Origin of the sequence: Mucilaginibacter pankratovii, from assembly GCF_014773265.1 — a bacterium.
GTDB classification, from domain to species: Bacteria; Bacteroidota; Bacteroidia; order Sphingobacteriales; family Sphingobacteriaceae; genus Mucilaginibacter; species Mucilaginibacter pankratovii.
Genome location: NZ_JACWMY010000009.1, coordinates 1 through 57,671, shown reverse-complemented (window position 1 = coordinate 57,671; position 57,671 = coordinate 1). Strand labels below are relative to the sequence as shown.

Annotated in this window: 53 protein-coding genes and 1 pseudogene (1 of these 54 running past the window's edge); 30 read left to right on the top strand and 24 right to left on the bottom strand. The window is 44.5% G+C overall.

The annotated features are described in order from the left end of the window. The 3 genes from IDJ77_RS17325 to IDJ77_RS17315 form a co-directional block, all read right to left on the bottom strand. Positions 1-1,266: the 5' portion of a lipopolysaccharide biosynthesis protein gene (locus IDJ77_RS17325; RefSeq protein WP_191190244.1), read on the bottom strand. Its footprint begins 237 nt before the window's first position; only the first 1,266 of its 1,503 coding nucleotides appear in the window; its start codon is at positions 1,264-1,266; its stop codon lies off the left edge, out of view. Positions 1,267-1,292: 26 nt separating this feature from the next. Then, positions 1,293-1,565, bottom strand: a complete 273-nt coding sequence (locus tag IDJ77_RS17320; RefSeq protein ID WP_191190243.1) for an acylphosphatase — start codon at positions 1,563-1,565, stop codon at positions 1,293-1,295. A gap of 135 nt (positions 1,566-1,700) precedes the next feature. Then, complete coding sequence (locus IDJ77_RS17315) at positions 1,701-2,873, bottom strand: amidohydrolase family protein (protein ID WP_191190242.1); 1,173 nt, start codon at positions 2,871-2,873, stop codon at positions 1,701-1,703. Positions 2,874-3,018: 145 nt separating this feature from the next. Here IDJ77_RS17315 and rlmN point away from each other — a divergent pair, with 145 nt between their 5' ends. The 4 genes from rlmN to IDJ77_RS17295 are packed head-to-tail and all read left to right on the top strand — an operon-like array spanning position 3,019 to position 5,512. After that, positions 3,019-4,092 carry a 23S rRNA (adenine(2503)-C(2))-methyltransferase RlmN gene (gene rlmN, locus IDJ77_RS17310; RefSeq protein WP_191190241.1) on the top strand — a complete coding sequence of 358 codons (1,074 nt, stop codon included), beginning with the start codon at positions 3,019-3,021 and terminating at the stop codon, positions 4,090-4,092. Positions 4,093-4,134: 42 nt separating this feature from the next. Then, positions 4,135-4,383 (top strand): hypothetical protein, encoded by a 249-nt coding sequence (locus tag IDJ77_RS17305; RefSeq protein WP_191190240.1) that lies wholly within the window; start codon positions 4,135-4,137, stop codon positions 4,381-4,383. A 5-nt stretch (positions 4,384-4,388) separates the two neighbouring features. Further along, positions 4,389-4,796, top strand: a complete 408-nt coding sequence (locus tag IDJ77_RS17300) for a type II toxin-antitoxin system VapC family toxin (protein WP_191190239.1) — start codon at positions 4,389-4,391, stop codon at positions 4,794-4,796. Between the two features lie 17 nt (positions 4,797-4,813). Then, the gene (locus tag IDJ77_RS17295) at positions 4,814-5,512 is read left to right on the top strand and encodes a ComF family protein (protein WP_191190238.1); all 699 of its coding nucleotides are present in this window, start codon (positions 4,814-4,816) and stop codon (positions 5,510-5,512) included. Between the two features lie 243 nt (positions 5,513-5,755). On the opposite strand, the gene IDJ77_RS17290 is transcribed toward IDJ77_RS17295, so the two are convergent. The 3 genes from IDJ77_RS17290 to IDJ77_RS17280 form a co-directional block, all read right to left on the bottom strand. Then, positions 5,756-8,884: a PAS domain S-box protein gene (locus tag IDJ77_RS17290; protein ID WP_191190237.1), complete on the bottom strand. Its 3,129-nt coding sequence runs from the start codon at positions 8,882-8,884 to the stop codon at positions 5,756-5,758. 3 nt (positions 8,885-8,887) lie between these two features. Beyond that, positions 8,888-10,174, bottom strand: coding sequence for a serine hydroxymethyltransferase (locus IDJ77_RS17285; RefSeq protein WP_191190236.1), 1,287 nt, complete (start codon positions 10,172-10,174; stop codon positions 8,888-8,890). Between the two features lie 251 nt (positions 10,175-10,425). After that, a complete protein-coding gene (locus IDJ77_RS17280; RefSeq protein ID WP_191190235.1) occupies positions 10,426-11,670 on the bottom strand; it encodes a hypothetical protein in 1,245 nt (414 codons plus the stop codon). 380 nt (positions 11,671-12,050) lie between these two features. Between IDJ77_RS17280 and IDJ77_RS17275 the strand changes: the two genes are divergently transcribed. After that, on the top strand, positions 12,051-13,409 hold the full coding sequence (locus tag IDJ77_RS17275) for a hypothetical protein (protein WP_191190234.1): 1,359 nt from the start codon (positions 12,051-12,053) through the stop codon (positions 13,407-13,409). A 140-nt stretch (positions 13,410-13,549) separates the two neighbouring features. Here the strand turns inward: IDJ77_RS17275 and IDJ77_RS17270 are convergent, their stop codons facing one another. Further along, on the bottom strand, positions 13,550-14,293 hold the full coding sequence (locus IDJ77_RS17270) for a segregation and condensation protein A (protein ID WP_191190233.1): 744 nt from the start codon (positions 14,291-14,293) through the stop codon (positions 13,550-13,552). Positions 14,294-14,429: 136 nt separating this feature from the next. Here IDJ77_RS17270 and dxs point away from each other — a divergent pair, with 136 nt between their 5' ends. Next, positions 14,430-16,361 carry a 1-deoxy-D-xylulose-5-phosphate synthase gene (gene dxs / locus IDJ77_RS17265; protein ID WP_191190455.1) on the top strand — a complete coding sequence of 644 codons (1,932 nt, stop codon included), beginning with the start codon at positions 14,430-14,432 and terminating at the stop codon, positions 16,359-16,361. A 73-nt stretch (positions 16,362-16,434) separates the two neighbouring features. On the opposite strand, the gene IDJ77_RS17260 is transcribed toward dxs, so the two are convergent. From IDJ77_RS17260 to IDJ77_RS17250, 3 genes are all read right to left on the bottom strand, one after another. After that, complete coding sequence (locus IDJ77_RS17260) at positions 16,435-16,593, bottom strand: hypothetical protein (RefSeq protein WP_191190232.1); 159 nt, start codon at positions 16,591-16,593, stop codon at positions 16,435-16,437. 34 nt (positions 16,594-16,627) lie between these two features. Then, positions 16,628-17,071 carry a DUF6934 family protein gene (locus IDJ77_RS17255; RefSeq protein ID WP_191190231.1) on the bottom strand — a complete coding sequence of 148 codons (444 nt, stop codon included), beginning with the start codon at positions 17,069-17,071 and terminating at the stop codon, positions 16,628-16,630. A gap of 402 nt (positions 17,072-17,473) precedes the next feature. After that, entirely contained in the window at positions 17,474-19,072 is a 1,599-nt protein-coding gene (locus IDJ77_RS17250) for a M28 family metallopeptidase (protein ID WP_191190230.1), read from the bottom strand. A 323-nt stretch (positions 19,073-19,395) separates the two neighbouring features. Here IDJ77_RS17250 and IDJ77_RS17245 point away from each other — a divergent pair, with 323 nt between their 5' ends. From IDJ77_RS17245 to IDJ77_RS17235, 3 genes are all read left to right on the top strand, one after another. Then, positions 19,396-19,788 (top strand): hypothetical protein, encoded by a 393-nt coding sequence (locus IDJ77_RS17245; RefSeq protein ID WP_191190229.1) that lies wholly within the window; start codon positions 19,396-19,398, stop codon positions 19,786-19,788. A 71-nt stretch (positions 19,789-19,859) separates the two neighbouring features. Continuing rightward, positions 19,860-20,222: a bleomycin resistance protein gene (locus IDJ77_RS17240; RefSeq protein WP_191190228.1), complete on the top strand. Its 363-nt coding sequence runs from the start codon at positions 19,860-19,862 to the stop codon at positions 20,220-20,222. A 7-nt stretch (positions 20,223-20,229) separates the two neighbouring features. Beyond that, the gene (locus IDJ77_RS17235; RefSeq protein WP_191190227.1) at positions 20,230-20,820 is read left to right on the top strand and encodes a hypothetical protein; all 591 of its coding nucleotides are present in this window, start codon (positions 20,230-20,232) and stop codon (positions 20,818-20,820) included. Here IDJ77_RS17235 and IDJ77_RS17230 read toward each other — a convergent pair. Continuing rightward, the gene (locus IDJ77_RS17230) at positions 20,813-21,508 is read right to left on the bottom strand and encodes a response regulator transcription factor (RefSeq protein WP_191190226.1); all 696 of its coding nucleotides are present in this window, start codon (positions 21,506-21,508) and stop codon (positions 20,813-20,815) included. The two genes, IDJ77_RS17235 and IDJ77_RS17230, sit on opposite strands and share 8 nt — an antisense overlap. 118 nt (positions 21,509-21,626) lie before the next feature. After that, on the bottom strand, positions 21,627-23,447 hold the full coding sequence (locus IDJ77_RS17225; protein ID WP_191190225.1) for a sensor histidine kinase: 1,821 nt from the start codon (positions 23,445-23,447) through the stop codon (positions 21,627-21,629). A 139-nt stretch (positions 23,448-23,586) separates the two neighbouring features. Between IDJ77_RS17225 and IDJ77_RS17220 the strand changes: the two genes are divergently transcribed. After that, positions 23,587-24,531: a T9SS type A sorting domain-containing protein gene (locus IDJ77_RS17220; RefSeq protein WP_191190224.1), complete on the top strand. Its 945-nt coding sequence runs from the start codon at positions 23,587-23,589 to the stop codon at positions 24,529-24,531. A gap of 112 nt (positions 24,532-24,643) precedes the next feature. Next, on the top strand, positions 24,644-26,236 hold the full coding sequence (locus tag IDJ77_RS17215; protein WP_191190223.1) for a CBM96 family carbohydrate-binding protein: 1,593 nt from the start codon (positions 24,644-24,646) through the stop codon (positions 26,234-26,236). 169 nt (positions 26,237-26,405) lie between these two features. On the opposite strand, the gene IDJ77_RS17210 is transcribed toward IDJ77_RS17215, so the two are convergent. The 5 genes from IDJ77_RS17210 to IDJ77_RS17190 all read right to left on the bottom strand — a co-directional run bounded on the left by IDJ77_RS17210 (position 26,406) and on the right by IDJ77_RS17190 (position 32,916). Next, on the bottom strand, positions 26,406-27,854 hold the full coding sequence (locus IDJ77_RS17210) for a family 43 glycosylhydrolase (protein ID WP_191190222.1): 1,449 nt from the start codon (positions 27,852-27,854) through the stop codon (positions 26,406-26,408). A gap of 50 nt (positions 27,855-27,904) precedes the next feature. Next, complete coding sequence (locus tag IDJ77_RS17205) at positions 27,905-28,639, bottom strand: acetylxylan esterase (protein WP_191190221.1); 735 nt, start codon at positions 28,637-28,639, stop codon at positions 27,905-27,907. A 276-nt stretch (positions 28,640-28,915) separates the two neighbouring features. Beyond that, complete coding sequence (locus IDJ77_RS17200) at positions 28,916-29,095, bottom strand: winged helix-turn-helix transcriptional regulator (RefSeq protein WP_191190220.1); 180 nt, start codon at positions 29,093-29,095, stop codon at positions 28,916-28,918. 27 nt (positions 29,096-29,122) lie between these two features. Then, a complete protein-coding gene (locus IDJ77_RS17195; protein ID WP_191190219.1) occupies positions 29,123-32,104 on the bottom strand; it encodes a malectin domain-containing carbohydrate-binding protein in 2,982 nt (993 codons plus the stop codon). A 449-nt stretch (positions 32,105-32,553) separates the two neighbouring features. Next, the gene (locus tag IDJ77_RS17190) at positions 32,554-32,916 is read right to left on the bottom strand and encodes a DUF3127 domain-containing protein (protein ID WP_191190218.1); all 363 of its coding nucleotides are present in this window, start codon (positions 32,914-32,916) and stop codon (positions 32,554-32,556) included. Positions 32,917-32,998: 82 nt separating this feature from the next. Between IDJ77_RS17190 and IDJ77_RS17185 the strand changes: the two genes are divergently transcribed. The 10 genes from IDJ77_RS17185 (at position 32,999) to IDJ77_RS17140 (ending at position 41,577) form a co-directional block, all read left to right on the top strand. Further along, a complete protein-coding gene (locus tag IDJ77_RS17185; RefSeq protein ID WP_191190217.1) occupies positions 32,999-34,171 on the top strand; it encodes a THUMP domain-containing class I SAM-dependent RNA methyltransferase in 1,173 nt (390 codons plus the stop codon). After that, positions 34,172-34,663 carry a hypothetical protein gene (locus IDJ77_RS17180; protein ID WP_191190216.1) on the top strand — a complete coding sequence of 164 codons (492 nt, stop codon included), beginning with the start codon at positions 34,172-34,174 and terminating at the stop codon, positions 34,661-34,663. A gap of 369 nt (positions 34,664-35,032) precedes the next feature. After that, complete coding sequence (locus IDJ77_RS17175) at positions 35,033-35,272, top strand: helix-turn-helix domain-containing protein (protein ID WP_191190215.1); 240 nt, start codon at positions 35,033-35,035, stop codon at positions 35,270-35,272. A gap of 58 nt (positions 35,273-35,330) precedes the next feature. Next, on the top strand, positions 35,331-35,975 hold the full coding sequence (locus IDJ77_RS17170) for an HD domain-containing protein (RefSeq protein WP_191190214.1): 645 nt from the start codon (positions 35,331-35,333) through the stop codon (positions 35,973-35,975). Between the two features lie 23 nt (positions 35,976-35,998). Beyond that, positions 35,999-37,312 (top strand): carbohydrate porin, encoded by a 1,314-nt coding sequence (locus IDJ77_RS17165; RefSeq protein ID WP_191190213.1) that lies wholly within the window; start codon positions 35,999-36,001, stop codon positions 37,310-37,312. Positions 37,313-37,405: 93 nt separating this feature from the next. Next, positions 37,406-37,939: a YceI family protein gene (locus IDJ77_RS17160; RefSeq protein ID WP_191190212.1), complete on the top strand. Its 534-nt coding sequence runs from the start codon at positions 37,406-37,408 to the stop codon at positions 37,937-37,939. Between the two features lie 84 nt (positions 37,940-38,023). Then, entirely contained in the window at positions 38,024-39,088 is a 1,065-nt protein-coding gene (locus tag IDJ77_RS17155; protein ID WP_191190211.1) for a sensor histidine kinase, read from the top strand. Positions 39,089-39,135: 47 nt separating this feature from the next. Beyond that, positions 39,136-39,786, top strand: coding sequence for a DUF47 domain-containing protein (locus IDJ77_RS17150; RefSeq protein WP_191190210.1), 651 nt, complete (start codon positions 39,136-39,138; stop codon positions 39,784-39,786). Between the two features lie 22 nt (positions 39,787-39,808). Then, positions 39,809-40,819, top strand: coding sequence for an inorganic phosphate transporter (locus tag IDJ77_RS17145; RefSeq protein WP_191190209.1), 1,011 nt, complete (start codon positions 39,809-39,811; stop codon positions 40,817-40,819). A gap of 35 nt (positions 40,820-40,854) precedes the next feature. Continuing rightward, positions 40,855-41,577, top strand: coding sequence for a DUF4197 domain-containing protein (locus IDJ77_RS17140; RefSeq protein ID WP_191190208.1), 723 nt, complete (start codon positions 40,855-40,857; stop codon positions 41,575-41,577). 129 nt (positions 41,578-41,706) lie between these two features. Here the strand turns inward: IDJ77_RS17140 and IDJ77_RS17135 are convergent, their stop codons facing one another. Together IDJ77_RS17135 and IDJ77_RS17130 are read right to left on the bottom strand one after the other, a co-directional pair. Further along, a complete protein-coding gene (locus tag IDJ77_RS17135) occupies positions 41,707-42,990 on the bottom strand; it encodes a carboxypeptidase regulatory-like domain-containing protein (RefSeq protein ID WP_191190207.1) in 1,284 nt (427 codons plus the stop codon). Further along, positions 42,983-43,558: an RNA polymerase sigma factor gene (locus tag IDJ77_RS17130; protein WP_191190206.1), complete on the bottom strand. Its 576-nt coding sequence runs from the start codon at positions 43,556-43,558 to the stop codon at positions 42,983-42,985. Before IDJ77_RS17130 ends, IDJ77_RS17135 begins: the two co-directional genes overlap by 8 nt. 79 nt (positions 43,559-43,637) lie before the next feature. On the opposite strand from IDJ77_RS17130, the gene IDJ77_RS27695 reads away from it, so the two are divergent. Both IDJ77_RS27695 and IDJ77_RS27690 read left to right on the top strand, forming a co-directional pair. Beyond that, on the top strand, positions 43,638-44,798 hold the full coding sequence (locus IDJ77_RS27695) for a VWA domain-containing protein (protein WP_224751148.1): 1,161 nt from the start codon (positions 43,638-43,640) through the stop codon (positions 44,796-44,798). Then, positions 44,698-45,627 carry a vWA domain-containing protein gene (locus IDJ77_RS27690; protein ID WP_224751147.1) on the top strand — a complete coding sequence of 310 codons (930 nt, stop codon included), beginning with the start codon at positions 44,698-44,700 and terminating at the stop codon, positions 45,625-45,627. Before IDJ77_RS27695 ends, IDJ77_RS27690 begins: the two co-directional genes overlap by 101 nt. 156 nt (positions 45,628-45,783) lie before the next feature. Here IDJ77_RS27690 and IDJ77_RS17120 read toward each other — a convergent pair whose 3' ends face one another. The 4 genes from IDJ77_RS17120 to pdhA form a co-directional block, all read right to left on the bottom strand. Further along, the gene (locus IDJ77_RS17120) at positions 45,784-46,482 is read right to left on the bottom strand and encodes an SMUG2 DNA glycosylase family protein (RefSeq protein WP_191190205.1); all 699 of its coding nucleotides are present in this window, start codon (positions 46,480-46,482) and stop codon (positions 45,784-45,786) included. A gap of 2 nt (positions 46,483-46,484) precedes the next feature. Beyond that, complete coding sequence (locus IDJ77_RS17115) at positions 46,485-47,273, bottom strand: M90 family metallopeptidase (protein WP_191190204.1); 789 nt, start codon at positions 47,271-47,273, stop codon at positions 46,485-46,487. 217 nt (positions 47,274-47,490) lie between these two features. Then, positions 47,491-49,185 (bottom strand): pyruvate dehydrogenase complex dihydrolipoamide acetyltransferase, encoded by a 1,695-nt coding sequence (locus IDJ77_RS17110; protein ID WP_191190203.1) that lies wholly within the window; start codon positions 49,183-49,185, stop codon positions 47,491-47,493. A 34-nt stretch (positions 49,186-49,219) separates the two neighbouring features. Further along, positions 49,220-50,215, bottom strand: coding sequence for a pyruvate dehydrogenase (acetyl-transferring) E1 component subunit alpha (gene pdhA, locus IDJ77_RS17105; protein WP_191190202.1), 996 nt, complete (start codon positions 50,213-50,215; stop codon positions 49,220-49,222). A 695-nt stretch (positions 50,216-50,910) separates the two neighbouring features. On the opposite strand from pdhA, the gene IDJ77_RS17100 reads away from it, so the two are divergent. From IDJ77_RS17100 to IDJ77_RS27865, 3 genes and pseudogenes are all read left to right on the top strand, one after another. After that, positions 50,911-51,492 carry a C40 family peptidase gene (locus IDJ77_RS17100; RefSeq protein WP_191190201.1) on the top strand — a complete coding sequence of 194 codons (582 nt, stop codon included), beginning with the start codon at positions 50,911-50,913 and terminating at the stop codon, positions 51,490-51,492. A 64-nt stretch (positions 51,493-51,556) separates the two neighbouring features. Then, a pseudogene (locus tag IDJ77_RS17095) lies at positions 51,557-52,379 on the top strand (CapA family protein); the annotation flags it as partial. 9 nt (positions 52,380-52,388) lie between these two features. After that, positions 52,389-52,643: a metallophosphoesterase family protein gene (locus IDJ77_RS27865; protein ID WP_191190199.1), complete on the top strand. Its 255-nt coding sequence runs from the start codon at positions 52,389-52,391 to the stop codon at positions 52,641-52,643. Positions 52,644-52,683: 40 nt separating this feature from the next. Here the strand turns inward: IDJ77_RS27865 and IDJ77_RS17085 are convergent, their stop codons facing one another. Next, a complete protein-coding gene (locus tag IDJ77_RS17085) occupies positions 52,684-52,869 on the bottom strand; it encodes a hypothetical protein (RefSeq protein ID WP_191190198.1) in 186 nt (61 codons plus the stop codon). Positions 52,870-53,485: 616 nt separating this feature from the next. Between IDJ77_RS17085 and IDJ77_RS17080 the strand changes: the two genes are divergently transcribed. From IDJ77_RS17080 to IDJ77_RS17065, 4 genes are all read left to right on the top strand, one after another. Next, the gene (locus tag IDJ77_RS17080) at positions 53,486-53,938 is read left to right on the top strand and encodes a 3-oxoacyl-ACP synthase (protein ID WP_191190197.1); all 453 of its coding nucleotides are present in this window, start codon (positions 53,486-53,488) and stop codon (positions 53,936-53,938) included. Positions 53,939-54,083: 145 nt separating this feature from the next. Continuing rightward, a complete protein-coding gene (locus IDJ77_RS17075) occupies positions 54,084-54,488 on the top strand; it encodes an RNA recognition motif domain-containing protein (RefSeq protein WP_191190196.1) in 405 nt (134 codons plus the stop codon). Between the two features lie 531 nt (positions 54,489-55,019). Further along, positions 55,020-55,583, top strand: a complete 564-nt coding sequence (gene frr, locus IDJ77_RS17070) for a ribosome recycling factor (RefSeq protein WP_191190195.1) — start codon at positions 55,020-55,022, stop codon at positions 55,581-55,583. A 132-nt stretch (positions 55,584-55,715) separates the two neighbouring features. Next, positions 55,716-57,476 carry an ABC transporter ATP-binding protein gene (locus IDJ77_RS17065; RefSeq protein ID WP_191190194.1) on the top strand — a complete coding sequence of 587 codons (1,761 nt, stop codon included), beginning with the start codon at positions 55,716-55,718 and terminating at the stop codon, positions 57,474-57,476. Positions 57,477-57,671: the final 195 nt, after the last annotated feature.

The following is a 57,671-nucleotide window of genomic DNA, read 5'->3' as shown; positions in this document are numbered from 1 at the left end:
CGAGATCCAGGCCGAGGCAATGTAACCGTAAAAAGGGATGAAGATAACATTGAGCACAATGGTTACCAAAGCGCCAATGCCCGATATGTACAGCCCGTATTTTGTTTGATCGGTAAGCTTATACCAAACCGATAAATTCATATAAATACCCAAACTTACATAGCCAAAAAGCAGCACGGGTATCACCTTAATGCCCGACCAGTACAAGGCCGTTTGCGCGGCATCCTTCCCCTTTATAAAATACTTAAGCAACTCTATATTGGCCACCAGCGCCACAAATATCATACAAACCGCTATCACAAAATAGTGCATAATACGGGCATAGGTTTGTGTAGCGTTCTTGTTTTTTGCATGACTGAAAAAGAATGGTTCGGCACCCAGCCTGAAGGCGTTTACAAATATGCTAAGGAATACCGAGATTTTGGAACATGCCGAATAGATACCTACCTGGGTAGCGCTTTCGTTAAGCGGTAATAATTTACCCAAAAGAATTTTATCCAGGTTTTCGTTTACAAGGTAAGAGAAGTTTGCAATAAGCACCGGCCAGCTGTACATCAGCATCTCCGTGAGTAGCTCTTTACTAAATTTGGGCCGCAGCTTTAAAAACTCGGGCAGCAGCATTATTGCGGTAATGGAGTTGGCAATAAAATTCGAAAGGAATACATAACCTATCCAGCCCTGCTTAAACCAGGGCGCTATCAAGCCGGCACCGGGCCAGTTGTGCTTAACAATAGCCGGCAACAGGTAAATGAACATGAGGTTTAAGCTTACAAACATCATTACGTTTACAAACTTCAGCATCCCGTACCGGCCCGGGCGCCCGTCGGCACGGATCTTGGCAAACGGTATCACCGAAATGGCATCAACCACCAGCGTACCAATAAAAAATTTGATAAACAGGATATACTCGGATACGGGTGTAGATGAATCTATGCGGATCCAGCTTGTGATTAACCCGGCAAAAGGAAAGGTAAGCGCTAAAAACAATAAGGACATCGCCAAAACAGCACCGAACGCGTTGTTATAAACAGTTTGCTTATCATCGGGCCGTTTGTTGAGATACCTGAAAAATGTGGTCTCCATCCCGAAGGCCAGCAGGGCATTCAGTATGGAAGCATAGCTATACAGGTTTCCGAATATGCCATATACTTTTGTGGAGAAGGTGCGTGTGTATATCGGCGTCAGAAAAAAACTGAGTACACGGCCGGCAATGGTGCTTAAACCATATACAAAAGTTTGCCCGGCGAATTTTTTTGCGGTTGACAATCAGAGGGAGCTTAAGGTGTACCGAACTATTTTTTTACAACCTCAAAATTACGATAGTTTTTTAATTCGCCATCATGCGTTTCCACACCGGTAACTACGGCGTGTTCCGCGCCTTCGTGGCACCATTCTAAAAACATATCCATCATAAAATCATCGGCTTCGGCTTCAATAAACACATCGCCATTAGGCTGATTACGCACAAGCCCCCGCACGCCAAGCTGATCGGCAACGGCTTTTGCCGCCACCCGGAAAGAAACGCCCTGCACTTTGCCTTTTACTGTAATATCGAGATGCTTCATTTTGATTTGAAAATTTGAAGATGTGCTAATTTGAAGATTAAAATGGCAACAACTTAAAAACGTAATTGCTTTTCAAATTAAGTGGTTATATCTGAAACCGGCAATTGATTTTCAAATCTTCAAATCATTTCATTTTCAAATTAACCTGCGAACTTTCGTTTCCGGGGTAATTTTGTTTCCGTCGAGGCCGGTGATGAGGTTGAGTCCCGGGGTTTTACCAACTTCAAGGGTCCCCTTTTCGTTATCGATGCCCAAAAATTTGGCTCCGTTACTGGTGCCCCATTGCAGCAGGGTATCAAAACTTAGCGAAGGGATGTTTTGCTGCAGCGTGCGCATTTCGCTTAGGATGCAAAGCTTATCGTTTGAGGCCAGGCTATCGGTACCCAGGGTAATATTAAGCCCCTGGTTTACAAAAAGCTCCACTTTGGGCAGGCGCTTTTCTATATACATATTGGCATTGGGGCAAAAGCACCAGTTTATCTTCCTGTCGAACCGCTTGATAAAATAGATATCCTTTAAATTGGTGCAGGTATTGTGCACCATCAATATTTTTTGCCGGTTGGTAAGCAGCGGTATAATAGATTGCAAGGAGTTACGCGCCTGCGGCCGAAAGTAATCTATGTTGATACCGAAGTGCTTATACATGTCTATAAAACCGCCCATCTTATAGCGGTAAAACTTATTCTCATCCTCGCACTCCTGGTTATGAATGCTCAGCAGGTTCTCACCGCTATCGCTATGCCGTTTGATCAGCTTAAATAATTCTTTAGATACCGAGTAAGGGGCGTGAGCGGTAACAGATACCGATTGCGGTTTAAATTCCCCGGCCAGGGCCAGCGCTTTAGCAAAGAGTTCTTCTGCGCTCTCGGGTAAAAAGCCAAATATCTCCACAAAAGTGTGGTAATACTGCTTGCTTTTTGCCTTCAGATCTATCGTAAAATTGCTGTTACTGGTATCGGCAATGGCTACAATTCCATTGTTGTACATCTCCTCGTCGGCACTTTCGGCGGCTTCTATAATGGCTTGCTTCTCGGTATTCCTAAAATTCTGTACATCTTTTATAAAACTGATGAGCCCGTTGCCGGCGACGATCTTGCCTTTAAGATGGGAGAGTTCGGTATGGCAGTGGGTGTTGATAAACCCCGGGATGATAACGCCACTCAGGCGCTCTGCGGGAACATTTTGTAGATCAGGAGATTGGTTATCGGTAATAGAGATTATTTTTCCGGCATCATCTACTGTTACTATTCCATTTTTAATTGGATCGGCACAAACTGGGTAAACGTAATCGGCTGTAAAACTTTTCATTCAGTGTAAAATGGCATCTTCTAAAAAAAATTTAACTCCACCCAATTTTAGTAAATACAATTAACTTTTAGTTATTGTTTTTAACACTATAAAAGAATGACTTTAAAAAGGCATCGGAATTTTTAAATTTAAGTACTTTTGTACTGTGAACGCAAAAAAAGACAAAATTGATATCCGCAGCCTTGACCTTCAGGCACTTCAGGCGCATTTTATCCAGATGGATGAAAAGGCTTTCAGGGCCAAACAGGTGTACGAATGGCTGTGGAAAAAATCATGCTTGTCTTTTGAGGACATGAGCAATATTTCAAAAGAACTCCGTACTAAACTTGATGAGAAATTTATTATCAATAACGTTAAAATAAATACTTCACAGGTTAGTGCTGATAAAACTATAAAAAATTCTTTTATTTTACACGATACCCACTTAATTGAGGGTGTTTTAATTCCAACCGCCGACAGAATGACGGCCTGTGTATCATCGCAGGTGGGTTGCAGCCTAACCTGTAAATTTTGCGCCACCGGTTATATGGAGCGCAAGCGCAACCTTAACCCCGATGAGATTTACGACCAGGTAGTACTGATTGATAAACAAGCCCGCGAAAATTACGGCATCCCGCTATCAAACATTGTGTACATGGGCATGGGCGAGCCTTTGCTTAACTACGCCAACGTGATGAAATCCATCGAGCGCATCACCTCGCCCGATGGCCTGGGTATGGCGGCCAAGCGTATTACGGTATCTACCGCCGGCATCGCCAAAATGATTCGCAAACTTGGCGACGACGAGGTAAAATTCAACCTTGCTTTATCGCTGCACGCCGCTAACGACGAAAAGCGCAACACCATTATGCCCATTAACGAGCAAAACTCGTTAAAAGCGCTGGCTGATGCCCTAAAATACTTCTACGCCAAAACCAAGAACGCAGTAACCTACGAGTACATTATTTTTGATGGTGTAAACGACAACATACAGGATGCCATGGAGCTGGCTAAGTTTTGCAGGCACATCCCCTGCAAGGTAAATATCATTGAGTATAACCCTATCTCTTTCGCCAGCTACATTAACGCCGGTGAAGATAAGGTAGAGGCCTTTGCCGATTACTTGCGCAGCCAGGGCGTAAATACCAACCTGCGTCGCAGCCGCGGTAAAGATATTGATGCTGCTTGCGGGCAATTAGCTATTAAAGAGAAGGATAAAGCGATAGCGGAGGAAGCGTAAGCGCTTTGGATTTATTTGTGTTTTAGTTATATTTGATTTATCATGCAAACAACATACCGCTTAAAAGCAAAAGAACTAAGCATAGAGTTTCTTGAATCTCTTAAAACCATGTTTACCGGGCAGGAAGTTGAGATCACCGTTAAGTCGATAGATAACAAAACTGCAGAGCCTGTTAGGGATAAAGAAAAACTGCTTAAGATGATAGAGGAGAACAGTAAAAACGCACCTATTATTTCTCCGGATATTGACATTCACGCTCTTATCAAAGAATCACACAGCCGCGGCTTTTAATATCTATGCACTACATTGATACCGATGTATTGGTTCATTCTTTAATCAAGCAAAATCCAGCGTTACATACACAGGTAAAAACTTTATTGAACAAATTTGTATCCGGAGGCAATTTATCAATATCTTGGCTAAGCGTTCAAGAAGCCGCATTCGTTTTAGGCAAACTTAACCAACCTTCCCGTTCAACTACTTCACACATAGACTTTCTTACGCAATTAAACCCCATTGAGTATAATTTGCCTGAATTTAAAAGGGCAACCGAATTGGCAGGAATTATCGGTTATAGAAACTTTAGCGATTGCTTACACGTTGCCATTGCCGAACAACATTGCACAGATCTTTACACCTGTAATATTAAAGATTTTAGGCGCCTCCAACCACATACTGTGTTGAAAATTCATTTTATACAATAAGATTAATTATTGTACTAATGAATCTCCTGCGCCGCTACCTTTCCGATTTTATATCGCTGATATTCCCGGAGCTATGCGCGGCCTGCCATGCCAGTTTGGTTGCCGGGGAAGATCTTATTTGCACCAACTGCCTGTACAACCTCCCCTACACCAACTTTCACCAGCAGCCCGATAACATTGTGGCGCAGCAATTTTGGGGCAAACTGCCAGTGCGGGCGGCCTACGCGCTTTACTTTTTTAACAAAGGCGGCAAAGTGCAACAAATGATGCACCACTTTAAGTACGATGGGCAACAACGCATAGGCAATATATTGGGCGAGGTAGCGGGCAGGCAACTTGCGGAGAACGATATTTTTAAAACAGCCGATTATATTATCCCCGTACCGCTCCACAAAAAGCGGATGAAGGAGCGCGGCTATAATCAAAGCGCTTGCTTTGCCCATGGCCTTGCCGAAAAATTAAATGCAACGGTAGAGGTGGATAACCTCATCCGTGCGGTGGCTACCAAAACGCAAACGCATAAATCGCGGTTTGCCCGGTTTGAGAATATGCAGGAGGTGTTTGCTGTTGCACACCCCGAGCGGCTGGCAAATAAACATATCTTATTAGTAGATGATACCGTAACTACGGGTGCTACCCTGGAGGCCTGTGGGATAGAATTGCTTAAAGTGCCGGGACTGACGCTGAGTATAGCTACTATGGCTTATGCAATTTAGGATTGCACCGATTGTAGAATGATTTCACCGATTGATTTTGCATGTCTTTTAATGCCAATGTTGTATAGAATAATGCCCAAGTGCCATCGGCACATCTCGTGGGTAGAAAATCATCATAAAACAAAAAAGCGCTCCGTAGGAACGCTTCGTATTATTGACAGCGGCTAAACTTCATCATTCGAAATTCAGCATTCGGTGTTCGATATTTTTCTAATCTCTGACCTCCAACTAACTAACCTCTACCTATTGTTTCTGATACTTACTCAACTTCATGTGCAGGGTTGTCGGGTCGAAGGGTTTCAGGATGTAATCATTCATGCCGGCGTGCTCTATCTGGCCCATCTGGTTGCTCAGCATAGATGCGGTAAGTGCTATGATGGGTAATTTTTGAAAGTACGGATCGGTCATGGTGCGGATGATGCCTGCTGCTTCCAGTCCGCCCATTATTGGCATGTGGATATCCATCAGCACCACGTCAAAGTTTTTAAAGGCTTCCAGTTTATCTATCGCTTCCTGGCCGTTCTCGGCAAAATCGGCAGTGGCGCCCCATTTTTTCAGAACCTTGTTTATCAATAACCTGTTTATTTGGTTATCATCTACTACCAGTACGTTGATATTTAATCCTGTTTCCACTTTGTTGCTGTTATTTATGGTTTGGTCGTCCAGCTTTTTAAAGGTTATAGTGAACCAAAAGGTTGACCCCTGCCCCGGTATGCTGTCGACGTTGATCCTCGAATCGTGCAGTTCAATCAGCCTTTTGCTGATGGCTAAGCCCAAGCCCGTTCCGCCATATTCGCGGGTGGTATTCGCCTCGGCCTGCTTAAAAGATTCAAAGATGGTATTTAATTTGTTTTTTGCAATACCAATTCCGCTGTCAGTTACAGCAAAACGTATCCTGACGGTTTTTTTTGTCTCTTCTATTACCTTCAAATCGATATCAACCCCGCCTGTAGCGGTAAATTTAACCGCGTTGCTCACCAAATTTAACAAAATTTGTACCAGCCGCGCCCTATCGCCAATTACAACCGCCGGGGTGGCGTTTTCTATAGCGCTTTTCAGGTAGATGTTTTTCTCTGCCGCCCTGTATTGCATAGAGGCAGTAACCCCCTGGATCATATCGCGGATATTTACATGCGCGTTTTCCAGCTCGATATTGCCGGTTTCTATCTTGGTAAAATCCAGCACATCGTTTATCAGCGTCATTAAGTTTTCTGCCGAGAATTTGAGGATGCTGAGGTTTTCCTTTTGCGATTCTAAAGGGTTGTCATCGAGCAACAGATGACTCATGCCGATCACGGCGTTAAGCGGGGTGCGGATCTCGTGGCTCATTACGCCGATGAACATATCCTTGGCGCGGCTCAGCTGCAGGGCTTCTTCCTTGGCGGCTATCAGTTCCAGCTCGGCCTTCTTTTTGGAGGTGATATCAATAATTACCTCGATGTATTTATCCACCTTGCCGGCATCATCGGTAATAACCGAATTGATGATCGAGATCCAAACCGGTTGCCCGTCTTTACGGTAGATGAGCAGATCTACCTCAAAAGATTGTTTCTTCTCCGATAGTTCGCGCGCCTTGCTAATGATGGATACATCCGTCAATTCCCCTTTCAGTGTATCGCCGAGGTGCTTATCCTTTACATCCACCAGCCCGTAGCCGGTAATATGCTCAAAGGCATCATTCACCCACTCTACCTTACCTTCACTATCATTGATAACCACACCGCTGGTGGTTTTGCTGGCCACAAGCGATAGCATGGTTAACTCTTCCTCGGCTTTTTTGCGGCTGGTAATATCCACCATAACGCCTATTTGGCGTTCAACGCTTCCGGCCTCGTTAAACAGCGGGCTGTTTGATATAAACACCCATACGGGCGTGCCGTCCTTTTTGTATATTTTAATTTCAACCTCGTAAGGCTTGTTCTCTTTTACCTTTTGTACTGCCCCTTTAAAAACCTCCATGTCGGTTTCTGCGCCAACCAGTTTGGTGCCAACAGTTTGCCCTTTTAAGTCCTCCAGGGTGTACCCTATTATCTTCTCCATGGATTCGTTCATCCATACTATCCTGCTTTCGTTATCACGTATCATGATACCGCTTGGCGATTTGCGGGCCGCGAATGACAGGATCTCCACATCCTGCTCGGCACGCTTGCGGGTAGTAATATCAATAATAATGCGGATGAATTTTTCTATCGCGCCATCGCTTGCATAGATAACCGAGTTGGTTACCGAGATCCATTTCGGCTCACCATCCTTAGTAAACATGGAGAGCTCCGCCTCGTACGATCTTTTACTTTTTATCGCGTCTATGAGCTCCATTTCGGCAGCTTCATCTTTGGGCCTGCCTTTTATAACTTCGCTCAGGAATTTCCCGTCAACATCACCCGTGTTGTAGCCTGTGATGTGCTCAAAAGCGGCGTTGGTCCATATTACCCTATCGTCTGCATCGCTTATTACAACGCCGTTCTTTATTTTGCTGGCCACCAGCGAAAGCTGCTCTGTTTCTGAAATGAGCTTTTTGTGCAGGGTAATGTCGCGGCCGCTGCAATACCATTTGCCCACCTTGTATACGGCGGTCCAGCTTATCCATTTTATATCGCCGGCGCGGGTAACGGTTTTGGTCTCTATTTCGAAAGGTTTTTCGGTTGCCACGGCTTTTTCTATCACCGGGACATACTGCTCGCGATTTTGCCCGGCTACAAAACTCCATAACGATCTGCCTGTGGCTTCATCTACCGTATAGCCCAGAATGTCTTCAATACAGTTATTGATAAGCTCGATGTTAGAATCGGCACCGGCAATCAAATGAATCTCTGATGAATTGTTAAAGAGTGTATAAAAATCCTTGTGCACCTGCAGGTTTCGCTCCAGTTCTTTTTTCTGCTTACGCAGCACCAGGTGCGATATCACCTCGCTGGCCAGCACTTTGAGGGCATCCTGCTGCTCATGGGTAATGTGCCTTACATGGGTATCCAGCACACATAAGGTACCAATGCGGTAACCATCCGGATCTATCAGCGGGGCGCTGGCATAAAACCGCAGGCCAAAATCGCCTTTAACCATCTCCTCATCGCAAAAGTGTTCTTTTTTGGTAAGATCGGGGATAACTACCAGGTGATCCTCTTTAATGGTATGCTGGCAAAAGGTATCTTCAACAGGCACCTGCTCAATATCAAGCCCTATGGTTGATTTTATCCATTGCCTGGAATCATCTATAAAAGAGATAAAGGCAATTGGCACATGGCAAATGTAGGAAGCTAAACGGGTAATAGCATCATACTCCTTTTCGGGCATGGTATCTAAGATATCATAAGAATGCAGGGCAGTTACGCGCCTGCTTTCCAGTTCCGAAGGGGTATGATGCGCTACGTCCATTTATTAGCCCAAGTGCTTATCGCGGTAAAGCGGATGCTCTTCCATCAGCTTGTGCACCCTTTTACGTACTTTCCTTAAAACAGTTTCATTTTCAGGGTCGTTTATTACCATATCAATCAGCTCAACAATGGTATCCATGTGCTTCTCTTTTAAGCCGCGGGTAGTGATGGCCGCAGTACCTACACGAATGCCCGAAGTTACAAACGGCGACTTATCATCATAAGGCACCATGTTTTTATTCGCGGTGATATCGGCAGATACCAAAGCCTTCTCGGCGGCTTTACCGCTGATGTTTTTATTACGCAGATCTATCAGCATCAGGTGGTTATCTGTACCGCCCGATATGATATCGTAACCGCGCTCTACAAACGCTTTGGCCATGGCCGCGCCGTTTAGCTTCACCTGTAAAATGTATTTCATGTAGCTATCGCTCAAAGCCTCGCCAAAAGCAATGGCTTTAGCCGCGATGATATGCTCAAGCGGGCCACCTTGTGTGCCCGGGAAAACAGCCATATCCAGTAAGGCCGACATCATTCTCACTTCGCCTTTTGGTGTTTTAAGTCCCCATGGGTTCTCAAAATCTTTACCCAGCAAAATAAGGCCACCGCGCGGGCCGCGCAGGGTTTTATGGGTGGTAGTGGTAACAATATGGCAATGCGGCAGCGGATCGGTAAGCAAACCGCGGGCAATTAAACCTGCCGGGTGCGAAATATCTGCAAGCACCAAAGCGCCAACCTCATCGGCCACGGCGCGGATAAACTCATAATCCCAATCGCGCGAGTAAGCCGAAGCGCCGCAGATGATCAGTTTTGGTTTTTCGCGCAGGGCAACTTCTTTTAGCTGCTCATAATCTACATAACCGGTATCTTTTTTAACCCCATAAAAATGAGGCTCGTATAATTTGCCCGAAAAGTTTACGGCAGAACCATGTGTTAAGTGGCCGCCATGAGAAAGATCGAACCCTAATATTTTATCGCCCGGGTTTAAAACAGCCAGCATAACCGCAGCGTTGGCCTGCGCACCGCTATGCGGCTGCACGTTTGCCCACTCGGCATTAAAAAGTTGCTTGGCACGCTCAATAGCAATGGTCTCAATTTCGTCAACCACCTCGCAGCCGCCATAATAGCGCTTGCCCGGTAAGCCTTCGGCGTATTTATTAGTTGCAACAGAGCCAGCGGCTTCCATCACCTGCTTGCTCACAAAATTTTCTGATGCTATCAGCTCAATGCCTTCTTCCTGGCGCTGCTGCTCTTCATCCAGTAATTTAAATATTAATTTATCTCTTTTCATTGTTGTGTGTAATGCGCGCTAAGTTAGCTATAAAATTAGATTTGAGATATTTGAAATGTGAATTGAATGGAAAAGATGATAATTACATTAAACAGGTAAGAGAAATTGGGCAGAGCAGCAGCGGTTGGAATTAATTTGGCGTTTTATCAATACAGCAAGCGGGCCAAAAGGTCCAGGAAATTATCCTTCCCTCAAAAACAAAACCCCGGCACACAATGTGCGCCGGGGTTCAAAAAACCTTTTCTTAATCTCTATTTAAACCCAAAGATCAGCGGGAAAATAAACGTTACTATAATTGCCCAGGCAAAATAAACGGGCAGATACCCTGCAATAGCCTTCCCTACGCCGGCTATTTCGCCCTTTTTTGATACGGTTTTAAAAAGCTGTGCGGTTACCAGCAGCAGGTTTATTAAAATAAGCACATTGCTGCCCAGCACCGCTGCCCTGTTGGGCGTAAAGCCGCCTTCGGTTATCCGCAGCAAAATGGCCGAAAGTGCAATGCCGTTTACAATGATGGTTACCACCGAGAGCAGGAATAATACCCAGGTTTGCGGAGCGCTTTCTTTGCTTTTGGAGGTCTCGGCAACCGAAAAGAAAATAAGGGCCATAACACCAATAAGCAGTGCATTAAAAATTAGGAGGAACTCGCGGCTGTTATAAGGGTTTTTGCGCGAATAAACCATGGCTATAAGGTACACCATCAGCATCACCAATACCAGCGGACTAAATATTTTGGCTATTACCGGCGAAACTTTCCCCACCAGCTGCGGATTGGTTTGCGTAAGATAGGTGCCCACAAGCGGCGCGGCCGCCAGCCCGAATATGGCTACATTTTTAAAGTAAAACTCCTCGATGTTAAAGCCGATAAGCGAGAAAAGCCCCACCGTTATGGCCGACATGATGCCGCCCGCTATCAGGATAAGGGTGGTCATTACAACCAGGTCGCCGTTGTACTTTAAAAAGCCAAGGCGCGATGCCGCACCGGACCTGGTATCGCCCACAAAGGCAAAACCCAGTATTGCCCATAAAAAAAGCAAGAGATGGATGCAGGATAAAGTGAGTGTATCGCTCTTAACCGCATGCGGAAGCAGATTGATGAAAAGCAGCGCCTCAAGGGGTGCCCCTGCCACAAAGGCGATCTTCCCTATAGATAGTTTATTCTTCCAGCCGAAGTATGCCATTAGTAATGGAAAAACGATAAAACCAACGTTGCGCGAATAAAAAAGCTCCTCATTGATGTTAAAAATAGCCGGCAGCTTGGCAATAAGGCCCGCAAACAGAGATGCCAGCACAACCATCAAAATCTCCTGCGATGTGCCCCAGTTGGTATCCTCGCTTTCGTAGTTCAGCCTTTCCTTCCAGAAACCGGCAAGCGTGTTGCCGCTAAGCTCCGGATAAAGCTGGTGGAACTCGCTTTTAAAAAGCCCCTTATTGCTCCGGTACAGTTTTTCCAGCTGCCGGGCATCGTGCTGGTTGGCAAGTATTTCCTCTTTCATGATTCGTATGGTTTAAAAATTAGCTTTAGGCTAATTTATATGCAATACGAAGTTAAATAAAAGTACTTTGAAATTCAAAGTTTTTACGATATTTTATTTAGGATGTACCTGTTGGGTTTGTAGGGATGTATTCAAGCCGTTCCCGCGCTACCACAGTGTCCCGCTTGAGGTGCCGTAGATAAGTAATGAATGTTGCATGACTTGTTTTGCATGCGGGCCACAAGCCGGGAGGCTTGCGGGAAGAACCGCTAAGCTACAAACTTACTTCATATATGGTTCAAGGGCACGATCGTATGATCTTAGATTATTGATTGGACACAAAATGCTCTTTACTTTTTTTTTGTAATAAATTATAATTAACGTTGGTTATAAATAAGTCAATGAATGTTAAACAAATTGGAGAAAAGTTTTCTCAACAATTTTTTGAGTCCGTTAAGTATTTTTCTGACGATTATTTTCTGGAAGCCGATATTTTAATTATTGACTTGGCAAGCATTGTCGCGGAAATAACTAATATGAAGGTTTTTTCTCAGGTATCTTACGGTATTCGCGAGTCAAAACTGGCTGTAATTAATAACGTGATATCTGAGCGAAATGAACAGATAAGAGATTACTTAAAAAAAGGGGGGAACTTGTATGTTATCATATCGACTAAATTAGAAGAACAGTTGGAGATTATCGGGACAAGAACTTCCAATGAAGTTATAACTTTCGACTATTTATCTACTATAACCTTAAATTGCAAAGACTTCTCAATCAAGAGTCAAAAGGGAAGTTCGATTAATTACATAGCCAAGTTCAAGGATTTCTTTTCCAATTTTGATAATTCATATGACTTTGTTTTTAAAAACCATATAGGGAACGTTATAGGGAGTGTCGCAAAGTCTAATCAACCCACAACACTACAGATTCCAGTAGAAAGTGGGAATATATTTCTTCTTCAAACATTAAAAACTTCGGCCGATGACCTCGACGATTATCTTACCAGACAACAAGCATGCAAAGACGCTTTTGTACAGCTCAATCAATTATTATATGTGCAGATAAAACCCGAAGAAAGTAACTTAGAACCGCCATTATGGCTTGACGACTACACGATTGGAAATGAGCATGATGAAATTGCAAAACTGAAAAATTTACAAAACGAAAAAATTGCTATTGATAATCAAATCAACCAACGAAAGCAAAATTTAATCTATTACACTACCTTGAAAAAGTTATTATACAGTACAGGTAAAGATTTAGAATTTGGCGTGAAAGATATTCTAAAAGAAATAGGGTACATCATAGAACCAACTAATGATGGGCGAGATGATCTAATTTTTTCGTTTAAAGGTCAAGTTGCTGTTGCTGAAATCAAAGGGGTTAAAGGCTCGGCAGCAGAAAAGCACGCAGCTCAACTAATGAAATGGGTGAATAATTATCATATTAATCACGATTTAAATCCCAAGGGTATACTTATCGTTAATGGATTTCGGGAAATACCCTTAAAAGATAGAATCGAAAATACTTTTCCAAATCAAATGCTTTCTTACAGCAGGCAGCAAAAAATTTGCTTGGTAAGTACAACGCAACTACTACAGTTATACCTTGATTTCAAAGTCGAATTAATAACATTTAACAAACTGCATAAACTATTATTTAATACGATAGGAATTCTTAAATATGAGAGCACTACTATAAAAGTTTCATCCGAAGAACAATACTTCCCTGCTACCACAAGCGTCCCCGGCGTGTAGTGCCTTGAGTGTTTTAAATGGCGGATGAGCCGGATACAAATTAGATAGGTATAATGATGGCTTTGCATACGGGCCACAAGCCGGTGACGCTTGCGGCAGCGCAATTTCATCTGCACATTTGAAATCTGAAATCTGCACATCTACCCCCTCGGCGCTATCCAAAAATTATTATACCCCAAACCAATCTGGATATCTATCATCTCCTGCTGCAGCATTTCCAGCACGGCCAAAAAGTTGTATACGAAGTGCACTTTGTTTTCGCTGTTACCGGCGATATGTTTAAAATCGAGCTTTTTGTTTATTTGCAGCAGGTTTTGGATGGCCAGCTTTTGCTTTTCGATGGTGTAGGGGTACTGCACCACGGTGTGGGTAACGGTTTCGGTACGGGTTAAAAACTGTTTCATTACCCGGTTGTACACCACCATCAGTTTATACAGGTTTATTTCGGAGAGTTCCTCGCCGGGTACGGCTACTTTCTCTACCTGCTCCAGGTCGAGTTTGATGTTGCCGCGCTTCTCCTGCTTAAAGCGTTCGTCTTCATAAGGGCGGATCTCCTCGCATAGCTCCTTGAATTTCTTGTATTCTATCAGCTTGCGGATCAGCCCTTCTTTGGTATCCAGCTCGTTCTCTTCCTCGCCGGTATTGTAGCGAGGCAGCAGCATTTTGGCTTTTATGCGCATCAATGTGGCTGCTACAAAGATAAATTCGCTGGCCAGCTCCATGTTCAGCACGTTCATCTGGTGAATGTAGTGCAGGAAATCGTCGGTAATTTTGGCGATGGGGATATCGTGGATATCCAGTTCGTCGCGCTCTATAAAAAAGAGCAGCAGGTCGAACGGGCCCTCAAACTGGGGCAGCTTTATCGCGAAATCGTTTTCCAACATAAGTTCAAAAATACAGATAAAACGGTTAAGCGTTTACATATTGTTATTTTACAAAACAATAATTACCTTTATACTATTCTAAATTTATCACATAATATAGCTTACTTTGTAAGTTAAATACTTCTAAAGAATGTCCATGCAGGTACCCGCCGGTGATTTGTTAAAAAGGATCGTTGATCCGTCTGATTTAAAGCAATTTAAGGAAGAAGAACTAAAACAGGTTTGCAACGAACTGCGCCAGTATATTATTGATGTAGTATCGGTAAACGGTGGCCACTTTGCCGCCAGCCTGGGTACTGTTGAGTTAACGGTTGCCCTGCAATACGTACTAAACACGCCGTACGACCAACTGGTTTGGGATGTTGGCCACCAGGCATACGGGCACAAGATATTAACCGGCCGCCGCGAGCAATTCCACACCAACCGCATCCATAACGGCATCAGCGGTTTCCCAAAACGCAGCGAAAGCGTGTACGATACTTTTGGTGTTGGGCACTCTTCTACCTCCATCTCGGCAGCGTTGGGTATGGCCGTGGCATCGCAATACAAAGGCGAAACCGACAGGCAGCACGTAGCCGTAATTGGCGATGGCGCCATGACAGCCGGGCTTGCTTTTGAAGCGCTTAACCATGCCGGGATAGAAAACAGCAATATTTTGGTGATCCTGAACGACAATAATATGTCGATAGACCCTAACGTGGGTGCGCTAAAGGAATACCTTACCGATATTACCACCTCCAAGCCTTACAACAGGTTTAGGGATGATATAGCAACCGTGCTTACCAAGTTATCGGCCATTGGCCCGGATGCGTTTAAAATTGCCAAGAAGATCGAGAAAAGCATCAAAGGCACCCTGCTTAAACGCAGCAACTTCTTCGAGGCGCTGAAGTTCCGTTATTTTGGCCCTATCGACGGGCACGATGTGGAGCATTTGGTAAAAGTACTTAAAGATCTGCGCGATATCCCCGGCCCTAAACTGCTGCATTGCGTTACGGTAAAAGGCAAAGGCTATGCCCTTGCCGAAAAGGACCAAACTAAATGGCACGCTCCCGGCTTGTTTGACAAGATAACCGGCGAAATAAAGAAGACAAAATACGATAAGCCACAACCGCCTAAATACCAGGATGTGTTTGGCCATACCATTATAGAACTGGCCGAGGCTAACCCTAAAATTATGGGGATAACCCCGGCTATGCCGTCCGGATCGTCACTGAACCTGATGATGAAGGCTATGCCGAACCGCGCCTTTGACGTGGGTATTGCCGAGCAGCACGCCGTTACTTTTTCTGCGGGACTGGCCACACAGGGCCTTGTGCCTTTCTGTAACATCTACAGCAGCTTTATGCAGCGCGCTTACGACCAGGTGATCCACGACGTGGCCATACAAAAACTCAACGTGGTCTTCTGCCTGGATCGCGCCGGTATTGCCGGGGCCGACGGACCAACACACCACGGCGCTTACGACCTGGCCTTTATGCGCTGCATCCCCAACATCACGGTATCTGCACCCATGAACGAGGAAGAACTGCGCAACCTGATGTACACCGCTCAATTGGAAAACATGGGCCCCTTCAGCATCCGTTACCCGCGTGGTAATGGCGTGATGGTGGACTGGCGCAAACCATTCAAAGCTATCCCGGTTGGTAAAGGCCGCAAGATTTGCGACGGTGAAGATGTGGCCATTGTATCGATTGGTGCCATAGGCAATGAAGTGGTAAAAGCCACCGCCCAGTTAAACGACCTTGGCTACTACCCCGCCCATTACGATCTCCGCTTTGTAAAACCTTTGGATGCCGCTATGCTGCACGAAGTGTTCAGCAAATTTGGCTGCGTAATTACGGTGGAGGATGGCTGTATTGAAGGTGGTATGGGTACCGCCCTTTTAGAATTTATGGCTGATAATAAGTATTTAGGCACCAACGTGATCCGCCTGGGTATTCCCGACGCAATCATCGAACATGGCGAGCAACCCGAACTTTGGGCCGAATGCGGTTACGATGCCGCAGCCATTGTTGCCAAAGTGCAGAGTTTGGATATTAAATGCAATAAGCATACGATAGCGTCGTAAACAAGGCTTTTCGGATGTTATATAATAAAAAAGCGATTGGTTATGCCAATCGCTTTTTTATGTCTTGTCGAGATTACTTTAAATAATCGGGAAGTTTGATTTTACTGAGGGCTTCTTTAGCATCCTCTACTTTTTTTACCACGAATGGATCGTTAGCATGGCTTTTGATAGTATTATCAACAATCACCTTGCCGGGACTTTTCTCTCGATCTGCATTCTTTACTGCTGGCATAATAACTCCTTTCGTTTATATCAAATATACCGGTTTATTTTCTTTTAACCAAAAACGCGTCATAATTGACATTGCTTTGAAAATGGTATACATCTTCTCCTATTATTCCAAACACATCAAAATCTATGCTAATTTCTTTAAAAAGCCTTGCTATGCTCATTTGATATAACCTTGTTCTAGATGGGGTGCTTCCTTTAGCATAAATTAGATGATTTCCGTAATTATCGCAGAACGTATTTATAGTGTTAGCTACCGTAGACAAAACAACATCTCTATCATCATTATCAGTTATGGCCCTGTCATCAATTTCTCCATTAGCTGGATTTTCATCTCCAAACGCCAAATTATAAATTGTAGGTGAATCCTGAATTTTTGAATAAACAACCGTCTTCTTTATTCTGCCTTTCGGCCCAACGCTATAAAACGAAAAGTCTTGAAAATTATCTGCGGCGCGATAGTCGTAACTTTCCAAATTCATTATGTAATAATAAGGCTTTGAAAATAAAATTTAATTGCAGGATAAACAAGATCTCTAAAAAAGCGATTAGCTTAGCTACTCACGGTTTACACCTGTCAAGATTTGTAAATTTTCGTGCATACCCCGCAAACGAAGTGTTCCACCTAAGGTGTTCCGCCGCGAATTTTCCCACAAATGCAAATTTCGTTAACCATTTAATTTACAACCATTTGCAGTCACTACTTAAACAACAGGGATGTTCCAAATCGTTCCACCAAAAACATGCAAAACATTGATAATCAACAAGAATTAAAAACAAGTATCCCACATATCAAGTGGAACACCCGCAGACAAAAAAGCGATTGGCATATACCAATCGCTTTTTTTATTTCCTTAAAATTCCCCTTTCAGGGGGTTAGGGGGTTAATTTTTTGCAGGTGCGACCGGCGCAGCTGGTGGCGGCGGTGGGGCCACTGTTGGCAACGGTTTACGTGGAACCATTTCCGTACGCTCGCTGGTGTTGTATACAAACGATGCTACGATGGTAGCAGCTTGTTTCAAATCGTCTTCTATCAGGCGTTCGTAAGTATCCTGGTTGCTGTGGTGGGTGCGGGTGTTGTAATCAATACCATCCTGGATGAACTGGAAGCCCGGCAGGCCAACGGCATCAAAGCTTTGGTGATCGGTACCGCCGGTATTACTAACGGTAACGGTTGTGGCGCCAAGGTCTTTAAAAGGCTCCAGCCATGCTTTAAATAACGGACCAGCAGCCGAATCGCCCTGTAAGTAAATACCGCGAATCTTTCCGGTACCGTTATCCAGGTTGTAGTAAGCATCCAGTTTAGCTTGCTCTGGCTTCAAAGCCAGAGTGCGTGGGTCGCCAAAATGGGCGGCTACGTAACCGCGCGAGCCAAATAGGCCCTGCTCCTCACTGCTCCATAAAGCAATACGGATGGTGCGTTTTGGTTTAAAGCCGATAGCTTTTAATATGCGCATAGCCTCCATCATCACAGCGCTGCCGGCAGCGTTATCTGTTGCGCCGGTACCCGCGTGCCACGAATCCAGGTGACCACCTATCATAATAACCTGGTCTTTCAGTTTTTTATCGGTACCCGGTATTTCGGCAACAACGTTGTAGCCTTGCAGGTCGTTGGTAAAGAAAGCGGTTTTGATATCGGCTTCCAGTTCAACCTTTTTGCCAGCCTTCACCAGGCGCAAAATGCGCTGGAAATCTTCGCTGCTGGTTTCCAACTCAGGTGCAACGGCTTTTGCGGTATCGGCGTAAGAAGCACCATTGGTAGTAAATACAGTACCATCTGTACCACGGCCCTGGCTTAATACCAGTCCAACCTTCTGATCAACAAAAAAGGTAGCCATAGCGCTGCGCATCGCAATCATTTTGCGCCTTGCCGCCATCGCAGGCGAATTTGGGTCGAAGGCGTTATTACGCTGGCCACGTGGTGCCATAGTAGCTTGTGCCATTTTATCCAATTCTTCCTCGGTGTAACGGGCAGCGTCTGCTTTAAAGGTACGCTCGGTAAGCGGTTTAGTATCAAATATTACAATTTTACCGGCAAGGTTGCCTTTGTACTTATCAAGGTCGGCAAGGCTATCGGCTTTTACCAAAACAACATCGCCTTTTATAGCACCGTTGGTACCCGGCGTCCAGGCCTTTGGTATAGCTATGATAGCGTGGTAGTAAGGCACGGTGATGGCAGCGTAGTTCTTCTGCACTTCCCAGCCTTTACCAAATTTACCCCAGGCCTCTAATTTAGAGTTGGCCATTCCCCATTCTTTCAGCTGGCTAACGGCCCAGTCCTGCGCGCGTTTTAAACCCGGCGAACCAGCCAAACGCGGGCCGGAAACATCAGTAAGGTTAAAGGCGATGTCCATCACTTTAGAGTGGTTAAGCCCCTCTTCGCGGATCTTTGCAACAGAGGCCGCATCAACGGTTTCTTGCGCGAAAGCGCTGGCCGTCAAACCCGTAAGTGCAATACAAGTGTAAAGTAGTTTTAATTTCATTGTAAATCAGTTAATTAAGCAATAAGCAAACTTATCTAAATAAAACTGTAATTGTATGTTGCCGATTTAACAAAGTTGTTACAGGGAAATAATTAATTGAGGTATATTTGGGTATGGCTGAATATAAGTTACATTGGACGGCTTACTGTGTGCAAAAAGCAAAGAAATCGGGGGATGAGGGGGCTATTTCCGTGCAATGACATGGCAAAACCGGCTGAGAGTATGCGAGTATCTTAATAGCATATATTACGGCTACCCCGAAGATAACCCTCCTAAAATGGACAGAAATGCATTCAGTATGCGGTCGCGAAATAAATAAACTAATGATAGGAAAGTTTGATATTTGGGATAGTAGAAATCAACGCATAATTGCGGCCTCGGGCATATTCCTTTACTTGATATTTCATAATCCGCGAAAGTTTTATGCAGAAGCTTTTCAAAATCAGCAATGTGTTGAAAAGGTACAAGTGCAACAAATGGAATTTAATGGCATTATTGAAAAAGCTTTTCTTGACTCGTCCAATCATTTGTATCACACCATCACAGTAAAAGAAGACGGGGAATCGAATACATCTTATGTAGACCCAATACCTGATGAATTATGGTATAAGCTAACACCCGGTACACGCTTATTCAAACAGCGAGATAGTCTTAATTTTTATATAAGTACGACAGATTGCAAAGATACTATCCGGCTCAGTTTTAATTGTCGTTAAAGCAACTTATCAGATAAAACAGGTATAAAGCAAATAGTCGCTCCCCATCTATATATACTAATAAATAAATAATGCTAACCAAAGCCATCCCCATATTAGCCTCGCTAAACGAGGAAGAAACCGTAAAATTCTATACCGAAAAGCTGGGCTTTACCTTCCATTCCAGTTGGGATGGGTATCTGATCTTCAGCCGCGATGGCATCTTCATCCACCTGTGGCCCTGCACCGACCCTGAGATCCCTAAAGCTACCGGCTGCTATATCAACGTAACCGAAGTGGATAAGCTATATGAGGAATTAAAGGCACAAGGGGTAGTGCATCCTAACGGAGCGCTAAAAGATATGGAATGGGGTATGCGGCAGTTCAGTATATTGGATAATGTCGGCAACATCATTCATTTTGGGGAGGATATCTCGGGGGAAGACGATGATTAACCGGCTTTTGATATTGGCTCTATGCCTGCTTGTTTTTACCGGCAGGGAGACGAAAGCACAGGAGAAATTTTATGCGCCTGTAACGATCGATGAAAATCCTAAAACTCATTTCGCATTCACCAAAAATTGGGCCTATCCCTGGTATATGGATAAAGATGACAATGGAAAACTCATTAAAAATATTGATGGGAAAATAACCAAAGCCGATAAAGCCCATTTATATTTTACTGCCGATTGCAAAACCGACGTACAAGGAGGCTATCCCATCCGATACTGCCACGCAACCCGGAAAAATGGCACGATAACGCTGGTTTTTGAGGATGGGTTACCTGCTTATGCCAGCGTATTTACAGCAGTTATTAATAAGAAGGGAGTATCCTTCGAACCCAAACTCATATACCCGCAATTTGTGCCGGGGCAAAAAAATACTTATCAAATAAAAAACCTGCAGCTTACACTCAATCAAAAAAAACGAGCTGCATCTAAAGTGATCAGCGGTTTTATTGATGCTGTATTTTTAGAAATTACAACTCTGAAGGATAAGGAAGAAAGCAGTATACATTACCTGCGCGGCTACTTTAAAACACCGCTTAATTGATCAGCAACTTATACCCCCTGCCATGCACATTGATGATCTCTACCGATGAATCATCGCGCAGGTACTTGCGTATCTTGCTTAAAAACACATCCATGCTACGGCCGTTAAAGTAATTATCATCGTGCCAAATGTTCAGCAGCGCTTCTTCGCGGGTAAGCACCTCGTTTTTACGGAGGCAAAGCAGGCGCAGCAGTTCGGCCTCTTTAGTAGATAGCTTTTGGTGCGCATCGCCGCGGGTGATCATCTGCATGGTATAATCAAAGCTATAACTGCCCAGTTTAAATTGTGTAGGGCTATCGTCAGTAACTTTTTTATCGGTTTTATCAGTGCGTTTCAGCAAGGCGTTTATGCGCAGCAACAGTTCTTCTATACGGAAAGGTTTGGTGATATAATCATCCCCTCCTAAGTTAAAGGCCTGGGTTTTATCCTCTATCATCGCCTTGGCCGTAGCAAAGATGATGGGCACACCGGCGTTTATCTTGCGGATTTCCTTCCCCAGGGTAAAACCATCCTTTTTGGGCATCATTACATCCAGTATCAGCAAATCGTACACTTGTTTGGTAAAGGCGCGCAAGCCTTCCTCCCCATCCTTACATAAAACCACATCAAACTTGCCTTTCAGCTGCAGGTAATCCTGTAGCAACAGGCCCAGGTTGGGGTCATCTTCAACAAGTAGTATTTTCTTCATAATTTTTAGTCCGAAAGTCCGATAAGACCGGAAGTCGGCAAGATTTTAGGGTTCACTTATGCAGTCACTTCTTCTTCTTTCGGACTTCCGGACTACGGACTTTCCGACTCCCCAACCGCTACGCGCTGGGAAACTTCAATTCAAACTCCGAGCCTTTTTCCTTCTCGCTTTTTACGCTGATGGTGCCATCAAGCCTTTTTACGATGGTATTTACGTAGCTCAGCCCCAGGCCAAAGCCCTTTACATCGTGCAGGTTGCCGGTTGGTATACGGTAAAACTGTTCAAAAATTTTGCTTTGCTGATCGCGGCTCATGCCAATACCCTTATCGGCCACTTTTATACAAACGTATCCGTTGCGCTTTATTGTGGCGATGGTTATATCGGGCGCATCTTTAGTGTATTTTAGGGCATTATCTATCAAATTATACAGCACATTGCTAAAATGCAGCTCGTCGCCAATAATAATAGTTTTGTCGTCTGTTAAATTCAGCGTAGTTACGGCTTCACATTTTTGCAATTTAAGAGCCATGCTATCCAGCACCACGCTCACCATATCATTCACATCAACCGATTTCTTATCCAGTTTAAAATCGTTCTTCTCTATCCGGGCAATGTTCAGCACCCGCTCTATATGGCTGCCCAGGCGAACATTTTCCTCGTAAATAACATTGGCCAGCCTGGCCACACGTGTTTTATCCTCGGCAATCTCTTCATCTTTTAAGGCCTCGCTGGCTATCATAATGGTTGATACAGGGGTTTTAAACTCATGCGTCATGTTGTTGATGAAATCGATCTTCATCTCCGAGATCTTCTTTTGGCGCAGTATGGAGAATATAGTATATCCGAAGCAAAATATCAGTACGAACAACAGCCCACCAGTAGTACCCATAGTAGCCGTCATGTTGCCCAGTATGAACGAGTTTTTTTGCGGGAAGGATATTTTTATCCGTCCCGGGTCATTAAGCACCTCGGTGCTGAAAATGGTTTTCTGGTAGGTATTGGCCTCTGTAAACTGGGGTTTGTTACCGTCAATATCCAACGCGCTGGAGAAGATAACCGAATCTGTGTTGGCGGTAGTCACCTCATAGTTAATAGGCAAAAATATACCCCGGTTATGCAGTTCGAAGCGCAGCAGCGAATCTATCCAGAAACCATTCAGGCGTTTGGCCAGCGGTTCGTTAGATTTTTGATATTCCTCGGCCAGGTTAGCAATAACATCCGCTTTAGTAGGATTGCGCGCAATATTTTCCAGGGAGTCTGTCTCCAGCATTTTCTTTACCTGGTTAAACTGCCGTTCTTTTTGCAGGCGCTTTTGCTGTTCTACCCATGCCGGGTTTATACTTACCGCAGTAACTACCTGGCGGCCAAATTGCGGGTCGATATAAGTGCCACGGATGGTATCGTATTTATAAATGCGGGTTTTTAACGGGCGGGGCGGGCTTTTCACCATTTCGGGGATAAAGCGTCCCTGTACGTTGCCAAACTCATCGGTATATTCTTCTATCCTGATGCGCAGGTTCACGGTACCTTGCTGGGTAAGGTTGGCAATCTCATCGTCGAGCCTTTTATGCATCACCATCCGCTTCAGGCTATCTCGCAGCATGGCCAGTTTGCGCTGGCGTTTGGTTTGCCTTTTTTTTGCCAGTACAGAATCATTAATGGCCGAAGCATTGCCGTTGATGCTGATCTCTGTAACCTTTTCGGTACCAACGTTTTTCAGGGTAAAGGGGCGTATCTGTGTTTTTGCGTTCAAAAAAGTTATGGCATCCTGTTTGGCTAATTTGGTAACCACGCTGGTAAGCGCCTCGTCTACGCTGCGGTTAAACAAGTCCGACTGCATTTGATACGATTGGCGCAAAAAATAATATTGCATAGCCACCACACCCAAAAGTGCAAAACCCATCAGGCCTATGATCAAACCGATACTCCTCTTCTTCATCTCTACAGCAAAAATATTTTAATTAAGCTGATAAAGGGCGCATTTAACAATTTTTAACAATTGTTCAGCAGGCATTTAACATATTGATTAATACCTGTTTTATACCTTTGATACATCAAAAACTTAAATCCTCGTAAAAATGAAGAAGCTTTTTTTACACCCCCGCATCGAGATCATCTTCTCGCTTAGCTTAATAGCCATATTGGGTTTGCCGCCGCTGGTGCTGGCCCAAACCCAAAAAAGTATAGAAATAAAAATACTGAACGGCGATACCACCATCAACGGTAAAGACATTAAGAAACTCTCTCCCGAAGAACGCAAGGATGCCCTAAGCGAAATGAATAAAATGGGCAATATCGATTTTAAAAGCACCGATAAAGGCGGTAACCGCGATATTGTTATCCGCCGGAACCAGCGCATGAAAGGCGACAAAAACCAGGATGTTGTGATAGAACGCCGCATGGATGGTGGTATAGATATGCCGTTTTCTGCAGAAATGGGCGATAGCATCCGCAAGAAATTCACTTTCCGCCTTAAAAAGGTGCCGGGTGCCGATAGCACCTTTGCCTTTAAGTTCGACAACGGCGGCGGCAATTTCAGGTTTGATGATGAGCGCGCGTTTGATTTTAACGATGGCCCGCCAATGCCTATGGAAAGGCAGTTTCGGTTTGATGGCCCCGGCCGCGGCGGGCGGATGATGGGTTTTAACCGCAAAAACACCCAAACGTTTAATTACTCCAACACCGATAACGATGGCATCAGCACCGATGTAAGTTTCCGTGTAAACGATGCCTCTAAAGAAACAGCAAAACGCATCGCCGGCACCGAAAAAACGGCGCTGGATATCAACGATCTGAATTTATCGCCCGAATTCTCTACAGGCAAAACTACCATTAGCTTTAATCTGGAGGCCAAAACCAGCGCCGATGTTAAACTAACCGACAGCGAAGGCAAAGCCCTTTGGAGCGACAAGGCTGCAGGCGGCAGCTTCAGCAAAAAAATAAACCTGCCACGCAACGGCATTTACATCCTTACCGTAAAGCAAGGTGCAAATGTTGCGGTGAAGAGGATAGTGAAGGAATAGAATATAGGCTTCCTCATTAATTCACATTTTAGGGGCAATCGTGTAAGGGCATCTTAGCCTCTAATGGTTTCTTGTTAGTTTTACCCATATCACTAAAATTTACTGCCAGGATATGGTCAAAAACTTAATAAAGCAATCCACCAAAATAGCTATGCTGGCCGCTATAGGCTGTTTGCAATTCTGTAAAAAGGCCGATAACCCGGCTACGTCAGCAGGGCTAAAATTGAAAGGCATCGCTGTAGCTCCTTTAGCTTCAAATGCCGACGATAATTTCTCGGCGATTACCTGGGGCACTGCCAAAGCACAACCGCTGGCCACGCATGAGATACAAGGTGAGGTTGTGCAAGGTAAACTTTACATTTTTGGCGGTTTTGATGTTAACAAACGCCCTCAATGGACACCTACTAAGCGTGCTTACGTTTACAACCCGGTTACTGATGCCTGGGCATCTATCAAGAGTTTACCGCACGAGCCTACCGGATCTAATTTTGGGGGAGGAACGCATGTAGCCGTTACTACAGACGGTATTGATATTTATATGGCGGGAGGTTACACCTCTAATGCAGCAGGCACAGGCCAGATATTTGGCACTAAACAGGTGTGGAAATATAACGTTACCGCAAACTCTTACAGTAAGATGCCTGATTTGCCACAGGCTTTAGCTGCCGGGCAATTGCGCTATTTAAATGGCAAAATACATTACATAGGCGGAGCCGATATGTCGCGATCTGATACCAATATCCATTTGGTGTTGGATCTAAACAACCTTGCGGCAGGGTGGGCAACGCTTGCCCCGCTTAACAATGCGGTGAATCACCCGGGAGCAGCCATTTTTAACGGTAAAATTTATATAATGGGCGGTTCTCATCATCAAAATGAAGAGTCGATACCCCAGCGCACGCTTCAGGTATACGATGAGCAAACAAACACCTGGACAAATTTGGCTGATATGCCATTTGCGATAGATCATATTTTATCGTCTGTAGTAGTTTACGGAAGCAGGATAATTGTGCTTGGCGGCCAAACAGCTCATAACACACCAGGCAAACAAGTTTTTGCTTATGACCCGGCAACAAATACATGGTCGGTACTTGCGCCGATGCGCGCGGCAAAATCTGCCGGGGTAGCGGCAGTGCTAAACGGCAATATTTACTACACCGGCGGTAATTTTTCTGCCATAAATTATAAAGGGGTGCCGGTTACTAATACCCCGGCTATCGAGCTTTTACCTTCGGCAGATGCTTTTGTTCGTAATGGTAGTTTTGGCTCCGCTAATTTTGGGGGCGATACCGCCTTGGCAATAAAAGGCTCTACCACAAATAATTACTTAAGATCAGTATATCTTAAATTTTCATTGACGGATATCAGTGTGGTAAATTCTGCCACGCTAAGTGTTTATGGCAGAAATATGGATAACACAAACAGCTTAAGCTTATCAAGCTTTGCTATCGACGATGACAACTGGTTAGAAAACAGCCTTACGTTTAGTAACGCCCCGCAACCGGTGCCCGGCGTATTAAGCACCGCTGTTGCTGATAACCAGTTAAAGCGTATTAATTTTGATGTCACCACCTTTGTTAAGGCACAGCTTGCCGGCGACAGAAATGTAAGCTTTGTTATAAAAGATGCATCAAATAAAAATATAACTGTGCAAATCAACAGTAAAGAAAACAACAGTAATAAGCCGGTATTGATAATCAGGTAGCGCTAATTATCGAAATAAATGCTCTATAAGCCATTAGGAGAATAGCGTTCAGGGAATATACTCTGCAAAACGTTTACACGCCAAGTACCCGGATAAATCAACGAAAAGAGGCTGCATCATGATTGATGATACAGCCTCTTTTCGTTTCAAAAAGTTCTTTTACTAATTATTAGTGAGCCTTAAAATTCCATTTGGAGTTATCACTATTCATATCAAATTTGGCCAGGGTAGGTGTGCTATCTCCGGACGACACTAAAGCCAGCTGCTCTTTGGAGTTTGGAACCACCTTTGGCATGACCCTATAAGTTCCGTCTGTCAACTGGTCGATTCGCCATAGTTGCTCGGGCGCGCCGGTAAACGTTGGCACGGCGATAAGTTCAGCTTCAGCCGTTGCTGCCAACGCACGTTCCGTTCCGGCGATCACTATTTTATAGTACGGCCCGCCCAGATACCCTCCCGCACCAGGCACTGGTGAAATTGTCCATTTTTGATGAGGGCGAAACATATAATCTGCCATCCTTACGCTAATATTTGTGGTTGGCCAGCTTTTTATTACATCTGCTAATTCCTGCGACGGTACCGGTTTTACCGGCTCATCATTATTACGGTTAAATCGCATTCCGCCCGGCATTCTTATAAAATCAACGCTCAATTCTAAGGCATATCCCCTCCTTTCAGACTCAATTTCATAAGTCCCTTCTTTAAAGTTATCACCTGCAACAGGCCATCCATTTTCCCATAGCAAGGGGCGTATGCCTAATACGCTGCGGCCACTTTGATCCAGATCCGCCTCGTAATGGCAGGACATCTTTTCAACGCCATTGCTAACTACAATACGCCCAAAATGCCCCGGCCCGATCAGTCTGTCGCCAGCCGCAACAACCATTTTGCCACCACCCTTCAACATATCTCTTCCCATGTTATCAAGGTATGGGCCGGTTACCTTTCTGGATCGGCCAACAACAATATTATAAGTTGAGTTTGGGCCATCGCAGCAGGTGCCGTGTGTGCCAAGCAGATAGTACCATCCATCTCTGTATAGCAAATCTGTGGCCTCACAATCAATGGCAATATTTAATGCTTTATTGCCTTTTACACGTTTACCCGTTTTAGGATCAAGTTCTACAAGGCGGATATATCCAAAATACGTGCCGTAGGATAACCATAACCGCCCATCATTTGGATCAAGAAGAAGCGCCGGGTCTATCGCATCATTATCCTCTATACCATCTGATGAGGCAACTACAACAGCCTCCGAATATTTAAAATCAGGAGATTTCGGATCGAGCGATTTATTCCACATGGTAAGTATTTTTCCATTGTGGCCACCCGCCAGGCCCCCGCCGGTGGCACCATACGTAATAAGGTAGCGATCGCCAATTTTCATCACATCGGGCGCGGCTCCCCTGCCGGGTCTTACTCCGCCCTCATTCCACGTCCAACCGTCTTCGGATATCAATCCGCCGCCAAATGTTCCGAACGTGAAATATTTCCCGTCAGACTCTACTATCGTTGAGGGATCGTGTATAAACGGTTTGCCAATTTGCGCTACCGCCGCAAGGGGTGCCCATAGTGAAAACAGGGCTATAGTGCTTAATACCTTTATTGTTAATTTCATAATAGCTCAATTGCTAACAAATTCGATGTTAAATGGAATGATCGATTGATCTATTGTAAACTGATGGTGAGGTCTTTTATCGGCTTTCCGTCTTCATCCAGCAGACGAACACAAAAATCGCTGAGCCCGGGCCCGTTGATCACTGCGCCCCGTATAATGTTTTTCCCCTTGTTAAGGGTAAACCGGGTGGAGGCACCATCATCCATCACCATGCGCCTGTCGCCGTCGAGCGTCACTGCTTCTTTTCCATTCAGCCACCACGTCGATCCGCCGTTTGAGCCTACCGCCAATCGTACCTTTTTTATTTCCCGCGGGCTGTTTACTATGGTTACCGCCCAAAATAGTACGGCATAGGTCTGTTTCTTTAGTCCGTACGCAAAACGAAATAATTTGACGTTGAAAGTTGGGCTCTCCAACGCATGCCATAATAATTCCTGCTCCCCAACTTTTACTTTATCACCATCTTTGGGGATAACAGTAAACTGGTTTGGAAAATAATCGGTTTCAAATTCTTTTTTAAGATAGTTATTGGTGAAAACAACGTTGCTCCGTATGGATTTATTGATCGGCTCCAAGAGCAACCAGCGCTGAATAAACCCATCGGCATCCGGGGTCTTTTTTGATGCTGATGCAGTGATAAAGAATGGTGCTATACTGCGTATGGTATCGTTTTTGGTTATGGTATCAATCCTGCTGCCCGAACCAGGAGGTTGACCCTGTGACCTCAATGCCGCTAAAATTACAAAGCCGGCTGCCAGCAATAATGCATTGCGTTTAATGTCCATAGTAATGCTTTAACTTAAATCTTCCGTGATTTTGAAAAAATGGCTTGCCACAGCCATTAACTCAAAACTATGCTATCAGAAAAGGACAGCATTACACTATTCACCAATAAAAGCCAACTTTAGTTTATAACACTACAGCAAAAACAGTTTATAGAAGATTATTGGAGGATTGGAGCCGAAAAGCCCGGCAGGTGGATCATGTAAAATATCCTTATAGGTACACCTGATCGTCAAATCGGTAATATTAAAATGAAACTAATCTTTTAAAAACAGCTGCTATTTCCCAATAATCACTTTCCTGTGTTCTATCCCCCAATCAGAAAGATTGTTTATAATGGTTTGTAATGTTTTGCCGTACTCTGTTAGGTTATATTTAACTGTTACGGGTTGGGTATCTAACACGGTTCGCCTTATCAGCTTATTCACTTCCAGCTCTTTTAATTCCTTGCTCAGCATTTTGTTTGATACAGCAAACCATCTTATTTAATCAACAAGTAATTTTGAAAACAAAGTTTTTGATTGTGATGCAACCTGGATAATATAAACTCCCCGTTCCAGCGTTTTCCCTAAAGTAACCTGCACTTTTAGCATTCCCTGTTCATCAATCACTACCTGTTGAGTTTGTACTAATCTCCCCCAGGAGTTAATCACGTTAATTACGGCTTTCTCATTACCCGTAAGGTTTTGGGCGTTTATACTAAAATAAGCTCCTGAATTGGGGTTTGGGTAAACGGTTAAATTTGCAACGGGTTTTATTTCTTCTATCAAAGTTGGTTTAACAACAGCCATGGTTGAAGCAGCTTGTGTAGTATTGATTTTAAATATCTCTAAACCGGCAATAGCAACCCTATTTGCTGTAGGAACGAATTTTACGCTCAGCACCCCATCATTTACAGTTACTTTAAAGTCTTTTACCAAGGCTTGCCGATAACCCACCTCGTTGTAAATATCAAAGTTAGAGAGCGACTGCTTATCTTCCATAAATATGCTAAAAACTCTCGCTCCGGGCGTTGTCCAATAATTCTCCACAAAGTGCATGCGAACCAAATAATTTCCGTTTGATATAGGAATAGCATACTTCGTCTCTGCCAGGTCCGCTGCTGCAGATAGATAGGTTTGATACAACAACTCATCGTCGGTTGCAGCAACATCTGATTTTACCACTTGCATATCCAGTTTAATTGAGCCACTTCTGTAGCTTTTATCCGCCTCGAACAATTTATTATCGATAGTTACATTAGCATCTGCACCTCCTTTTATTCGTTTCACCACGCTCACGGTAGCGGTGCTGCTGTTGGCCCTACCATACAATGGTATACGAAGCGGTGATGACGCGCTGTTGTAATGTACAAGAATAGCCGCATTTTTTATACCTACAGTAGCAGGCTTAAATTTAGCTGTTATTTGCGTTGTAGCTTGAACCGTAAGGGTTGAAGTTTGCAAAGCACCAACGGAAAACTCCGACGCATTAGGGCCAACTATTTCTACTCCGGTCAGCTTAATATCCGAATCACTCGTTCCATCGCTATATTGCTTGCCCATGTTTTTAAGGGTAAGATCAACAGATGTGGTGCTGCCTATTAAGGTATTTGCAAAATTTACGTCGGAGGATGTGGTACAGCCCAGGTCGGAATAGTGCAGCGAGCCCGACTCCGGTTTGATATTATCAACATAATAAACATTATCCTGGTAATCGTAATTAGTGTATTCGGTACCCAAATAATCACAATCCAGAATGTAGGCGTTAGGGACAATATTGCCTTCCGCATCCATTACTTTCAAAAACCTTATTCCAATCAACCCGTTGTAATTCTGCGTTCTATCAGAAGAAGATGAGCCTATCTTAATTCCAAACGATCCGGAAAAGTTAAACGTTCCCTGAGCAGGGGATATGCTGGAGTTGGCAAGCCTTGGTATTACGGATTGTCCATCCAGGTTGTTATGTGTAAACAAAGTAGTTGTTGAAGATGAACCTTTGGCAAAATATTTAACAGATTCTACTGCCGAGCAACAGCTATGATAAGCTGCCAGTTGATATACCGTAACGGGTTTACTTTTATCTGCCTGCACAAAATACGATGCGTTAACTTCACTGGAACCGGCTACCCGGGCTGTTCCATTATTGTCGCCATCATCATGCCCGTATCCGGTATTGGTTGTATAACCAAATGCGCTGATTATTTGCTGTGCAAATGGTTCATTGGTGCTTTCGCCAGCTACCTGCCATATACCATGCAGGTTTACCTTCTTTGTTGGGGCTATGCTATCGTTGCTGATGACGGTAAGCGTATCATTAAGTACTTTAACCCTGGTGCCTACATTTTTAGCTGTATACTGTACTATCACATCACTGTAGGCTTTAGAACTTACCGAAAAAGGCAGCCTTACAATCGTGTCGCCGTTAACTGATGCGATCTTCCATGAAGCAGTATTAGAGAGCTTTAAATTGGTGATGTTTAACTTGCCTGTCCCTTTATTGTATACACGTAGCTTTACTTTATCATGATTGGCGTTATACGGTGTAGTGGTAGGGCTTGTGCGCCGCCAGGGGGTTTGAATTAATGAAAACACCAGCACATCGTTAGCAGGAATAAGGTCCATGTTTTTTAAGGACATATACACACCGGTAACCTTTGCTGTTGTTACCTTAAAACTATACGTGCTGATCTTTTCGTTCTTATTTCCATCTGTTGCTTTTATTTTGAGCGTATAAGCACCGGCTATATTAATGATAAAAGGCGATTTATAATTAATGTATGATCCGCCGTTTACTGCATATTGCAGTGATGCCAGCCCCGCTGCGCCATTATCTTTTGCAGTAACATACACCTTAACCTGGTTGCTATACACACCGCCGGAGCTTTGCGTACCCGATAACCGGGCACTTACAGTGGGGATTTCGGTATCTGTCACGTTTGTAGCCGGCACAAAGCTTAAATAATTCATTTTGGTGTTTACACCCCCAGCAGCGTCAATAGTTAGTTTACCATCGTTTACCTGTACTACAGCCGTGGCTGTGCGGTATTTTGTTGCTGAGGTAGAAGTAAAATCCTGGATGGCAGGTAACCCATCTATGTTTATCTGATTATTGCTGTCGTAGTATCCAGTATCGCCCGAACTTACAGTTACCCGGTACCGGCCATTTGTTACTGCATACTCCCATGTTCCGGGTACCTGCGAATTACCGGTAGCTTGCATTTGTACTAAGGACAATTGCTTAAAATCTCCGGAACCACTGCGCAGGCGCATGTTGTTCTGCAAATCTATCGGCTGTTTAGTCGAGGGGTCTATCCAGCCGTATTTGCGTGTAGCATCATAAGGCAATCCTATATCCGCCTTGTAACCGCTTGGGGTGGATGTACCGCTTGGTTGAAAATTTATATTTATTGTTTGCGCCGATGCTGTATTGGTATACAACAATCCCAGGAAAAACAGCGTCTTAAGTAAACGTTTGATGTAATGCATGCAGTAGTATATCCCGGCAATAATGAACTGCCACTTGGTAATTTGATAGTAAAGACTTGTTTAATCGCAAGTCTCATACCAAACTACCCCAATTGGCTGGCTATACCATCGTAAAACAGCAAATGTCCTTTAAAACGTAAAATTTTTCACCCTTAATGGCATACTTTGAACTGTTTGTGTGGCAAAACAAAAAATAGGCCCCGTCTAAATGCCTAAATTAACACCAAAAGTAGCTCCGAAAGTGCATTCGCAGTCATCAAACAACCGCTTTTAACTAATTTACAAGTGCAAGGCGCCCAAAATTCACCCAGTACACAAATTTCACCACGATCTGAATAGTTTTAAACGAAAAAGAGGCTGATCATGCATTTCATGATACAGCCTCTTTTTTATATTTTAAATAGCTAAGCGGCTATATAACCACTCACCATTTTCTACTCACCACTCACTTAGAAAGGCAAATCGTCGTCATCAGCGCTTGAGCTGATATCGGCAGGGGCTGCATATTCTGGCGTGGCAGCAGCACCGGCACTGCCTAAGGTGTTAATTTTCCAAAGTTGCAGGGTGTTAAAGTATACCACTTTACCCATTTTATCGGTCCATTTACGGCCTTTCAGGTTAAAGAACACTTCTACATCATCGCCAACCTTAACGGCATCCATCAGCGCGGTGCGATCTTGTATAGCTTCAAACTTCAAATATTCGGGATATTGTGGGTTCTCGATATATTCAAGTATCAATTCTCTCTTTTTTAACGACTCCGTAACCTGTGTGGTTGGAGACACTTCATACACTTTACCTTTAATTTCCATAGTTCCGAAATATTTAAAATGTAAAGTTAGCAGTAAGAAATTAAAAGCGGGGGTATTTATTCATAAATTCGCAAAATATATCATGCAAGTTTTCCACACCGAGAGTAAAATCATAATCACCTGCAACAAAAGGCTTTCGCCTTACCTGCAGCAGGAAGTTGAAGCACTGGGCTTTACGCCCACCCGTGTTTTCCAAACAGGCGTTGAGTTGGTTGGTACCGTTACCGATACCATTGCGCTTAACCTTAACCTGCGCTGCGCAAGCCAGGTGCTATATCTTTTAAAAAGCTTTACAGCCGAAAATCCCAACCAGCTTTACGATGAGCTGGTGCAGATAGAATGGGAAAAGCTGATAGATTTTACCGGCTATTTTTCGGTAACATCCAACGTAAATAACGAGCACATTCTTACCCCGCTGTTTGCCAACGTAAAGGTAAAAGATGCCATTGTAGACAGGATAAAGGCACAAAAAGGCATACGCCCAAACAGCGGTGCCGAAGCTAATAAAACCGTTATCAGCCTGTACTGGCAGGATGAAAAGGCCGATATCTATATAGATACATCGGGCGAAACCCTGGCCAAGCACAGCTACCGCAAAATACCGGGCAAAGCCCCAATGCTGGAAGCCCTTGCGGCGTCAACCATCATTGCTACCAAATGGGATATGAAGAGCACCTTTATTAACCCCATGTGCGGTTCGGGCACTTTGGCTATCGAGGCTGCCTTATTGGCTACCGATAAGCATCCCGGCCTGTTCCGTATGAACTATGGCTTTATGCATGTGATGGGTTACGATGAGCAGGTATTTTTTGTGGAGCGCCGTAAATTAAAGGATAAATCGAAAAAGGCCGTAGATTTTAAAATTATAGCTACCGATATTTCTGACGATGCGGTAGATATCGCCCGTAAAAATGCAAATACTGCCGGCGTAGAACATTTAATAGAATTTAGCGTTTGTGATTTTGCGGATACGGAAGTACCTGCCGAGCCGGGCGTGGTAATGTTTAACCCCGAGTATGGCGAGCGCCTTGGTGTGCACACCAAACTGGAAATAACTTACGCCCGCATTGGCGATTATCTTAAAAAACAATGCGGCGGCTACCGCGGTTACGTTTTTACCGGCAACCCGGACCTGGCTAAGAAAATTGGCCTGCGCCCGAGCCGCAAAATTGAGTTTTACAACGGCAAACTTGATTGCCGCCTGTTTGAGTACGAACTGTACGAAGGCAGCAAACGCGAACCTAAAGTAGATTAAATGAAGAAGCTATTAATTATTGCCCTGCTATTATCATCCGTTTATTGCAAAGCCCAGGAGGGCGATCTGGCGTTCCCTTTCCAGGGGGGCAGCCCGGTGATGACCCGTTTTTTTAAAGATAGCCTGCAAATTGGCAACGATATAAAAGTGAAAAAAGCTACCGGCACGGCAGTTTTTAAATTTACGGCTGATATTAGCGGCAACATAACCCGTATTGTAATATACTACGCAGATGATTACCTGCTCACCATGCCGGTGATACAGGCGTTGAAAAAATCAACCAAAAAATGGATCATCCCCAACAAGGAGAAATTCCACGATTTTATCATCCCGTTCTCTATCGGTTACAATAGCCCCTCATCCGGCGAAGCCGAAGTACAAAAAGCGGCTTACGATTTTTACAGCGCTCGCAAACCTATCGTATCTAACGACCAGATCCCGCTAAACTCGGCAACCTTATTGCCAACCGTGGTGATCAAGTACGATCTGTAGACCAATTTGGGGGTTCACCCCAAATTGGTCTACAGCATTTTCTATAAAAACTACCGCGCTCTTCAGCCGGTAGTTTTGTGGTTTTATACCCTCCCGAAAAGGCGTAAAAACATCCCTTTTTTCGCGCAAAAATGCAAAAACGTGTAAATTTTCGACAGTGTTTTTAGCTCAAAACAGATCTGTGCTCCAGCACTTTTCTTTTAATCCGCTCTTCTCTGTCAAAAATTTTCGGCATGATTTTTTTAGCAGCTGTTGTATACCATGTCTTTTTTGAAAAAAAATTAACCAAAACCATATAAATTGAAATCCGTCTGTTAAAAAATCTCGTAATTGTATGTTAATTACTAATCCCCCCTGTAAAAAGTGACGATGAAGAACCTATTAAATTTTAAAGTAAAAGCGGTAGCGGCCAACATCCGCAATAAGCGCGAAGAATTAAATTACACGCAGGAATATTTGGCCGCAAAGCTTAATATCTCGCAAAACGCATACAGTAAAATAGAGCTGGGTTACACCAAGATAACACTCGAGCGCCTGTTCCAGATAGCCGAAGTTTTAGAGACCGAGCTAATGGACCTTATCAAAACCGAAAAAGCGGAAGCCGCATAATTTCTTTTTATAAGCCAATCTTATTCCGGATAAATATATTTGCAGCAAATTGTAAAAGATGAGCGCAGCAGATATAATAGCCCGAACCACCGTTTTTGTACAGGATACCCTGAAAAACGCCGAAGGTGGCCACGACTGGTGGCACATACAGCGCGTACACACAAACGCTAAACGCATCGCTCAAACCGAAAAAGCCGACTTCCTGATAGTTGAACTTGCCGCCCTGCTGCATGATATTGCCGATAGTAAATTCCACAACGGCGATGAAGAGATAGGCCCGAAAACCGCCGGCGATTTTTTGAACAGTATTAATGTAGATTCCGCCGTGGTGGAGCATGTACAGCAGATCATCAGGCACATGTCGTTCAAGTCAAGCTTTGATAAAGCTACCTTTCATTCGCCCGAACTTGCCGTGGTACAGGATGCCGACAGGCTGGATGCAATCGGCGCTATTGGTATTGCACGCGCATTTACCTACGGTGGTTTCAAAGGCCGCGAAATATACAACCCCGAAGTAAAGCCCAATCTTAAAATGAGCAAGGCCGAGTACAAAAATACTACCGCCCCAACCATCAATCACTTTTACGAAAAGCTTTTACTCCTAAAAGATAAAATGAACACAGCAACCGGTAAACAAATGGCCCAACAACGCCACGATTTTATGGAAAGCTATCTGCAGCAGTTTTACACCGAAGTACAGTAATCAACTATTTTTATTATATCGTTATGAATAAAGCCCCCCTTATTCTTTTTGTAGCATCGCTATTTGTTTGCAAAGCCGGCCTCGCGCAGGATACCCTTAAACAACAGCGGTTTAATTTCCATTTCCAACAAACGGTTATCACCCAGTCTAAACTGGGTTTCAACGCGCCTTATACCGGCGATAACAGCCTCTCTACCGTTAAAGAAACGCAAACATCGCTAACCACCACTTTTTTTGGCGGCGCACGGTTATGGAAAGGCGCTTCGGCTTACTTTAACCCCGAGATGTCGGGCGGATCGGGATTGAGTAAAACGCTTGGCGTAGCCGGTTTCCCCAACGGCGAAACATTTAGGGTTGGCGGTGCCGAGCCTAAAATTTATATAGCACGACTGTATTTCTCGCAGAATTTTGAATGGGGCACCGAAAAGGATACCCTTGCCGACGATGTGAACCAATTAGCCGGGCTGAGGAGCAAACGATACCTTAACTTTACCATTGGCAAATTTGGCATGGCCGATTTTTTCGACGGAAACGAATTTAGCCACGATGCGCGCTCGCAGTTTATGAACTGGAGCCTGATGGATAACGGTGCCTGGGATTACCCCGCCAATACCCGCGGATATGTAATGGGCGCCATGGCCGAACTGGGCCAGCCAACCTGGGCGCTACGCTTTGCCTTCACCATGACAACCACATCCGCCAACGGTGCTATCTGGGATGAACGTTTAGCCCACGCCAACACCCAGTCCCTCGAATACGAAAAGCGCTATACACTTAACGGGCGTAAGGGTACATTAAGGCTCCTTGGTTTCCGCAATAACGGCAAAATGGGCGATTACAGGCTGGCGCTGGCTAAAAACCCGGTTAACCCCGAGGTAGATACCAATTTAGTTTACGGCAAACACAAGTTTGGCTTCGGCATTAGTGCCGACCAGTACTTAAGCAATAACTTCGGCGTATTTGCAAAAGCAAGCTATAACGACGGTAAAACCGAGACCTGGGCATTTACGGAGATAGACAGATCGGTAAGCGTAGGCGCCGTACTAAAAGGCGGCGGCTGGAACCGTAAAGACGATGAGCTTGGGTTGGCATTTGTAGGCAACGGTATATCCAAACCACACCGCGATTACCTGGCGGCAGGCGGTTATGGCTTTATTATTGGCGATGGCAAGCTAAACTACGCTACCGAACTGATAGCCGAACTTTACTATAAAATTAACGCTTACCAGGGCAAACTTTGGCTCACCCCCGATTACCAGTTTATTGCAAACCCTGCCTATAACCACGATCGCGGACCGGTAAACGTATTTTCGCTGAGGGCGCATGTGGAGTTTTAGGCAATAGAATTGGCTGTTATAACGTTTATTTTTGCAGATATTAAACTAAGGGCTGATAATCAAGTCCGTATAAAGAAAGAATAGAATCCTCATATGAGAAAAGCATTTTTAGCAATAGCCCTTTTAATAATCAGTGTTACAGCGTTCGGCCAGGTAAAAAATAACGTTAGCAAATCGTCTATTACGTTTAAAATAAAAAACCTGGGCATCAATACAGGTGGTAAAATTGGCGTTATGCAGGCCAATGTAGCGTTCGACCCGGCAAAACTGGCTGCCAGCAAAATTGATGCTGTTGCCGATATGACCACCATCACCACCGATAACGATATGCGCGATAACCACATTAAAAATGAAAATTATTTTGATGTGGTTAAATATCCAAAGATCACCATGTCATCGGTATCGTTCACCCGCAAAAACGCCGACAACTATATCGGTAAGTTCAATATCACTATAAAAGATAAAACCAAAGTGATAGATGTGCCTTTTAGTTACATCACAAATGCAACCATTGCCTATTTAAAAGGCAGCTTTAAAATTAGCCGCGCCGATTTCGGCATCGGCGGCAGCACCATGACATTGGCAGACGAAGCTACCATTAACGTGGAAGTGGAGACCGCTAAGTAACTGTCCATCATTCATAACAATAACTTAACGCTGCACAGCCGGGCAGGCTGCAAAATCATCACATACAAAGCGTAACTTTACACTATGAATTTGCGTGTATTGGTGCTTATTAACTCCGCGGCGGTAGCAATCAGCCTTTCGGCAGTAAACTATTATTTTCAGCATAAGTGGTACGATATGATGATCACCTTTTTGGTGACCCTCATCAGCAGCTACATCGTATTTTACTATTTGATAGAAAAATACATCTACTCAAAAATTAAACTCATTTACAAGCTCATCCACAACCTTAAACTGGGCCGCGACCTGCGCGACGCCCTGGGCGAGCACGTAAGCGCCAACCCCATTAAAGATGTGGAAGAAGAGGTAAAAGAATGGGCACGCCTTAAAAAGATAGAAGTTGACGACCTGAAGAAACAGGAGCGTTTCCGCCGCGATTTTCTCTCCAACATCTCCCACGAATTTAAAACCCCGCTTTTTGCCATACAGGGGTATATCGAGGCGCTGCAGGATGACGATTTTGAGGACAAAGAACTCGCTGCCAACTTTTTGGAAAAAGCCTCGAAAAATGTAGACCGCCTAAGTTACCTCATCAAAGACCTGGATGAGATCTCCAAGCTGGAATCGGGCGAGATCCCTATCAATTATATCAAGTTTAAAATTAACGACCTGATAAAAGATGTGTTTGAATTGTTGGAACTTAAAGCTAAGCACCACAATATCAAGCTTACTTTCAAACAGAAATATGACGACGGCATTTATGTAAACGCCGACCGCGAGAAAATAAAACAGGTGTTGGTGAACCTGATAGATAACTCCTTTAAATATGGTAAAGAAGGTGGCGAAACCTCGGTAAGTATCTTCACCCTGCACGAGCAGGTGCTGGTAGAGGTTACCGATGATGGTATGGGCATCGAAGAAAAATTCCTTCCCCGCCTGTTCGAGCGCTTTTTCCGTACCGATACCAGCCGTTCCAGGCAAATCGGCGGCTCGGGCCTGGGGCTGGCCATTGTTAAGCATATTATAGAAGCACACCAGCAAACCATTAACGTGCGCAGTACCGAAGGCCTGGGCTCAACCTTTGGTTTCACCCTCCAAAAAACCAAGCAAATTTTGCCATTCCCGAATATACCAGTGTTGAAAAGTTAACACTAACTTAACATTGCAACCGTACCTTTACACCAAATATTTAAAAAATGTCACTTAACAGTATTTTCCAGTACTTCGTCCCTAAAGACAAAAAAACCTTCTTCCCTTTATTTGAGCAAGCTGCAAGTAATGTTGTAAACATGGCTACTATTTTAGTAGAGGCCGTTAACAGCAATAACCCGTCTACTCAGGAAGAATTGTTCAGGCAGATAGATAAACTGGAAAATAAAGGCGATGAGCTTACCCACCAGATATACCTGGAACTGGGCAAAAACTTTATCACCCCGTTCGACCGGGAGGACATCCATGCTTTAGCTACCGCTATTGATGATGTTGCCGATTATATACATGGCGCTGCTAACCGCATGAGTCTTTACAAGATCGATGACTTTAACGAGCACATCCGCAAGTTATCAGACCTTATCCTGCAGGCATCAGGCGATCTGGAGAAAGCCGTACGCGAGCTGAAAGATCTGCGCAACGTACGTGCCATTGCCGATTCGTGCATCCGTATAAACAGTGTAGAAAACCAGGCCGATTACGTTTTCGACCGCGCCGTTGCCGACCTGTTCCTGTACGAAACAGATGCCATCCGCTTAATAAAATACAAAGAGATATTAGCCGCATTAGAAACTGCTACCGATATGTGTGAGGATGCCGCCAATGTAATGGAATCGATTTTAGTTAAAAACGCCTAAGCATATACTTATTTTATAATAAATGGTTACCACCTTATTAGTTGCTGTAGTTGCCCTGGCACTCATATTTGATTATACCAACGGCTTCCACGATGCGGCCAACTCTATAGCTACTATAGTTTCTACAAAAGTGTTAACGCCTTTCCAGGCGGTATTGCTTGCTGCGGTATTTAACTTTGCCGCTTACTTTTTTATAAAAGATCATAAAGTTGCCAATACCATTGCCAAAATTGTTGTGGAGCAATACATTACCCTGCACGTAATATTAGCCGGGCTTTTGGCCGCCATCACCTGGAATTTAATTACCTGGTGGTTTGGTATCCCTTCAAGTTCTTCGCACACACTTATCGGCGGTTTTGCAGGTGCGGGTATCACCAATGCCTTATACCTTGGCGCACCGGCATTAAGTGCCGTAAACGCGCATTATATACTAACCATTGTTGCGTACATCGTACTGGCACCTTTCATCGGTTTAATTATTGCCTATTTTATAACTATACTCATATTACATATTTGCAAAAAGGCCAGGCCGGCAGTTGCCGAGCGTTGGTTTAAAAGGCTGCAGTTAGTTTCTGCTGCCGCTTTGAGCTTTGCACACGGCACCAACGACGCGCAGAAAGTAATGGGCATTTTATATGTAGCGCTGATTGCATCAAAGGTGATAAACAGCGGCGCACCAATGCCGGAGTGGATCCCACTGGCCTGTTATTCGGCCATATCATTAGGTACCATGAGCGGTGGTTGGAAAATTGTAAAAACAATGGGATCTAAGATCACCAAAATAACGCCGCTTGAAGGCGTTTCTGCCGAGACGGCCGGCGCTGTTACCTTGTTTATTACCGAACGTTTTGGCATACCCGTATCAACTACACACACTATTACAGGTTCAATTATAGGCGTAGGCTTAACCAAACGGGTATCCGCGGTGCGCTGGGGCGTTACCATTAACCTGGTTTGGGCGTGGATAATTACCATACCTATCTCTGCTTTAATTGCCGGGCTTGTTTTTGTACTGATACATGTGTTAGGATAAGCGTATCTTGGCAGCAGATTTGCTTGATACGTATTATGAAAAAATCCTTATTCTTTATCCCGTTAATTTTTATATTATTTTCCGGCTGCGATACGCTTAGCCAGGTAGCGCAAAGCACCGTACAGCAATACGGCAACCCCACCAGCCTGGAGATAGGCAACGGGCTAAAACAGGCCCTGGAAATTGGCACCGGCAAAAGCTCCGACCAGCTCTCCACCGTTGATGGTTTTTTTGCAAATGCCGCAATAAAAATACTTTTCCCTCCCGAAGCACAGAAAGCTGAGAAAACCCTGCGCAGTATTGGCTTAGGCAAGCTGGCAGATAATGTAATACTATCCCTTAACCGCGCCGCGGAGGATGCCGCCAAAGGTGCCAGACCGATCTTTGTTAATGCTATTAAGCAAATGACGATACAGGATGTTACTAATATCCTTTTAGGCAGGCAGGATGCAGCAACCGAATATTTTAAACGCACTACTACCTTGCAATTGTCCGCAAGTTTTAAACCGGTTATACAAGCCAGCTTAAATAAGGTGGGCGCTACCAAATATTATGGTGATGCAGCAACGGCTTATAACAAAGTACCTTTTGTAACCAAGTTAAACCCGGATATATCCGACTACGTGATGCAAAAAGCAATAGATGGATTGTTTGTAGAGATTGCTAAAGAAGAGCTTAATATCCGCCAAAACCTATCGGCACGTACAACACCGCTGTTGCAGAAAGTATTTGGTTACTACGATAAAAATAAAAGGTAAGGAATTTAGAAACCTGTTACTCCCACGCCATTGCGAGGTACGAAGCAATCTCTAAGCTCAGCATGATCGCTTTGCAAATCGGGAGATTGCTTCATACCTCGCAATGACGCTTTTTTTTAAACCCCTTTTTTATTTAATTATAAATTCCAACTGCAGTGTTTTTTCCTCGGGCTTACCGTTTGTATTACCAACCCATTTAGGGCCGTCGGCTATCAGGCTTACGGCCTTTTTATTTGCCGCGGGGCTTAGCCCCTTAACCACGGTGATGTTGCTGATACTGCCTGTTGGGCTTACTGTAAATTTAAGCTCCACTATACCGGGTTTTTCGCCTGCGGGTAAGTAACTCTTTTGGGCAAGGTATAGCTGGTACATCACCCAGCCTTTTTGCGGGTGAGCTAAATTGCTTGTAGAACCTGCCGAATTTGAATAACCCAGGCCCGAAGCATCATTGGCTGTGTTCATATTCGCATTAAACAATACCGCATTGGTGCGGCCATTAAAACCCGAATAAGATACCTCAACGGTTTCTTTTGCTGCGGCAGCGGGGAGGGTGAATCTGCCATTGGCATCGGTTTGGCCAAAACTAACAGGCTTGCCTCCTATTTTAATAGTCGCGCCGGGCATAAAGGCTCCCTGGTTGTTTATAACAGTACCCGTTGAAAAGTTCGGAGGTAAATTCAGCTTGCTCAACTCGTAGGCGTTATCCGTCCGCTTATCTTTAATAATCTGCACGCCTTCTGCTTTGCTAACGAGCGGCTGCGAGGCGGCCTTCTTTGTAACCGCCACCGTAAGTGGCATCTCTACGCTGTCTTTTTGTTTGGCTATAGTGCCCATTATCATTTCATCCAAAGGGGTGCTTTCGGCATTAGCTGCAGGAGTAGGCGCCATCACAACTTCGGCAAGTGCCGCTGGCTCCTCTTCCATGTTTTTATCAGCAACAACAGGTTTAAATCTGCTATGCAACCCCGATGAAGCTACAGTTTTTCGTGGCGGCTGCGACGCTGCTACACTGTTTGCCTTTGGCTCCGTTATAATAGGGGTGTTGGCCACGGTATCTGCCTTAGCGCTCGGCAACTCGTTTACCTGCGCTGTTTGCATTTGCTTAACGGGAGTATCGTTGCCTTTATATAGTAAGCCAACTACTATCATAAAACCAACAACACCGGCGGCTATAGATATGGTGGTCCACGGGATAATGCGCCGCTCTCTTTTATTCACCCGGTTGCTTAACTGCCCGGTCAATATATCAAGGTTGGCCTGCTGGTTGCCGGCACCTCCCTGGTATCCTTCCAGCGCGTCCATCAAAAAGGGATCGTCTTGCGCTTCGCGCTCCAATTGGTGCATAGCTTTGGCATCAAGCTCCCCGTTAAGGTACTTCTGTATCTGCAATATGTTGGCCCTGCTTTTATCCACCGTGTTTTTCCAGGCAAAGCTTTAAGTTGCGTTTGCCGTTTTGTATATAACTTTTTACTTCGTTTAATGTATAACCGGTTTGCTCTGCAATTTCTTTATAGCACTTCTCATCTAAATAAAACAAACGTACACTTTGTTTTTGCGCGGGTATCAATTTATCTATACAGCGCTCCAAAGCCTGCAATGCTTCCTCTTTATTACCATCATTATCATCAGGATGCAAAACCGGGCTAAATTCCATAAACTCATCCATCCCAACGGTAGGTAATTTTTTACCAGCCCGCAATTGCATTAAACAATGGTTGCGGCTAAGTACGTAAAGCCAGCTCCTGAATTGCTTCACCTCGTGCTGTTTTACCTTTATTACCAGCTCTTCAAATATCCCCATCACGGCATCGCGCGCAAGTTCTTCATCTTTTAAATACTTCAGGCAAACGCCAAAAACCAGCGGCATATGCCTTTCATACAACTTCCCCAGTACGCTTATATCGGCGTTTAAACGATAGCTGTTAACCAGCTCTTCATCTGCGGTATCATCGGGCCTAACTGGTTTTCTGAAGAAGTTCATTAAAGCCCCAAAATAAATTTTTTTTATGGCTTATGGAAATTTGCTTTCGGCGGCATCCTTCCTGTAAAACTTAAACATTATGAAAAATTTTGTATTACTCATTTTGATAATGGCCGCTGGCCTCAGCGGATTCCGCCAGGATGCCGCCCGTACTATCACCGGAACCGTTATCGGCGCAGATGATAAACTCCCGGTAGTCGGCGCCACGGTGCGTTTAAAGGGCACCAACTTTGGCACCCAAACCGACGTTAGAGGCAATTACCATATACAGGCAGAAACCGGCCGGGTGCTAGTTGTAAGTTACCTTGGCTACATTACGCAGGAGGTGCCCGTTGGGAAAAGCAAGGTGATTGATGTCACACTTAAACCAAGCAACAAAACACTCAATGAGGTTGTTATTACGGGCTATGCCCCACAAAAGAAAAAGGAGCTTACCGGCTCAGTGTCTGTCGTAAACATTACTTCCGCAAGCAATGCGGCTCCAGCTAATTATGACAATGTGCTTCAAGGGCGTGTCGCTGGCATAGCGGTAACCCAGCAAGGTGCCCCGGGTGCAGCTCCCAAAATAATGTTTGGCGGCATTGCAAGCAATGATAAATACGGTTATTATGCTCCCACTAAAGCGGACGACGAAAGCTACAAGGGCATCGTAGAAAACACTTTCCTCAAAGCCAAAAGCAACCCGCTCTCCACTTTCTCTGTTGATGTGGATGCCGCGTCGTATAGTAACTTCCGCAGGTTTATCAACAGCGGGCAAATGCCACCACCTGATGCTGTACGCATAGAGGAGATGATCAATTACTTTAAATACAACCTGGCCGGCCCAACCAATAACGAGCCCGTTGCCATCCATACCGAACTTTCTAACGCGCCGTGGAACGTCAACCACCGTCTGCTGCGCATCGCGCTTAAAGCAAAAACCATCCCTACGGATAACCTTCCTCCATCAAACCTGGTGTTTTTGATAGATGTATCGGGTTCGATGAGTGATGAAAACAAGTTGCCGCTGGTGAAATCGTCCCTAAAAATGCTGGCCGACCAGCTGCGCCCGCAGGATAGGGTTGCCATGGTGGTGTATGCCGGCGCGGCAGGCGTGGTGCTGCCATCAACCGCCGGTGATAAAAAGGCAACCATTTATAATGCCATCGATAATTTATCTGCAGGCGGCTCTACAGCTGGCGGCGCGGGTAAAACTGGCCTACAAAATAGCCGCCGAAAACCTGATGAAAAAAGGCAATAACCGCATTATTCTGGCCACCGACGGCGATTTTAACGTAGGTGCATCCAGCGACAGCGACATGGAGAAACTGATAGAAAAAGAGCGCGAAAGCGGTATCTTCCTATCGGTTTTGGGTTATGGTATGGGTAACTATAAAGACAGTAAAATGGAAACCCTTGCTGATAAGGGCAATGGCAACTACGCCTACATAGATAATATTACCGAGGCCCGCAAAACCCTCATCAGTGAATTTGGCGGAACCTTGTTCACCGTTGCCAAAGATGTAAAGCTGCAGGTGGAGTTTAATCCGGCCAAAGTACAGGCATACCGTTTATTAGGTTATGAGAACCGCGTTTTAGCCAGCGAAGATTTTAATAACGACAAAAAAGATGCGGGTGATATGGGCTCGGGGCATAACGTAACCGCTTTTTACGAGATTATCCCGGTAGGCGCAAAAGATGATCTCAGCGGTTCGGTAGATCCGTTAAAATATCAGAAAACCGACGTTATCAAAACCGCCGCACCTACAAATGGCGAACTACTGACCATTAAATTCCGGTACAAAGAACCAACCTCAAACCAAAGCAAGCTAAGCCGGGCAATTGTTAAAGATACGCCCGCCGGTTTCGATAAAACCTCATCAGATTTTAGGTTTGCAGCGGCAGTAGCCGAAACGGGTATGGTGCTGCGCGATTCGCACTTTAAACAGGGTTCAAACTTTGCCCAGGCCATCAGCATTGCCAAAGCCGCCCGCGGCGAAGATGCCGAAGGTTACCGTGCCGAATTTATCCGCCTGGTAGAAAGTGCGAGGTTGCTGGCGAAGACGGCAATGGTGAAGGAGGAAGAATAAACCCAGTTAAACCTGCGTAGATCGTCATGTTGAATTTATTTCAACACCCCATCATATAAGTAGCCGCCATGCGTTAACCGCTTTGCATGCCGCTTACCTGCCGTGTGGGGTGCCGAAATAAATTCGGCATGACGTTTTTATTCTTAACCCTAATCTTTAGCCCTTCATCCTCGCAAACGCCTCCAGATACTTGTCGATATAAAACTGTTTCGATCTGCTTTTATACTGCATAATAAACCGGGGATGCTCCAATGCGATAACCTCTTTAAAGAACCCATATTCGGCATTTAGCTTTTTAATTAATTTCTCATTTTGCCCGGTACCAAAACAAAAGCATAGCTCAGTGTCAACACCCATGGCTATTTGTTTTTTGATGTTCTGGATGATATAAGGAGTTACCGTATCAGCAAGTACTGCGCTATCATAGTAATTGTAATTCTTTTCCCTGCCTTTATTATCCATAACAGTAAAGCCAAGCGGACAAACCGAATTGATATAGATATCCCTGTAGAAAGCCTCCGGCCCACCGTAAGCGTTTATCACCTCGTAAACGTATACAGAGGAAGGCTCGTGCGTTATCTTGCCCTCATAAGAAATATGGCACTCGCTTATTAATCGCTTCGGGTCGGTAAAGGGCACACCTGTAACCCCGCCGCCAAACCTGCCGGGATTAATGCCCAGGATAAGGTGGCGCTTATTTTCATCACTATAGTACTTGCGATAAAATTCTTCGGAGATACGCAAAGCTTGCTCCTCTTCTCTGAATGGGTTCATGATCCGGATGCCTGCTGGCAGCTCAGGCCCCGTGTACTCCAGTTGGCGGTTAAACTTGATGACCCTGTCGGCGAATGTCATAACTATTGTTTTGTCGATGGATCCTGTCCAAATGCCTTGCTCAGCATATCGTATAATTCCGGGTGCCTTGTTTGAAACTGATCGGGTTTAGAAAAGAAGTACTCCGACACTACAGCGAAGAACTCTGCCTCGTTGGTTGCCGCGTAGATATCAATGTCCGACCGGCCTTTGTTTATTTTAAAGATCTCCTGGTGCATCATCTTCACCCAGGGCTCTACGTATTCATGTTCCAGGAAACCTTCGGGGATACCGTCCGTCGCGCCATCGGCTTTATCCAGCAGGTGAACAAACTCGTGGATACCGGTATTTTCTTTTCCTGAGTTTTTAGAGAAGCCTTCGGTTAGCGCCGCACGGGATAATATCATCTGCCCGTTCATGTAACCGCTGCCCACCATGCCCATAATGTTACGGCCCTCACCCTCGTTCCCTTCAAACTCAAAATCTTTATTAAAGGTATCTGGGTATAAAAGTACGTTGGTGATATTGCGGTAGGTCCAATCCTTAAACCCAAAGATGGGGATCACCGCACTTGCGGCAACCATAATACGGTCGGTATCGGTGAGCTCGAGGCCTACTCCTTCGATGCGGACATCATTTAGAAATTGCGCTATTTTATCTTCGAAATGGCCTTTATCTTCATCCGATAATTGGCTATAGTATCTTATATGCTGTACCAACAAATCTTTTTGTGCCGGTGTGAAATCTTTGGAGTTCGTTACTTGATTTTTAACGGACTTTTTTACGCTAAAGAAACCGACGAGAACTAATAAAATGATAATGGTGATAAGCATGCCGGTAAGTTAATAAATATGTAGCATGTGCGAAACCCGGAACTCAGCATATCCAACTGTCCTATGAGATTGCCGCGTCGCCCCTTCTCCACGTTCCCCCGCTGGCTCCTCGCAATGACAATAATGGTAAAAACCGCGCTAAAACAAAAATAGCGATGAGCCTAAACCCATCGCTATTAATCTTGCCGACTTCCGACTTTCCGGACTTCCGACTAAATTATATCAACAGCCTTACCGGCTCCTCTAATAATTGTTTTAATGTTTGCAGGAAACTTGCAGCTAATGCGCCGTCAACCACGCGGTGATCGGAGCTTAAGGTTACCTTCATCACATTACCAGGTACAACCGCGCCATTCTTCACAACCGGAACTGCCTGGATACCGCTTACTGCAAGGATACACGCGTTTGGTGTATTAATGATAGCGGTAAACTCGTCTACACCAAACATACCAAGGTTTGATATGGTGAAGGTAGAGCCTTCCATTTCGGCAGGTTGTAATTTTTTGCTTTTTGCTTTACCGGCAAACTCTTTTACTTCCTGCGAGATATGGCTCAGCGATTTACCATCGGCAAATTTAATAACCGGTACCAGCAGGCCTTCGTCAACCGCTACGGCTACGCCAATATGCACATGCTCATTGGTACGGATCTTATCACCCAGGAATGATGAGTTGATGGCAGGATGTTGCTTCAGCGCAACGGCAACTGCTTTTACAACAAAATCGTTGAATGATATTTTCACCGGCGCTACATCATTGATCTTGGCACGGGCAGCAATAGCCTGGTCCATATCAATCGACATGGTAACGTAGAAGTGCGGCGCGGTGAACAAACTTTCTGCTAACCTGCGGCTGATGGCTTTACGCATTTGCGTAACGTTTCTTTCGCTGAATTTCTCTTCGCCTGTAAAGGTTGGCAATACAACCGGTGCCTTAGCAGGTGCAGCAGCCGGGGCCGACGGAGCGGCAGCTGATGCAGCAGCAGGCTGAGCCTGTGGTGCGGCCGCAGCTGACGGTGTAAAGCTTTCTATATCTTTCTTAATAATGCGGCCGCCATCTGCGCTGCCTTTTACATCGTTAAGGTTTATGCCTTTATCTTTTGCAATTTTACGCGCTAAAGGCGATGCTTTTACACGGCTATCGTCTTCGGTAGAACCGGTTGCGGTAGCAGTTGGCGCAGCTTCGGCGGTTGCAGCAGGGGCAGCTTCTTCTACGGCTGGTGCAGCCTCGGCAGCAGGTGCATCGGCACCACCGTCCAATAACGGGGTGATATCTGTACCGGCCTTACCTACAATGGCAATAATGCCATTAACAGGGGCAGCTTCGCCTTCTTTAACGCCTATATATAATAGTGTACCGGCTTCGTAACCTACAACTTCCATGGTAGCCTTATCGGTAGCCACATCAGCCAATGAATCATCTGCTTTTACGGTATCACCAACTTTAAAGTACCATTTTTCAATGGTGCCTTCAGTCATGGTATCGCTAAGCAATGGCATGCGTATAACGGCAGCCGGGATGCTGGAAAGATCTACTTTGGGTTTTGCCTCAACAGGGGCAGCTGGTTTTTTATCTTCTGCAGGCGCTGGTTTTGCTTCCTCTTTTGCAGCTTCAGGAGCTCTTTCTTCTGCAGCCGGGGCGGCGCCAGCTTCCAGTAATGCTTTATAATCCTCGCCTTCTTTACCCAATACAGCTATAATAGCGTCAACAGGTACGGCGTTACCCTCTTCAACACCAATATATAATATGGTGCCGTCCTGGTACGATTCAAAATCCATAGTGGCTTTATCGGTTTCGATCTCGGCTAAAACATCGCCCGATTTCACCTTGTCGCCAACTTTTTTATGCCATTTTGCCAATACCCCTTCGGTCATGGTATCGCTCATTTTGGGCATTTTAACTACTTCAGCCATATACTGTTTGTTGTTAATATTTTAGGTATAATAATTAGTCGCGAATGTAAGGGTAATCTTGCTGCACATAAACATCGGTATAAAGCTCCGATGCCTCCGGCCATGGCGACTCTTCAGCGAATTTCACCGCTTCGTCTACCTGTGCTTTTATCTTAGCGTCAATTTCTTCAAACCATTGGTCGTTGGCGTAGCCTTCTTTTTGTATAGCAAGTTTTACCACTTCAATTGGGTCTTTTGCTTTGTAGCTTTCCAACTCTTCTTTGGTACGGTATTTTTGCGGATCGCTCATCGAGTGGCCCTTGAAACGGTAGGTACGCATCTCCAGGAAAGTCGGGCCTTCGCCGCGACGGGCACGTGAAACAGCCTCGTCCATTGCGTTGTGCACGGCAACCGGGTCCATACCGTCAACCGGTGATGATGGGATACCGTAAGGCAAGCCTAATTTATAAATATCAGTTTGTATGGTGGTACGCTCTACAGATGTACCCATGGCGTAACCATTGTTTTCGCAAACAAAAATTACAGGGAGTTTCCATAGTGCAGCCATATTAAAGGTTTCGGTTAAAGCACCCTGGCGTACGGCACCATCACCCATATAGGCAATGTTTACGTTATCAGTACCTTTATACTTTTCGGCAAAAGCTACACCTGCACCCATTGGTATTTGGCCACCTACAATACCATGCCCGCCATAAAAATGGTTTTCTTTGTCGAACATGTGCATCGAGCCACCCTTACCTTTTGAGCAGCCGGTTGCTTTACCATACATCTCGGCCATAATAGCGTTTGGATGTGTGCCTTTTGCCAAAGCGTGGGCATGGTCGCGATAGGCAGTTATCATACTGTCTTCGTGGCGTATAACCGACATGGCGCCGGCCAACACTGCTTCCTGCCCAATGTACAGGTGACAAAATCCGCGTATTTTTTGCTGACCGTATAATTGACCGGTTTTTTCTTCAAACTTACGCATCAGTAGCATGGACTCATACCACATCAGGTAGGTGTCTTTAGTTATTTCGATTGAACTCATTTGTTAAAAACAATTCTAAGAGAATGTGCAAATCTAATTATATCTCGCAAATAACCGAAACTGCAACGAATTTGTTGTAAAGATTTATTTAACGTGAATGTAACCTTTTCATCCCCAAAACGCGCATTTCGGCAAAAGCAGAATATCATTTGGATAGTGTGTAAATAATACGCTTTGCCGCAATGCAATATATAGGTTTCCCGCAATTATCTTTTCGACGATCAGCCGAACGAACAGGATCAATTTTACATTAATTATACTGATAAATCTTAAAAAAGATATAATGGCGCTTCTCTGTAGCGAATAGCAGAGAAAAAGCGCAGAGTGATGCAGATATTTAATCATCACAATAGCAAGTTTGCACGTATCTGTGAAAAATCTGCTCATACTGCGGTAAAGCCTTGACCTCTCTTCTCGTGAAAAATTTCCATATTTTCGCTGCTCATCAAACAAACAATTATAAATTATTACCTATTGAAAATTAGTTGTTTAACCATTTATCGCGAATTGCAATATTCACTTTAACGATAACTTTATTAACGTTGGTTAATATTATTTACCACAACGAACATGAAATTAATTTCATTATTTATTTGGTGGTTTAGAATATTTATATAGATTTGTATCTAACAATAGACACACCGTCTGATTTAATATACATTTGTTGTCCTAATTGCAACAAAAAACGGGATTAAATGAAGAAACTCGCACTTGCTATTGCATTATTTATGAGCGTTTTAGCCGCACAGGCTCAAACAAAAAGTGTTCCAACTCCCGCCGTCGAATCTGACGATCAGGAGTCATTAGCTAAAGATTATCTTTCACAAATTATGGGCGTGGCCTTATCGGCAACCTCTAACATGAAACTTTTCAATTTCGTGCACGATTGGATAGGTACTCCTTACCGTTTCGGCGGCAGCTCAAGAAAAGGAATAGATTGCTCAGCATTCACCAAGCAATTGTACAGTGATGTTTTTAACTTAACTATCCGCCGCAGCTCACGCGATATTTTCAGCATGGTTAACCCCGTAGGTAAAGATGATCTGAAAGAAGGTGATTTGGTTTTCTTTAAAATACACAGCCGCAGCATTTCGCATGTTGGCATATATTTAGGCAATAACAGGTTCGCGCACGCTTCATCCCGCGGTGTAGCTATCAGCAGCCTCGATGACGCTTATTACAGCCGTTACTTTTACAAAGGCGGCCGTATGCTGGAGTCGTTTAAAAACGAGCTAACCAGCAGCAGCGCAGATCAGCCAGGACCGGACAATAATTGATTAAACCTAAATTATTATATTTCCCTCATCCTCCCATCTTAAATTTGGGGGGATTTTTTTTGTCATGAAATTAGGTCTGATATTTACATCACTTTTTTGCGCAAGCCTCTTTTTGGGGAGTTGCAATAACCCTCCCGCACAGCTGGCTGCCAAACGGCAACCGGCTGTAGCGCCTGCCGCGGTTGATACCGTTGCGCCACCTCCTCCTGCAGATACCGCTATTAACATAGCGGCCGTTGGCGATATGATGCTGGGCACGGCTTATCCAAACAATAACAATTTACCGCCCGATAGCGGGAAGAATAGCTTTAAATATGCGCTTAAAGATCTGCGCGAAGCCGATATCGCTTTTGGCAACCTGGAAGGTGCGCTAATAGATAGTGGCGCACCCGCTGCCATGAAGTTAAAATTCCGCAGCAAGCCATACCTGTTTAAAATGCCCGAGCATTATGGCGGCATTTTTAAAGATGCAGGCTTTGATATTTTGAGCGTGGCAAACAACCATAGTAATGATTTTGGGCTAAAGGGCCGGGTAACTACGCTAAAAATACTGGATAGCCTGGGCATCCATTCCGCCGGGCTAAAAACGGTGCCTACAAAAACCTTCACCTTAAATGGTGTTAAATATGGGTTCTGCGCGTTCTCGCCCAACAGCCAAACGGTATCGTTGCTGGATATTAAAGGGGCGTCGGCTATTATACAAGAATTAAAACAACAAAGTGATGTGGTGATCGTATCGTTCCATGGTGGTGGCGAAGGTGTTGCTTTTGAGCATGTACCCTGCGTGCCCGAATCATATAACGGCGAGCGACGGGGAAATGTAAATGCATTTGCGCACGCGGCCATTGATGCAGGGGCAGATGTTTTTGGGCAATGGCCCGCACGTAAGCCGCGCGATGGAATTGTATAAAAACAGGCTGATAGCTTACAGCCTGGGTAACTTTTGCACTTACCGCAGCGTAAGCGTGGCGGGTATTTGCGGGCTGGCGCCTATGCTAAAATTGCGCATCAACAAAAAAGGCCAGTTTTTAAGTGGCCAGATAGTATCCTATAAACAATCGCACGATAAAGGGTTACTGCCCGATACGCTAAACCGCGCCTCGCGCCGTATTAAAACCCTTACCGAAACGATTTTGAAGCCTCGGGTTTAACTATTTCCGAAACAGGGGTAATTATGCCGGCTGCTTTAAATTAAGCTTCGTCTTTAGTATTGCGCACCAGGCTAATCCCCGTAGAAAAGAATAGCACAGATATAATGCCGACTACGATTAAAGTTGTGGTTTGGCCTGAATGATTGATAACTCCAACACCGGTCCAAATAAGGCCTACAATGCCCAGCACGGTAAGTACGGCTCCGAAAGTACGTTTTAAATTCATGGTTTTTAACAGGTTAAATTGTTGTGACTAAAAGATGTACAGCTATTAACCAATTTGGCGATGGTTTGTTTTAGATGCGTGTTAAAACCATACCGCTATGAAGAAGGGCGCGTATACCCGCCGGGTAAAAAAACGGCCAATCTCACAGAAGTAAGGCACGGCAAAATTTTGTAATGGAAAGACGCAGCCTATCTAAAGTGGCACTACAGCAAAAAGGCCCATCAATAGCAGCAGTATAGAAAGGAGTATCAATGTGAACGTATATCCTTTGAAAGCATTTTGTTTAATATGCGGGATCATGTGTACCGGTTTTGTATTATCTCATTACGCAGCAAAATGCCAAACGCAACAAAGCAGATAATATTTTTTTCGCCGGATTGTTTTGGCGCAGAACAAAAATCAAAAGCTTTTATCATTTGCAAGTAATTTGAGACGGTTTTACACAACATTTGGGTAATACATTTCGTTTACAAAGGACATAAGTGCATCCGCACTTATAATTGTGATAAGGTTTAGGTTGAAAGTCCCCGGCAGCGAGTGCACGGGGGCTTTTATTTTTTAGGCAGTTTTGATTGCGATTTTATTTAGCATCTTCGTTTTTTTCAGGATAACCAACATGAGCGATATAAAAGAGAAGCTGCACGCCTTATGTGTTGCCTATGTAAAAGGCCGCATGCAAGCCGCCGAAGAGGCCATAGCCGAAGCACAACAAGCCGCCAACAACGATACCAAAAGCAGCGCCGGCGATAAATACGAAACCGGGCGCGAGATGGCGCAGCAGGAAACCAACCGAAACCTGGCCCAATTAAACGAAGCTAACAAACTAATGGTGGCCCTAAACCAGGTAAGTTTTAAAGGCACATCCGCCGTAGCCGATACCGGCAGTGTTGTAACTACCAATAACGGAGACTTTTACATCGCTATAAGCGCCGGCAATCTGCTGTTGGATGGCAAAAACTACTTTGCAGTATCGCCAGCGTCGCCAATTGGCTTTAAATTAAAGGGCAAAGGCGAGGGTGAAGAGTTTATTCTAAATGGCAAAAGCTACCTCATCAGGTCGGTTTTTTGAAAAAACAGCCATAAATTGACCTTTTTATTAAAATAAAGCCTGTAGTTTGATAAATTATTGTACAAGTGATTAATATCTATTCTATATTTGGTGTAAACAATAAAATGACAGGAAGAAAAACTGATCATTACTAAACTAATTTTTGATGAACATATTCGTAGGAAGCCTTCCTTACTCTTTAGAGGAAGCAGATTTAAAAGAGCTTTTTGAAGCTTATGGTGAAGTAAGCACCGTTAAAATTATTATTGACAGAGAATCTGGCCGCAGCAAAGGCTTCGGATTTGTTGAAATGTCTGACGATGAAGCAGCTCAAAAAGCAATTTCTGGCCTAAACGGTTCTGAAGTTAGCGGCCGCTCAATTGCGGTTAGCCAGGCTGAAGACAAAAAACCGGGCGATCGCAGAAGCGGTGGCGGCGGTGGTGGTTACGGCGGCGGCGGTGGAAACCGTGGCGGCGGTGGCGGTGGCTACTCAAGAGACAGCAGAGGTGGCAGCGGCGGTGGCGGCGGTTACTCAAAAGATAGCAGAGGCGGCGGCGGTAGCCGTTGGTAATTCTTTAAAGGTTTTAGCAAAGCACTGTTTCAACCGGTGCTTTGCTATTATTTTTCATTTGCACGCTTTCATGATTTTTTGGTAGCGTGATTTTTTATGCGCCAATGTTTCGTCCGCTTTCTTTTTACAGCTAATTTTTTTCGCTGTAAGTTATCTCTTATCTTAAAATTAAAAGAACCATGGGCTACCCTGTAGAAAAACTCGTGTCGCAAAAACACACCAAGGGTTGATCCGTTGCTCATCACAAAACAATAATTTACCCACATAAAACACATTGTGGGTAAAACCTTAATTAGCAGCGGACCCGCTTTCAGCAGTTTACGGGCTTATTCAGCAATGATTGGTTTAAAATTACACGTGTTCGGGCTTGTTCGGGCTGTTCGCGCCCCATGTCGAACGCGAACAAGCCTGAAAAGCAATTGAAATTATCGCTAAAATCCGTACTGTTAGTAGTTCTGTTTTAAAAGCGATTTCCCTGCTTTAATTAGGGGCTTTGATACTTTTTATTATTTTTGTCAAAAATCTTAAACAATGAGCGAACTCATTAAAAAACAAGTAACTGATGCAAAAGCTTTAATGGACAAAGCCATTGCACACGCAGATAGCGAACTAACCAAAATACGCGCGGGCAAAGCCAACCCTGCCATGCTGGATGATATTACCATCGACTATTATGGTACTGCTACCCCGCTTAGCCAGGTAGGCAGTGTGAACACACCCGATGCACGCACCATTGTAGTGCAGCCCTGGGAGAAGAACCTGCTGCCATTGATAGAGAAAGCCATTAAAGAAGCCAACCTGGGTGTAAACCCGCAAAATGATGGCATCATCATCCGCATTAACGTACCGCCGCTTACCGAAGAGCGCCGCCGCGATCTGGTTAAAAAAGCCAAGGCCGAGGCCGAAACCGGTAAAGTTGCCGTGCGCAACATTCGTAAAGATGCTAACGAGAAAATTAAAAAATTAAAAACCGAAGGCGTATCTGAAGATGAGATAAAAGTTGGCGAAGCCGAAGTGCAGAAACTGACCGATGCCTACATCATTAAAGTAGATCAGCTATCAGAAGCTAAGGAAAAAGATATCATGACAGTTTAAAGTAACTTAAACTGTTTAGGGAAGGGAATAGCCGGTGTGGTTATTCCTTTTTTTATTGACTCTACTTTAACCGCATTGTCAAATTAAAGGGAATGAGCTTCTTAGCCGTTCCCTTTTTTTAGTTTTGCGGTAATGAAAATACTCTTATCTTATTTATCTAAATATAAGTGGATTGTGGTGCTCGCCCTTGCTCTGGCCGCCATTAACATTGGTTTTTCTTTGTTGGACCCACTTATCACCGGGAACATTGTAGACCAGTACATGATCCCCAAAGACGGTAAACATTACACTTATGAATATCGTTTACATGGTGCACTGATGCTTGTACTGCTGGCTGTTGGTGCTGCAATGGTATCGCGCATTGCAAAAAACTTCCAGGATTATTTTACCAGCATCATTGTACAAAAAACCGGCGCCGAAATGTATGCCGACGGGTTAAAACATTCGCTTGAATTGCCTTTCCAGGTATTTGAAGATCAGCGAAGCGGCGAAACGCTGGGTATACTGCAAAAAGTCCGACTCGATTGCGAAAAATTTATCACTTCTTTCATCAGTGTGTTGTTTGTGAGCCTGGTGGGAATGGTGTTCGTAATAATTTACTCTTTAACGGTAAGCTACAAAGTAACTCTTGTATATTTTGCCGCCATCCCTGTTATTGCCATTGTAAGTTCACTGCTCAGCAGGCGCATCAAAACCATACAAAAATCTATTGTTGCACAAACTACCGCTCTTGCCGGTTCTACAACCGAATCGCTCCGCAATATTGAATTGGTGAAAAGCCTCGGCCTGGCCAAGCAAGAAATTGAGCGACTTAACAAAACCACCTACAAGATCCTCGACCTGGAATTGAAGAAAGTAAAGTTTGTACGCAGCATGAGCTTTGTGCAGGGTACAACAGTAAACTTTGTTCGTAGTTGCATGGTGGTGGTGCTGTTAATGCTCATTTTTAAAAGTGAATTAAGCCCCGGTAACTATTTCAAGTTCCTGTTTTATTCGTTTTTCTTATTCAACCCCCTGCAGGAGCTGGGGAATGTAATTCTATCGTGGCGCGAAGCGCAGGTATCCCTCGCCAATTTTAGCCGTATCCTTAGCATCCCGATAGATAAAAAACCTGAAAAACCGGTGCTACTGGAGAAAATTGATACACTTACTTTTAGCGATGTAAGTTTCAAACATTTAACTGCTAACCGCAACGCGTTGAACCACATCAACTTTGAAACCACTGCCGGGCAAACCATTGCCTTCGTAGGGCCTTCCGGTTCGGGTAAAAGCACGCTGGTTAAATTGCTGGTTGGGCTGTACCAGCCATTGGAGGGCGATGTAGCCTACAATGGTATTTCGCGCAGGGAGATAGACCTCGACCAGCTCCGCGAGAAGATAGGTTTTGTAACGCAGGATACGCAGTTATTCTCCGGCACTATCCGCGAGAACCTGTTGTTCGTTCGCCCGGAAGCAACGGATGAGGATTGTATGAATGTATTGCAGCGCGCCGCCTGCCAAACGCTATTGGCCCGCGCCGATAAAGGCCTGGACACCGTGATAGGCGAAGGTGGTGTAAAAGTTTCGGGCGGGGAGAAACAACGCTTGTCAATCGCGCGTGCTTTACTGCGCCGGCCGGATATTTTGGTATTTGATGAAGCCACGTCTTCATTAGATTCCATCACCGAAGAGGAAATTACAGCTACCATTCGTGATGTATCTATGGTGAATGATCATATTACTATCCTTATCGCCCATCGCCTGTCGACCATTATGCATGCCGACAAGATCTTCGTGCTGGAGAAAGGCCACATCATTGAAGCCGGGAAACATCACGACCTGATAGACCAAAAAGGCCTTTACTACGCCATGTGGAGGCAACAAATTGGGGAGAAGTTTGCAGTGGAGGTATAAGTAATTAACACGGACAAATAGCCACATTGTCATTGCTGTAAGGGTTTAGTAATTCGATGACAGATTAGCGGTTTTAACTTTTGTTGTTTAGGGTGCACATTTCAATAGGTTTTTTACCATTAATACCTTGATGAGGCCTTTCCCAGTTGTAATAAGCGAGGTATTGTAAAAGTTCATCTTCAAGTTCTTCGAGGC

Excerpts from the sequence above, each read along its gene's own strand:
- IDJ77_RS17320 (WP_191190243.1), bottom strand. The coding sequence starts at position 1,565 with ATGAAGCATCTCGATATTACAGTAAAAGGCAAAGTGCAGGGCGTTTCT.
- IDJ77_RS17315 (WP_191190242.1), bottom strand. The coding sequence starts at position 2,873 with ATGAAAAGTTTTACAGCCGATTACGTTTACCCAGTTTGTGCCGATCCA.
- IDJ77_RS17305 (WP_191190240.1), top strand. The coding sequence starts at position 4,135 with ATGCAAACAACATACCGCTTAAAAGCAAAAGAACTAAGCATAGAGTTT.
- IDJ77_RS17300 (WP_191190239.1), top strand. The coding sequence starts at position 4,389 with ATGCACTACATTGATACCGATGTATTGGTTCATTCTTTAATCAAGCAA.
- IDJ77_RS17295 (WP_191190238.1), top strand. The coding sequence starts at position 4,814 with ATGAATCTCCTGCGCCGCTACCTTTCCGATTTTATATCGCTGATATTC.
- IDJ77_RS17290 (WP_191190237.1), bottom strand. The coding sequence starts at position 8,884 with ATGGACGTAGCGCATCATACCCCTTCGGAACTGGAAAGCAGGCGCGTA.
- IDJ77_RS17285 (WP_191190236.1), bottom strand. The coding sequence starts at position 10,174 with ATGAAAAGAGATAAATTAATATTTAAATTACTGGATGAAGAGCAGCAG.
- IDJ77_RS17280 (WP_191190235.1), bottom strand. The coding sequence starts at position 11,670 with ATGAAAGAGGAAATACTTGCCAACCAGCACGATGCCCGGCAGCTGGAA.
- IDJ77_RS17275 (WP_191190234.1), top strand. The coding sequence starts at position 12,051 with ATGAATGTTAAACAAATTGGAGAAAAGTTTTCTCAACAATTTTTTGAG.
- IDJ77_RS17270 (WP_191190233.1), bottom strand. The coding sequence starts at position 14,293 with ATGTTGGAAAACGATTTCGCGATAAAGCTGCCCCAGTTTGAGGGCCCG.
- dxs (WP_191190455.1), top strand. The coding sequence starts at position 14,430 with ATGCAGGTACCCGCCGGTGATTTGTTAAAAAGGATCGTTGATCCGTCT.
- IDJ77_RS17260 (WP_191190232.1), bottom strand. The coding sequence starts at position 16,593 with ATGCCAGCAGTAAAGAATGCAGATCGAGAGAAAAGTCCCGGCAAGGTG.
- IDJ77_RS17255 (WP_191190231.1), bottom strand. The coding sequence starts at position 17,071 with ATGAATTTGGAAAGTTACGACTATCGCGCCGCAGATAATTTTCAAGAC.
- IDJ77_RS17250 (WP_191190230.1), bottom strand. The coding sequence starts at position 19,072 with ATGAAATTAAAACTACTTTACACTTGTATTGCACTTACGGGTTTGACG.
- IDJ77_RS17245 (WP_191190229.1), top strand. The coding sequence starts at position 19,396 with ATGATAGGAAAGTTTGATATTTGGGATAGTAGAAATCAACGCATAATT.
- IDJ77_RS17240 (WP_191190228.1), top strand. The coding sequence starts at position 19,860 with ATGCTAACCAAAGCCATCCCCATATTAGCCTCGCTAAACGAGGAAGAA.
- IDJ77_RS17230 (WP_191190226.1), bottom strand. The coding sequence starts at position 21,508 with ATGAAGAAAATACTACTTGTTGAAGATGACCCCAACCTGGGCCTGTTG.
- IDJ77_RS17225 (WP_191190225.1), bottom strand. The coding sequence starts at position 23,447 with ATGAAGAAGAGGAGTATCGGTTTGATCATAGGCCTGATGGGTTTTGCA.
- IDJ77_RS17220 (WP_191190224.1), top strand. The coding sequence starts at position 23,587 with ATGAAGAAGCTTTTTTTACACCCCCGCATCGAGATCATCTTCTCGCTT.
- IDJ77_RS17215 (WP_191190223.1), top strand. The coding sequence starts at position 24,644 with ATGGTCAAAAACTTAATAAAGCAATCCACCAAAATAGCTATGCTGGCC.
- IDJ77_RS17210 (WP_191190222.1), bottom strand. The coding sequence starts at position 27,854 with ATGAAATTAACAATAAAGGTATTAAGCACTATAGCCCTGTTTTCACTA.
- IDJ77_RS17205 (WP_191190221.1), bottom strand. The coding sequence starts at position 28,639 with ATGGACATTAAACGCAATGCATTATTGCTGGCAGCCGGCTTTGTAATT.
- IDJ77_RS17200 (WP_191190220.1), bottom strand. The coding sequence starts at position 29,095 with ATGCTGAGCAAGGAATTAAAAGAGCTGGAAGTGAATAAGCTGATAAGG.
- IDJ77_RS17195 (WP_191190219.1), bottom strand. The coding sequence starts at position 32,104 with ATGCATTACATCAAACGTTTACTTAAGACGCTGTTTTTCCTGGGATTG.
- IDJ77_RS17190 (WP_191190218.1), bottom strand. The coding sequence starts at position 32,916 with ATGGAAATTAAAGGTAAAGTGTATGAAGTGTCTCCAACCACACAGGTT.
- IDJ77_RS17185 (WP_191190217.1), top strand. The coding sequence starts at position 32,999 with ATGCAAGTTTTCCACACCGAGAGTAAAATCATAATCACCTGCAACAAA.
- IDJ77_RS17180 (WP_191190216.1), top strand. The coding sequence starts at position 34,172 with ATGAAGAAGCTATTAATTATTGCCCTGCTATTATCATCCGTTTATTGC.
- IDJ77_RS17175 (WP_191190215.1), top strand. The coding sequence starts at position 35,033 with ATGAAGAACCTATTAAATTTTAAAGTAAAAGCGGTAGCGGCCAACATC.
- IDJ77_RS17170 (WP_191190214.1), top strand. The coding sequence starts at position 35,331 with ATGAGCGCAGCAGATATAATAGCCCGAACCACCGTTTTTGTACAGGAT.
- IDJ77_RS17165 (WP_191190213.1), top strand. The coding sequence starts at position 35,999 with ATGAATAAAGCCCCCCTTATTCTTTTTGTAGCATCGCTATTTGTTTGC.
- IDJ77_RS17160 (WP_191190212.1), top strand. The coding sequence starts at position 37,406 with ATGAGAAAAGCATTTTTAGCAATAGCCCTTTTAATAATCAGTGTTACA.
- IDJ77_RS17155 (WP_191190211.1), top strand. The coding sequence starts at position 38,024 with ATGAATTTGCGTGTATTGGTGCTTATTAACTCCGCGGCGGTAGCAATC.
- IDJ77_RS17150 (WP_191190210.1), top strand. The coding sequence starts at position 39,136 with ATGTCACTTAACAGTATTTTCCAGTACTTCGTCCCTAAAGACAAAAAA.
- IDJ77_RS17145 (WP_191190209.1), top strand. The coding sequence starts at position 39,809 with ATGGTTACCACCTTATTAGTTGCTGTAGTTGCCCTGGCACTCATATTT.
- IDJ77_RS17140 (WP_191190208.1), top strand. The coding sequence starts at position 40,855 with ATGAAAAAATCCTTATTCTTTATCCCGTTAATTTTTATATTATTTTCC.
- IDJ77_RS17130 (WP_191190206.1), bottom strand. The coding sequence starts at position 43,558 with ATGAACTTCTTCAGAAAACCAGTTAGGCCCGATGATACCGCAGATGAA.
- IDJ77_RS27695 (WP_224751148.1), top strand. The coding sequence starts at position 43,638 with ATGAAAAATTTTGTATTACTCATTTTGATAATGGCCGCTGGCCTCAGC.
- IDJ77_RS27690 (WP_224751147.1), top strand. The coding sequence starts at position 44,698 with ATGCCATCGATAATTTATCTGCAGGCGGCTCTACAGCTGGCGGCGCGG.
- IDJ77_RS17120 (WP_191190205.1), bottom strand. The coding sequence starts at position 46,482 with ATGACATTCGCCGACAGGGTCATCAAGTTTAACCGCCAACTGGAGTAC.
- IDJ77_RS17115 (WP_191190204.1), bottom strand. The coding sequence starts at position 47,273 with ATGCTTATCACCATTATCATTTTATTAGTTCTCGTCGGTTTCTTTAGC.
- IDJ77_RS17110 (WP_191190203.1), bottom strand. The coding sequence starts at position 49,185 with ATGGCTGAAGTAGTTAAAATGCCCAAAATGAGCGATACCATGACCGAA.
- pdhA (WP_191190202.1), bottom strand. The coding sequence starts at position 50,215 with ATGAGTTCAATCGAAATAACTAAAGACACCTACCTGATGTGGTATGAG.
- IDJ77_RS17100 (WP_191190201.1), top strand. The coding sequence starts at position 50,911 with ATGAAGAAACTCGCACTTGCTATTGCATTATTTATGAGCGTTTTAGCC.
- IDJ77_RS27865 (WP_191190199.1), top strand. The coding sequence starts at position 52,389 with ATGGAATTGTATAAAAACAGGCTGATAGCTTACAGCCTGGGTAACTTT.
- IDJ77_RS17085 (WP_191190198.1), bottom strand. The coding sequence starts at position 52,869 with ATGAATTTAAAACGTACTTTCGGAGCCGTACTTACCGTGCTGGGCATT.
- IDJ77_RS17080 (WP_191190197.1), top strand. The coding sequence starts at position 53,486 with ATGAGCGATATAAAAGAGAAGCTGCACGCCTTATGTGTTGCCTATGTA.
- IDJ77_RS17075 (WP_191190196.1), top strand. The coding sequence starts at position 54,084 with ATGAACATATTCGTAGGAAGCCTTCCTTACTCTTTAGAGGAAGCAGAT.
- frr (WP_191190195.1), top strand. The coding sequence starts at position 55,020 with ATGAGCGAACTCATTAAAAAACAAGTAACTGATGCAAAAGCTTTAATG.
- IDJ77_RS17065 (WP_191190194.1), top strand. The coding sequence starts at position 55,716 with ATGAAAATACTCTTATCTTATTTATCTAAATATAAGTGGATTGTGGTG.